At 68.3% G+C, this 57671-nt stretch carries 41 protein-coding genes (2 of these 41 running past the window's edge); 11 read left to right on the top strand and 30 right to left on the bottom strand.

Annotated features, from left to right (window positions below):
• Positions 1 to 329 carry the 3' portion of a nucleotide-binding protein gene (locus ACWDXS_RS26285; protein ID WP_449969565.1) on the top strand. It extends 2875 nt beyond the left edge of the window, so only the last 329 of its 3204 coding nucleotides appear in the window; its start codon lies off the left edge, out of view; the stop codon is at positions 327 to 329.
• A 53-nt stretch (positions 330 to 382) separates the two neighbouring features.
• On the opposite strand, the gene ACWDXS_RS26280 is transcribed toward ACWDXS_RS26285, so the two are convergent.
• Positions 383 to 883, bottom strand: a complete 501-nt coding sequence (locus ACWDXS_RS26280; RefSeq protein ID WP_378993616.1) for a DUF4254 domain-containing protein — start codon at positions 881 to 883, stop codon at positions 383 to 385.
• A gap of 173 nt (positions 884 to 1056) precedes the next feature.
• Here ACWDXS_RS26280 and ACWDXS_RS26275 point away from each other — a divergent pair, with 173 nt between their 5' ends.
• Entirely contained in the window at positions 1057 to 1866 is an 810-nt protein-coding gene (locus ACWDXS_RS26275; protein WP_378993617.1) for a GntR family transcriptional regulator, read from the top strand.
• Positions 1863 to 2462: a GNAT family N-acetyltransferase gene (locus tag ACWDXS_RS26270; protein ID WP_449969561.1), complete on the top strand. Its 600-nt coding sequence runs from the start codon at positions 1863 to 1865 to the stop codon at positions 2460 to 2462. Before ACWDXS_RS26275 ends, ACWDXS_RS26270 begins: the two co-directional genes overlap by 4 nt.
• 8 nt (positions 2463 to 2470) lie before the next feature.
• Here ACWDXS_RS26270 and eccCa read toward each other — a convergent pair whose 3' ends face one another.
• From eccCa to eccD, 3 genes are read right to left on the bottom strand one after another with little or no spacing between them, the layout of a single operon-like run.
• Entirely contained in the window at positions 2471 to 6538 is a 4068-nt protein-coding gene (gene eccCa / locus ACWDXS_RS26265) for a type VII secretion protein EccCa (RefSeq protein ID WP_378993619.1), read from the bottom strand.
• Positions 6539 to 6546: 8 nt separating this feature from the next.
• Positions 6547 to 7959, bottom strand: a complete 1413-nt coding sequence (gene mycP, locus ACWDXS_RS26260) for a type VII secretion-associated serine protease mycosin (protein ID WP_378993620.1) — start codon at positions 7957 to 7959, stop codon at positions 6547 to 6549.
• Positions 7956 to 9416, bottom strand: a complete 1461-nt coding sequence (gene eccD, locus ACWDXS_RS26255) for a type VII secretion integral membrane protein EccD (RefSeq protein ID WP_449969556.1) — start codon at positions 9414 to 9416, stop codon at positions 7956 to 7958. The genes mycP and eccD overlap by 4 nt, the downstream gene beginning before the upstream one ends.
• Positions 9417 to 9573: 157 nt before the next feature.
• On the opposite strand from eccD, the gene eccA reads away from it, so the two are divergent.
• Positions 9574 to 11415, top strand: a complete 1842-nt coding sequence (gene eccA, locus ACWDXS_RS26250; protein ID WP_378993622.1) for a type VII secretion AAA-ATPase EccA — start codon at positions 9574 to 9576, stop codon at positions 11413 to 11415.
• A 49-nt stretch (positions 11416 to 11464) separates the two neighbouring features.
• On the opposite strand, the gene eccB is transcribed toward eccA, so the two are convergent.
• Positions 11465 to 12973 carry a type VII secretion protein EccB gene (eccB, locus tag ACWDXS_RS26245; protein ID WP_378993623.1) on the bottom strand — a complete coding sequence of 503 codons (1509 nt, stop codon included), beginning with the start codon at positions 12971 to 12973 and terminating at the stop codon, positions 11465 to 11467.
• A 118-nt stretch (positions 12974 to 13091) separates the two neighbouring features.
• Between eccB and eccE the strand changes: the two genes are divergently transcribed.
• Entirely contained in the window at positions 13092 to 14831 is a 1740-nt protein-coding gene (gene eccE / locus ACWDXS_RS26240; protein ID WP_378993624.1) for a type VII secretion protein EccE, read from the top strand.
• Positions 14832 to 15137: 306 nt separating this feature from the next.
• Here eccE and ACWDXS_RS26235 read toward each other — a convergent pair whose 3' ends face one another.
• The 15 genes from ACWDXS_RS26235 to ACWDXS_RS26165 all read right to left on the bottom strand — a co-directional run bounded on the left by ACWDXS_RS26235 (position 15138) and on the right by ACWDXS_RS26165 (position 42179).
• The gene (locus tag ACWDXS_RS26235) at positions 15138 to 15431 is read right to left on the bottom strand and encodes a WXG100 family type VII secretion target (RefSeq protein WP_378632332.1); all 294 of its coding nucleotides are present in this window, start codon (positions 15429 to 15431) and stop codon (positions 15138 to 15140) included.
• Positions 15432 to 15462: 31 nt separating this feature from the next.
• The gene (locus tag ACWDXS_RS26230) at positions 15463 to 15792 is read right to left on the bottom strand and encodes a WXG100 family type VII secretion target (RefSeq protein ID WP_378993625.1); all 330 of its coding nucleotides are present in this window, start codon (positions 15790 to 15792) and stop codon (positions 15463 to 15465) included.
• Positions 15793 to 15834: 42 nt separating this feature from the next.
• A complete protein-coding gene (locus ACWDXS_RS26225) occupies positions 15835 to 16626 on the bottom strand; it encodes an ESX secretion-associated protein EspG (protein ID WP_449969549.1) in 792 nt (263 codons plus the stop codon).
• Positions 16623 to 17603, bottom strand: a complete 981-nt coding sequence (locus ACWDXS_RS26220; protein ID WP_449969546.1) for a PPE domain-containing protein — start codon at positions 17601 to 17603, stop codon at positions 16623 to 16625. Before ACWDXS_RS26220 ends, ACWDXS_RS26225 begins: the two co-directional genes overlap by 4 nt.
• Positions 17603 to 17905 (bottom strand): PE family protein, encoded by a 303-nt coding sequence (locus tag ACWDXS_RS26215; RefSeq protein ID WP_358062216.1) that lies wholly within the window; start codon positions 17903 to 17905, stop codon positions 17603 to 17605. The genes ACWDXS_RS26220 and ACWDXS_RS26215 overlap by 1 nt, the downstream gene beginning before the upstream one ends.
• 28 nt (positions 17906 to 17933) lie before the next feature.
• Positions 17934 to 19268 carry a hypothetical protein gene (locus tag ACWDXS_RS26210; protein ID WP_449969542.1) on the bottom strand — a complete coding sequence of 445 codons (1335 nt, stop codon included), beginning with the start codon at positions 19266 to 19268 and terminating at the stop codon, positions 17934 to 17936.
• 32 nt (positions 19269 to 19300) lie between these two features.
• Positions 19301 to 19612, bottom strand: a complete 312-nt coding sequence (locus tag ACWDXS_RS26205) for a type VII secretion target (protein WP_449969539.1) — start codon at positions 19610 to 19612, stop codon at positions 19301 to 19303.
• A 100-nt stretch (positions 19613 to 19712) separates the two neighbouring features.
• Positions 19713 to 20009 carry a YbaB/EbfC family nucleoid-associated protein gene (locus ACWDXS_RS26200; protein ID WP_378993629.1) on the bottom strand — a complete coding sequence of 99 codons (297 nt, stop codon included), beginning with the start codon at positions 20007 to 20009 and terminating at the stop codon, positions 19713 to 19715.
• 25 nt (positions 20010 to 20034) lie between these two features.
• Positions 20035 to 20367 carry a hypothetical protein gene (locus tag ACWDXS_RS26195; protein ID WP_378993630.1) on the bottom strand — a complete coding sequence of 111 codons (333 nt, stop codon included), beginning with the start codon at positions 20365 to 20367 and terminating at the stop codon, positions 20035 to 20037.
• Between the two features lie 29 nt (positions 20368 to 20396).
• The gene (locus tag ACWDXS_RS26190) at positions 20397 to 21179 is read right to left on the bottom strand and encodes an ESX secretion-associated protein EspG (protein ID WP_378993631.1); all 783 of its coding nucleotides are present in this window, start codon (positions 21177 to 21179) and stop codon (positions 20397 to 20399) included.
• Positions 21176 to 22933, bottom strand: coding sequence for a hypothetical protein (locus ACWDXS_RS26185; RefSeq protein WP_378993632.1), 1758 nt, complete (start codon positions 22931 to 22933; stop codon positions 21176 to 21178). Before ACWDXS_RS26185 ends, ACWDXS_RS26190 begins: the two co-directional genes overlap by 4 nt.
• A gap of 175 nt (positions 22934 to 23108) precedes the next feature.
• Entirely contained in the window at positions 23109 to 23585 is a 477-nt protein-coding gene (locus tag ACWDXS_RS26180; protein WP_101464408.1) for a YbaB/EbfC family nucleoid-associated protein, read from the bottom strand.
• Between the two features lie 97 nt (positions 23586 to 23682).
• Positions 23683 to 24882, bottom strand: a complete 1200-nt coding sequence (locus ACWDXS_RS26175; protein ID WP_449969533.1) for a hypothetical protein — start codon at positions 24880 to 24882, stop codon at positions 23683 to 23685.
• A gap of 16 nt (positions 24883 to 24898) precedes the next feature.
• Positions 24899 to 25648, bottom strand: a complete 750-nt coding sequence (locus ACWDXS_RS26170; protein ID WP_449969531.1) for a toxin-antitoxin system YwqK family antitoxin — start codon at positions 25646 to 25648, stop codon at positions 24899 to 24901.
• 22 nt (positions 25649 to 25670) lie between these two features.
• The gene (locus ACWDXS_RS26165) at positions 25671 to 42179 is read right to left on the bottom strand and encodes a WXG100-like domain-containing protein (RefSeq protein ID WP_449969529.1); all 16509 of its coding nucleotides are present in this window, start codon (positions 42177 to 42179) and stop codon (positions 25671 to 25673) included.
• Positions 42180 to 42494: 315 nt separating this feature from the next.
• Between ACWDXS_RS26165 and ACWDXS_RS26160 the strand changes: the two genes are divergently transcribed.
• Genes ACWDXS_RS26160 through ACWDXS_RS26145 form a run of 4 tightly spaced genes read left to right on the top strand, consistent with a single transcriptional unit; the run spans position 42495 to position 44941 of the window.
• Positions 42495 to 42878, top strand: a complete 384-nt coding sequence (locus tag ACWDXS_RS26160; RefSeq protein WP_379313163.1) for a hypothetical protein — start codon at positions 42495 to 42497, stop codon at positions 42876 to 42878.
• Positions 42879 to 42906: 28 nt separating this feature from the next.
• Positions 42907 to 44016, top strand: coding sequence for a toxin-antitoxin system YwqK family antitoxin (locus tag ACWDXS_RS26155; RefSeq protein WP_378993637.1), 1110 nt, complete (start codon positions 42907 to 42909; stop codon positions 44014 to 44016).
• Positions 44013 to 44498 carry a DUF6301 family protein gene (locus ACWDXS_RS26150; RefSeq protein ID WP_379313166.1) on the top strand — a complete coding sequence of 162 codons (486 nt, stop codon included), beginning with the start codon at positions 44013 to 44015 and terminating at the stop codon, positions 44496 to 44498. The genes ACWDXS_RS26155 and ACWDXS_RS26150 overlap by 4 nt, the downstream gene beginning before the upstream one ends.
• A complete protein-coding gene (locus tag ACWDXS_RS26145) occupies positions 44495 to 44941 on the top strand; it encodes a TY-Chap domain-containing protein (protein WP_378993639.1) in 447 nt (148 codons plus the stop codon). Before ACWDXS_RS26150 ends, ACWDXS_RS26145 begins: the two co-directional genes overlap by 4 nt.
• A 12-nt stretch (positions 44942 to 44953) precedes the next feature.
• Here ACWDXS_RS26145 and ACWDXS_RS26140 read toward each other — a convergent pair whose 3' ends face one another.
• The 3 genes from ACWDXS_RS26140 to ACWDXS_RS26130 form a co-directional block, all read right to left on the bottom strand.
• Positions 44954 to 45274 (bottom strand): WXG100 family type VII secretion target, encoded by a 321-nt coding sequence (locus tag ACWDXS_RS26140; RefSeq protein WP_301904962.1) that lies wholly within the window; start codon positions 45272 to 45274, stop codon positions 44954 to 44956.
• 124 nt (positions 45275 to 45398) lie between these two features.
• A complete protein-coding gene (locus tag ACWDXS_RS26135; protein WP_379313169.1) occupies positions 45399 to 46199 on the bottom strand; it encodes an ESX secretion-associated protein EspG in 801 nt (266 codons plus the stop codon).
• Entirely contained in the window at positions 46196 to 48118 is a 1923-nt protein-coding gene (locus ACWDXS_RS26130; RefSeq protein ID WP_387446515.1) for a hypothetical protein, read from the bottom strand. Before ACWDXS_RS26130 ends, ACWDXS_RS26135 begins: the two co-directional genes overlap by 4 nt.
• Positions 48119 to 48338: 220 nt before the next feature.
• Between ACWDXS_RS26130 and ACWDXS_RS26125 the strand changes: the two genes are divergently transcribed.
• On the top strand, positions 48339 to 49874 hold the full coding sequence (locus tag ACWDXS_RS26125) for a hypothetical protein (protein ID WP_378993642.1): 1536 nt from the start codon (positions 48339 to 48341) through the stop codon (positions 49872 to 49874).
• A gap of 108 nt (positions 49875 to 49982) precedes the next feature.
• On the top strand, positions 49983 to 50426 hold the full coding sequence (gene dtd, locus ACWDXS_RS26120) for a D-aminoacyl-tRNA deacylase (protein WP_378993643.1): 444 nt from the start codon (positions 49983 to 49985) through the stop codon (positions 50424 to 50426).
• Here dtd and ACWDXS_RS26115 read toward each other — a convergent pair whose 3' ends face one another.
• The 7 genes from ACWDXS_RS26115 to secY all read right to left on the bottom strand — a co-directional run.
• The gene (locus ACWDXS_RS26115; RefSeq protein ID WP_449969519.1) at positions 50427 to 51713 is read right to left on the bottom strand and encodes an ABC transporter permease; all 1287 of its coding nucleotides are present in this window, start codon (positions 51711 to 51713) and stop codon (positions 50427 to 50429) included.
• Complete coding sequence (locus tag ACWDXS_RS26110) at positions 51710 to 52987, bottom strand: ABC transporter permease (protein WP_449969516.1); 1278 nt, start codon at positions 52985 to 52987, stop codon at positions 51710 to 51712. The genes ACWDXS_RS26115 and ACWDXS_RS26110 overlap by 4 nt, the downstream gene beginning before the upstream one ends.
• Positions 52988 to 52995: 8 nt before the next feature.
• Entirely contained in the window at positions 52996 to 54513 is a 1518-nt protein-coding gene (locus ACWDXS_RS26105; protein WP_449969513.1) for an ABC transporter ATP-binding protein, read from the bottom strand.
• An 11-nt stretch (positions 54514 to 54524) separates the two neighbouring features.
• Positions 54525 to 55610, bottom strand: coding sequence for a BMP family lipoprotein (locus ACWDXS_RS26100; RefSeq protein WP_449969510.1), 1086 nt, complete (start codon positions 55608 to 55610; stop codon positions 54525 to 54527).
• A 74-nt stretch (positions 55611 to 55684) separates the two neighbouring features.
• Entirely contained in the window at positions 55685 to 56482 is a 798-nt protein-coding gene (gene map, locus ACWDXS_RS26095; protein ID WP_449969507.1) for a type I methionyl aminopeptidase, read from the bottom strand.
• Positions 56483 to 56508: 26 nt separating this feature from the next.
• Positions 56509 to 57054, bottom strand: coding sequence for an adenylate kinase (locus ACWDXS_RS26090; protein WP_378632266.1), 546 nt, complete (start codon positions 57052 to 57054; stop codon positions 56509 to 56511).
• A protein-coding gene (secY, locus tag ACWDXS_RS26085) for a preprotein translocase subunit SecY (RefSeq protein ID WP_378993648.1) crosses the window boundary here: on the bottom strand, positions 57051 to 57671 show its 3' end. Its footprint extends 702 nt past the window's final position; only the last 621 of its 1323 coding nucleotides appear in the window; the start codon falls outside the window, past its right edge — the gene reads right to left on this strand; the stop codon is at positions 57051 to 57053. Before secY ends, ACWDXS_RS26090 begins: the two co-directional genes overlap by 4 nt.

Raw genomic sequence — 57671 nt, 5'->3', positions numbered from 1 at the left:
TCATCTCCTCGGCCGCCATCGACGGCGCCCGCAGCGCCGCCGCGACCCTGGACTGGCTGTCCCTGCACGGCCACGACCATCTGGTCCGCAACGCGGTGGTCGTGATCAACCTCCCGCGCGAGGGCTCACCGAACGTCGGTGTCCAGCAGCTGCGCGAGTACTTCCTGTCCCGCTGCCGCGCCGTTCACATCATCCCGTTCGACGAGCACCTCTCCGAGGGCGCCGAGATCGACCTGCACCGCTTGCACAAGACCACCAAGCGCGCGTACGTGGAACTGGCGGCGACGGTGGCCGACGAGTTCGGCGTCCACCACCACCGCCTCGGCTGACACGCACGACACACCACGCCCCGCGGGGCGTGGTGTGCGGTCGAAGGGCTAGCTCACCACTCGGGCAGCCGCCTGCGCCCGGCCAGTACGTCACGCACCAGATCGTCGTAGGCGTCGGCCAGTTCGGCCAGGTGGTGCCACGCGCAGTGCAGCATTTCGTCGTTGGCCGCCAGCGTCATCAGTGCGTGGTGCGCTCGCACGGAAGCCTCGGCCATGCGGTCGATGACCGAGCCGACGGTCTCCGTGTGCAGCGTGGCGCCGAGGCGGTGCTGCGGGATGGCCCGCAAAACCCAGTCGTCGATCGCCAGCACCAGTTCACTACGCCGGCAGTCGATTTCGCGCAGGACCACCGGATCGGTGTCGACTCGCCCCCCGCGCCCGACGATCCGTTTCTCGTGCAGCACGGCCAGATCACGCGCGAACCACAGCAGCGGTCCGCCGACCACCCGATGTCCGCGACACGCCCGGACGAGAATGTCGGAGAGGGGTAACAGACCGGTAGCTGCCGGGAGCCCGGCGGTATCGACACTCCGCACTGTGTCGGGGAAAGCCATTACAACTGTAGAACTCTCCGAACCAGCCACGTTGCCTCGCCGTCATCGCCGCAGAGCACCGGATCAGGACGTTCATTACAATAAACCTCGCAAGCTTTCTGTCAAGCATTACTCGGCCGTAGGTAACCGATACGAGTACACTTCGTTACCTGCACGACCTACCGAGGAGCATGATGGCGGACGGTCCGACCTATCTCCGGATCGCGAACCTCCTCCGTGAGGAGATCCACGCGGGCACATGGAAACCGGGCGACCGGTTACCCAGCCACTCCGAGCTCGCCGATCAGATGCAGGTCTCGATCACCACCTCGCGCAACGCGATTCAGGTGCTCGTCGCCGAAAATCTCGTCTACACAGCAACTTCCCGCGGCACCATCGTGCGCAACCAGGAGGTCCTGGAGTCGGTGGTCACCGACCACATCCGGCGCGATCGGCCCAGGTCGGCACACGACATCTTCGAGGAGATCGCGCGCGCGGCCAACCGGGAACCGTCCAAGCAATTCAGCACCAGGATGGAACCCGCGAACACCGAAGTCGCGCGCTGGCTCGGTGTCGCCGCCGATTCCTGGGTGCTCGCGCGCACGGTGGTGCAGTACCTGGACAACGAACCGTGGTCGTGGGAGGTGAGTTTCTACCCCCGCGACCTCGCCGAAGCCGCGGGCATCGACTCGCCACACGACATCCCCGAGGGCACCACCCGCCGTCTGGCCGATCGCGGCTACGGCGAGACCGCCCACCGCGACACCGTGCTGGCGCGCGCCGCCACCGCCGAAGAAGCGGCAGTGCTCGGCGTCGCCACCGGCACCGTCCTGCTCGACCATCTGCGCATCGGCGCCAACCATGAACGCGTCACCCGCGCCACCCGCCACCGTTCCCTGGCGGGCCGCAACCAGCTGGCCTATCAGCTCGGCGACAACACGGGCACCGACGTCATCGCCCGCACATTGGGCATCGCACCCGGGTTGGCCGTCGCGCTGCCATGACGGTGCGCCTGCGCCCGGCCACCCTGGGCGACCTGCCGCTGATCTGCCGCCTGCGCGTGCAGCGCACGTCGTGGCTGACGGCACGCGGGTCGGATCAGTGGACGGTGGCGGGACGCGGTCGACCGATCGAGATCTTCGCCGGGGCGGTCGGGCGGGCGCTGGATCGCGGTGAGACGTGGATCGCGGAGGTCAACAGTGAGCCCGCCGGGACGATCACGGTCAACCAGCGAGCCGATCCCGGCCTGTGGTCGACGTGGGAGCTGGCCGAGTCGGTGATCGTGCACTTCATGATCGTCGACCTGCGGTTCGCGGGTCTGCAGGTGGGGCACCGGATGCTCGCCCACGCCGCCCGGCTGGCCGACCAGAAGCACCGGGACTGGGTCCGCCTCGATGCCTGGACCGCCAACCGCCACCTGCACGACTACTACCGCCGCGCCGGCTTCACCCTGGCCCGCATCGCCGACCCACTGGCGAGGGGCCCGTCCTGCGCGCTGTTCGAACGCCGCACCGACAGCTGGTGCGGTTCACCGGTCCGCCGCCCGGCGCACCGGCGTTCCGTCCCGGCACTGCCGCTGATGGATCACTTCCCCGGCTGAGTGCGCGGTTACAGCGGTGGCAGGTCGGCGATGTGCACGAGTTCGATGCCCTGGCTGCGGGAGACCAGCGTGCCTCGGCCGGGCGGCATCTTGCTCGGGCGGACATCGCCGATCAGCTTTCCCTCGTCCCGGGAACCGCTCATGATCAGCGTCTGCACCGACAGGTTCTTCATCGCGCCGAGCACCGGGTCGTACAGCGCACGCGACGCGCCACCGATGCGGCGGGTGACGACCAGGTGCAGGCCGATATCGCGTGCCTGCGGCAGGTATTCGAGCAGCGGGGCGAAGGGGTTGACCGATCCGGTGACCACCATGTCGTAGTCGTCGACGACGACATAGATCTCCGGGCCGGACCACCAGCTGCGTTCGCGCAGTTGCTGCTGGGTGATGTCGGAACCGGGAATTCGCTTGGCCAGGTAGCCCGCGACCTCGGCGATCATCGGCCCACAGGTCTGTGACGAGGTCGAGTATCCGGCCAGCTGATCGCCCTCGAGCACACCGAGCATGGTGCGCCGGTAGTCGATCAGGATGACCCGCGCCTCGGACGCGTCGGACTGTTCGGCGATGCTCATCACGATGTTGCGCAGCAGCGTGGTCTTGCCGCATTCCACGTCCGCGAAGGCCATGAAGTGTGGTTCGAGACCGAAATCCAGTACCAGCGGCTGCAATTCGGACTCGCCGAGACCGACGACGACCTTGCTGCGGTCGAGCTTCACGCCCTGTCCCTTGGCGGTGGCGACGACCTCGTCGCGCGGGAAGCTCAGCGGCAGCATGCGCACCTGCGGGGCACGGCGTCCCGGATACAGCGCGATGAGCTCTTCGCGCGCCCTGGTGACACCGTCGGCGACCGTGGACGGATCGGAGTCCGAATCCAGGCGGGGCAACGCGATCAGCATGTGCAACTGTTCGCGGGTGAGACCCCGGCCCGGCCTGCCGACCGGAACCTGGTGCGCGGTGCGGCGATTCATCTCCGAGTCACCGGGGTCGCCCAGGCGCAGCTCCAGCCTGGTACCGACCTGGTCCTTGACCACCGGCCGGATCTCGGCCCAGCGCGAGGCGCCGATCATCAGGTGGACGCCGAAGGAAAGACCCTGGGTGGCAATGGCATTGATCAGCGGTTCGAGGATGTCGAATTCCTCGCGGATGGCGCCCCAGCCGTCGATCACCAGGAACACGTCACCGAACTGGTCGGCGGCGAGCAGGTCGCCCGGTGCGGCCGTGGTCCCGTTGATCTGTCGCGCCTCGAGCGCGGAGAACTTGCGCCGGCGGAACTCGGCCATGGATTCGATGCCGAGCTCGGCGAATCGTTCCTCGCGCTGCCGCATGAGGGTGGTGAGCTCGGCGATGGTGCGCCGGACCCGATCGCCGTCGAGACGACCGGCAACCGAACCGACGTGCGGGATCCCGACCAGACCGGCCATGCTGCCGCCACCGAAGTCGAGGCAGTAGAACTGCACCTGCTCGGGCGTGTGCGTGGCGGCCGCGGCCAGGATGATCGTGCGCAAGGTGGTCGACTTGCCCGACTGCGGGCCACCGACCACCGCGACATTGCCCTGTGCGCCCGCGAGATTGATGGTGAGCACGTCGCGGCGCTGCTCGTAGGGCTTGTCGATGACACCGATCGGCATCCACAGCTGACCGTGCCGGTTCACCGGCGATCGCCAGTCGGGGTCGGGCAGCAACATGTCGGCGGTCGGCGATTCCTCCAGCGGTGGCAGCCACACTTCGTGGGCGGGCCTGCCGTGCCCGGTCAGCCGTTTGACCACCACGTCGAGCAACGAATCCGGGATACCCTCCTCGGCGCTCTGACCACCGGGCGGGGGCGGTGGTGGGAGTTCCGGCCGACCGCGCAGGATCGGGTCGGTCTCCTCGTGTTCCGGCTCGAGCTCGGCGGCTTCGACGGGGGCCGCGGTGAACACCACGGGCCGTTGCCCGCCGACCGGCGCGCCGTCGTCGTCGATGACTGTGCCGACCGGCGCGACATAGGAACCCGAGACGTAACTGGCGTTGAACCGAAGCGGTTCGGAGGCATCGCTTTTCAGGTAGCCCGCGCCGGGCACGCTGGGCAGGTGGTAGGCGTCGGTGATGCCGAGTACCGCGCGCGATTCGTTGGCCGAGAAGGTGCGCAGACCGATCCGGTAGGACAGGTGCGATTCCAGGCCGCGCAGCTTGTTCTCCTCCAGGCGCTGCGAGGCCAGCAGCAGATGCACGTGCAGCGAGCGACCGAGACGGCCGATCATCACGAACAGTTCGGCGAAATCCGGTTTCTGCGAGAGCAATTCGGAGAACTCGTCGACCACCACGAACAGCGCGGGTAGCGGGTCGAGCGGAACGCCTGCCGCCCTTGCCTTCTCGTAGTCGGTGACGTTGGCGTAGTTGCCCGCCGAGCGCAGCAGTTCCTGGCGGCGGTTCATCTCACCGGCGAGCGCGTCCTTCATGCGGTCGACCAGCGAGAGCTCGTCCTCGAGGTTGGTGATCACGGCCGCGACGTGCGGCAGCGAGTCGAGGCCGAGGAACGTCGCGCCACCCTTGAAGTCGACGAGCACCAGGTTGAGGGCATCCGGCGAATGCGTGGTGACCAGCGAAAGTACCAGCGTACGAAGGAACTCCGACTTGCCCGAGCCGGTGGCGCCGATGCACAGGCCGTGCGGGCCCATGCCGTTCTCGGCCGATTCCTTGATGTCGATCTCGACCGGCGTGCCGTCCGGGGTGATGCCGATCGGCACCCGCAGGCGTTCCCGCGCGGTTCGCGGTCGCCACACCCTGGCCGGGTCGATCTGGGCGGCGTCGGGAATGCGCAGCAGGGCCATCAGGCCGGGGTCGCTGGTGGTGCCCTCCCCCAGGCTGACGATCTGCGCGGCCGTCGCGAGCCGGTAGCGGGCGAGTGAGCGCGCGAAGGCCGCCGCCTCGGCCGAGCTGACCTCGTCGGCCGTGGCGAACCGTTCCACCCCGGCGGCACTGCGCGCCGACACCGCGCCGTCGGCGACGACCAGTTGCAGGCCGCGGCGTGCCGCGAGTCCGTTCTCCGGCGCGGTCAGGTCGAGCACGGTCACCGAGTCGAGGCCGGATTCGCTGATGGTGCGCTCGTTACCGCTGATGTAGCCGTCATCGATCACCACCACCAGGTGCAACCGGCCCTGGGTGGGCTGCGGATTGCGCATGAACCGGCCGCGTTCCATCAGCTCGGTCTGCAACGCCGATTCGAGCTCGCCCAGCGAGGTGTACATCATCCGCGCCGAGCCCAGTCCGTCGCGCACCGACGGATGCTGCACGTGCGGAAGCCATTTCGCCCAGGCCCAGTGCGTATCGGGATCGGCGCAGACGATGGCGACGACGAGATTGTCCGGCCCGTGGAAGGTGGTCAGTTCCATCAGCATGGCCCGCACCAGCTCGCGGCCCTCGTCGAGGTCGCCACCGATATTGATGGCGGGGAAGGCCCGCAGCGAGACCGCGGTCGGCAGTTCGTGCACCACCGAATGCGTGCGGACGAAACGGCGCAGCGCCACCGTGGACACCGGTTCGAGGTCTTCGAGTGGGCCGGTTTCGGGCCTGGCCAGCTTGGTGGCGAGGCGGTGGCTGCCGACGCCGACCCGCACATGCCCGAAGTCGGGGTCGTTGGGACGGCGCTCCCACATCCGCCTGCTACCGATCAGCGAGGGCAGATCGGCGGGTTCGGGATGACTCCAGCCGAGCGTCTCGAGCTGTTTGGTGCCGGTGGTGCGCACGTCCTTGCGCACCTGGTCGAGATACCGGAAGTAGTCCTTGCGTTCCTCGTTGAGCTCGACGGCGCGCTTGGGACCACCGCCGCGCATGCCCGCCATCATGCCGACCATCGACATGAGCATCATCATCGGGAACATCATCATCATCGGATTGGCCAGCAGATTGCGGCCCATCGTGACCATCATCGCGATCATGCCGACCACCGCCACCACCATGATGACGGGCATCAGCTTCATCATCAGCGGCGACGGGATGGCGCGCTGGATCTCCGGCGGCGGGGTGAGCGCTACTTCACCACCCGGTGCGCGCGGCGGCGCGATCCGGGGGCGACGGACGAAACCTTCGGTTGCCATCGAACCCTCTACTCCTCGAATTCCTGATTGAGGTCAACACCGCGACGGCGGAACGGGAACCCGAACGCGGCGCCGATTCCCAAGGCGGCCAACAGCAACAGCGATCCGGCGATCGCGACCTGGCGCGGGCGGGAATCCGGTTCCGGCGCCACGTAGGGTTCGGCGATCGGATGGCCGATGTCGGCGCCCCTGCTGGGCGGCTCGGCGGACAACGGTGCGGTGAGCGCCGCGAGCGGGTCGATCAGACCGGCGCCGATGGCGTCGTCACGGCCGCGCCCCGGTGCGTGCGCGGTGCGGGTGATCCGTTCGATCACCTGCTGGGCGGACAGGTCCGGAAAGCGCGACCGGATCAGCGCGGCCAACCCCGCGACATACGGTGCGGCGAAACTGGTTCCGTCGACCGGCTGCACACCCTCCATCGTCTGCACGCCGTCGACCAGCCCGGTGCCACCGGGCTTGCTGTCCAGCGACACGATGTTGCGGCCGATCGCGGCGGCCCCGACCCACGGCCCGCGCAGCGACAGCGCCGAGGGCTGGCCGTCGGCGTCGACCGAACCGACCGACAGCACGTACGGGGTGAACCACGCCGGGGACGGGACAGTGGTCACCGAACTCCAGCCGGACCCCTCGTTCTGGTTCTGGCACGGCCCGCCCTGCTCCACATTGCCCGCCGCCGCCACGACCACCACGTTGCGGTCGTAGGCGTATTTCACGGCGGCGCCGAGCGCGCCGTCGGCGGTATTGGAACCGGCTGCGGTGCAGGCCACCTCGGAGATGTTGATCACGGTGGCGCCCATGTCCACCGCGCGCACGACCGCACCGGCGAGGGTGAGCACACTGCCGTAGCCGTCGCTGCGCAGCGCACCGTCCTCCTTGACCGAACCGGCCCGGTCCTTGCGGTCGTAGGCGAGGCTGAGCTGGCGGATGGCCAAGATCTCCGCGTCCGGGGCGACCCCGACGAACGCGTCGTCGGGCGAGGGCCGGGCGGCGATGATGCCCGCCACCAGTGTGCCGTGGCCGTCGCAGTCGACGGTGCCGTCGGTATCGCTCACATAGTCGCCGCCCGCTTGCAGCGCGGGCAGGCGCGGATGCCGGTTGACGCCGGTATCGATCACGGCCACCTTCTGCCCGGCCCCCCGGCTGAACTGCCAGGCCGAGGGCAGATCGAGGACCTGCTGCGACATCGGCGGTTCGACCGGGGCGTTGCCGCGCAGCACCGGTTCGGCACACAGTTCGCGCTGTTCGGTCGCCTCGAGTGGAGCCGGCCTACCACTCAGCGCCAGCGCGGCGTCGAGCGCGCCCGGATCGATGCGCGGCGGAGCGATGGCGCCCGCGGGCGCCGGGAATCCGGCGACCGTGCCGAGCACGGTCGCCGCACAGGTGAGCCGCAGCAGCGCGCGCCGCATGGCTGCGCCGGTCATATGTTGCGGGCGGTCGAGTACACATCCATCACCCACAGCGCGAGCGGGATCATCGTGATGATCAACAGGTACTCGAAGATCTCGATCATCCGCCGCGTCACCGGTGTCACTTCGACATGGGGTCCGATGACGCCGAACCCGATCACAGCACCCGCGGTCGCCAACAGCAGTGCCACCGCGACGAATTCGAGCGATTCGTGGCCGAGGCCGAGGCCCGTGAGCAACGCGAACAGAGTGAGCGCGCCCGCGATGATCAGCGTGGCGGCCTGCACCAGGTCAGCGTAGGAGCGACCGCGCAGACACAGCACGATCCCCGCGACCGCCGCGAGCGCGACGCCGCCGGAGTGGAACGAGCCGAACGGGTCGGCCGCGCCCACGGCACCGATCAGCGCGGCGAGCGCGCAGGCGACAACGAGGCCGGTCTGGATCTGATTCGCGACCCGGGCACGTTCGCCGAGCCCGGCCGCCGAAGGCAGCGCGATCGCGCCGACCGCGCCGACGCCCTCGATGGTGGGGCGCTGTTCGTGATCGGCGGGATCGATCGCCCCGCCCGCCGTGGGCACCGGCGGAATAGGCAGCCGTGCCGTCACCGCGGCCAGCCGTGGCACCGACGACAGCAGCATCACCGCCGCCACGAGCACCCCGGCGAACAGCTTGGCCAGCCCCGGATGCCAGATCAGGTAGATCACACCCGACACCGCGCCGAACACGCTGAGCGTGATCGCGGCGGCGAACAATCCGGCTCCGATTCCGGTGACCCGATACCCGATCACCGCGGCGACCAGGAGCATCACGCTGCCGAGCAACAGGCTGCCCGCACCGAGCACACCCGGCACCACCAGCGCACCACCGCCGAACAACAGCAGCAGCGCGTCCAGCGAAAGCCAGTTCGCGGTAATCGAATCCGTGAATTTCCGCGCGGCGATTCCGGCCGCCGCCGACGCGGCGATCCCGGTGCCGAGCAGCGCGAACGCCGGCGCGAGCGGATCGGTGTGGGTGCGCGAGACGATCAACAGCGCGAGCGCGGCGATGATCGAAACGGTCGCCAGCACGAGCCCGGCCCAGCGGGCCGCCGATCCGGACCAACCGCGGAACTCGCCTGCGGTGAGCCGGGATACGGCGTCGATGACGTCGTCGAACAGCGCGGGCGACTCCCTGCGGGTCACCGGGCTCAGCACCAGCAGCTCACCGTCGTAGACCTCGGCCTCGGTGAGCGTGCGGCTCGGTGCGAGGGGGTCCTGCCCGAGTCGCGCCAGCGTCCAGTGCTGGGCGCTGATCGGAGCGGAGTCCTCGTCGCCGTCGGGCAGGCGCGGATCCCGCGAACGGATCAGCGCCACCAGATCACCGATGAATCCGGCGATCGGCACCGTGGCGGGCAGACCTATGTCGAGCTGCGTATCACCCCCGATCACTGAAACTCGGCATAGTTCGGGCTCATTGCCTAACAACGTCGACACCAGTGATGAACTCTCAGTCGTAGCTGACTACTTCCGTTGCGACCACACGGCAGCGTTACCTAATCTAACGGACAGGGCAAACCGGCGCGATCGAAGTCCTACCGCCGGATTGAACACCAGCTGTCCATCAGAGGAAGATTTCGGGGTCCGACACCACATGCCAGACATTCGCCAGGCTCAGCGCGCCTTCGACGCGGGCGTCCTCTCGCTCGGTCTGTCCATCGACGGTCAGGAGTCCGCGCGCGACGAGGAGTACGCGAAGCTGGCCTTCCAGCGCGCGACGGAATGGGATTCGTCGATGTGCGACGCGTGGCTGGGCCGCGCGGCCGCCGGCGAGGTGACCAAGGAGGTGCTGTTCAATCTGCACCGGACCAGCCTTGATTCACTCGGTCGCGAGCAGCGCAGGATCGGCCTCGCCCCGCGCGCCATGGCCGGCCGGTTCCTGCCCGGGCTCTACATCGACTACCCGCTGGCCGGGCTCACCGAGATCTGGCTGGCCTGGGCATCGCAGCTGATCGCCGACACCGACTACGACCAAGCCGAGCAGGTTCTCGACGAACTGGCGAGGTTGCGCGGCGGTCGCGCCGACGACCCCGACAAGCAGATCGACGATCGGATCAGCTCCTACATCCGCGGCATCCTGCACTACAACACGCAGCGCTGGTCGGATGTGATGACCGTGCTGGCCGGCTCGGAAAGCTGGAAAGACCCCTATCTGGCCACCGGTGCGAATGTGATGGTGGGCACCGCGTGCGCGCAGCTGGGATTGTTCGGCGAGGCGATCCGGCGGATGGAACAGGCCGAGGCGGGCCCGATTCCGTCGGCCAAGTTCACCGCCATGTACAACCGTGGCCTGTGCCTGCGGGAATCGGGCAACGAGGCCGAGGCTCAGAAGCTGTTCGAGCAGGTCTACTCGCAACTGCCCGATTTCGCCGCCAACACGACCGCCATGCGCGACCGCACCTTCCGGATCGTGGTCACCAGCCGCGAGGTGATCGACGCGCGCACCGACAAGTGGGATTCCGGCTCGGCGCCGACGCTGGCCTCGATGAACGAAGCCGCCGCGGAGGACCGGGCGAAGACCGTGCTCGCCGAGGCCCGCGCACAGCTCGACAAGCAGGTCGGACTGGCCTCGGTGAAGAACCAGGTGGCCAAGCTGCAGTCCTCGGCGCAGCTGGCCAAGATCCGTGCGGGCAAGGGCCTGTCGAGTCAGTCCCGTGGCCAGCACCTGGCCTTCACCGGCCCGCCCGGTACCGGTAAGACCACCATCGCGCGAGTGGTCGCCAAGATCTATTGCGGTGTCGGGCTGTTGAAGACCGACAAGGTGGTCGAGGCCAAGCGTGTCGACTTCGTGAGCCAGAACCTCGGCGGCACGGCGATCAAGTCCGAGAAGCTGATCGACAGCGCGATGGACGGCGTGCTGTTCATCGACGAGGCCTACACGCTGATCCAGACCGGACTTTCGGGCGGTGACGCGTTCGGTCGCGAGGCCGTGGACACGTTGCTGGCGCGTATGGAGAACGACCGCGATCGGCTCGTGGTGATCATCGCCGGGTACGACGGCGAGATCGACCGGTTGCTCGCCGCCAACGACGGCTTGGCCTCGCGTTTCGCCAAGCGTCTGCAGTTCCCCTCCTACACGGCCGCCGAACTCGGGCAGATCGGCGAAATCGTGGCCGGCAGCCGGGATTCCCAACTCTCGCCGGAGTCGCTGGCCACCCTGATCGAGACCTGCGACTACCTGTACAACCTGGAGAGCACCGACCAGAGCGGGCAACCGCGCCGCGGTGTGGACCTGGCAGGCAACGGTCGCTTCATCCGCAATGTGATCGAGTCGGCGGAAGAGGAACGCGAGTTCCGGCTGGCCAATACCGACGGGCTCGACCTGGCCGAGGTCGACGACGACGTGCTGATGCGCATCGAGGAGCCGGACATGCGGACCGCGCTCGCCGGGATCGTCGCCACCCTCAATATCGGACAGATCCCGAACCTGGGCTGAACGCCGAAGGGGCCCGGTGCGAATGCGCGCCAGGCCCCGCTCTTTTCGGCTACTTACTGGCCGAGGGCAACGAATCGTAGCTGGTCAGTGCGTCTTTCGCGGACAGCGTCGGGCCGGGGACGAGCTGGCCGATGATCGACCACGGCGCGAGCTTCGGCTTGTCCCCGAGGCCGAGTACCGCGGCGGTCGCGGCGTCGGGGATGCCGTAGCGAATCCCGTTGTCGGCCACATAGAACAGCGATTCACGCCGCAAGCTCCCCGGCTCCACGCCGGTGACCTGCACGAATTCGCCGGTGCTCGGCGCCAGGTACACGGCATCCATTCGGTTGCCCGAACCGTCGGCGGTCGCGAGAGTCACCGGCTTGGCCGATCCGGCCAGCGGCAGTTTCGTTCCGGCGAGCAACGTCACCGTGGCGCGTTCGGTCGGCCCGTCCACCGACTTGCCCTGCGCGGTCGCCTCACCGGGGTCCTTGGCCCAGTTCACGCACGCCACGGGGGCGTCCTCGGCGGACAGGATCCGGGGCTTGTGTTCGGGAAAGGCGTCGATCGGCAAGGTGTGCAGCATCGGCATCCGGTCGAGTACATCCGGCGCCAGCTCGGCGATCTCGCGCATACCCCGCGAATCGGCGTTGCGCAGCAGGTCGGCGGTGAACTCCGAGACGCGCTGCACGCCGTCGGCGAGCACCACGTACATCGTCTCCTTGCCCGCGGCCTCCACGCCAGTCACCGAGATGATCCCGCCGATCGGCACATTCGACAGTTTGCCGGGGCCGGGTTCGCCCGCGCGCTCGATGGTCGGCACGGCGAGCGGCGGGGCCTGGGTGGTCGCGCCGAGCACCGCGCTACCGATCGGACGGACCTGCTGACCGGTCAGCCCGAGCGTCCTGGCGAGCACCGAGTTGGTCGGGTCGACCTCGGCCCTCGCGCCCTTGTACAGGAGGAAGGTCTTGTCGCTGTGGCGCATCAGCATGGCGTCGTCGGCGCCGACCGCGCCGATCCGGTCGCCGGTCTCGAGCTTGCCGACGATGGCGGTGGTGAGGCCGCCGCCCGCGCCGGACGCACTCCCCGCGGCCGAGAGCGGGGTGGTCTCGCACAGCGTCCAATTCGAGCTCGACCCCTGCTTGGACCCCGGCATGGCCGCCGGGGCGCCGGGAATGCCGAGCAGCGGACCACGTGGCATCGAACCGAGCTTGTCGTCCTTCACCGATTTCGGGGCTTGCGCGTCGCCGGCGATGAGCCGGGCCGAGGCCAGATTGAGCACCGGGTGAAGGGTCTTCTCGCCCTCTTTCGCCTCGACGACCACATACATGGCGCCGCTCTGCTTCCCGGTGACGATCAGCGCGTCGCCGATCGCGCCCTGTGGTTTCAGAAAGCCGAGGATGGCCGCCCCTGCCACGATGATCAGACCGAGGACCGCGCCGACCATCAGCGACCGGCTCTGCGACTTCATCGGATCGTGCAACATGCGCACGTCACGGCGGACCAGGGCATGATCGAGCCTGCGTAGCAGAAAGCGATAACCATTGACCTGGGCTTTGGTTGTCAGCTGTGCCGGCACAGGGACTCCATTGCTGAGTTGATCACCATCTCGTCGGACACGGTACCGTAAATCCGGAACTTGTCCTTCACCATGATTCGACGTACGCCAAGCGGGGACAACGGCTTTGAACAACAGTATGAACGCCGGGCAAACCGGCAGCGCACACGTCTACGACACCCTGCGTGACCCGGAATTCTGGTTGTTCCGGATGTACCCGCTGCGTGCGTGTGTGCCGACCGCGATACTCGCGGCGATCGTGGCCTGGATCGTGCTGGCGACGACGGATTCGGTCTACGGCGCGATCGGCGGCGCCGCGGTCGTGCTGTTGATCGGGCTCGTGCCGATCCGGCGACGGCCCCCGGCGGTCCGCATCGGCGACTGGTTGGCCCGTCGCCTGCGCGGCCGCGCAGACACCCTCGATCGGGCGCCCGCGTTCGACGTACCGCTGCCGGAGGGCGGCGGTTGCGGGGTGCGCTGGGACGGCGATCTGCTGCTCACCATGCTGCGGATCGACCCGCCGCCGGACACCCTCACTCTCCTGCGTCGCGGCTCGCTCAGTGCCGACCAGCTGCTGCCGCTCACCGAAGTGGCGCGCTGCCTCGAGCAATTCGATGTGGGCCTGGTGAGCATCGATGTGATCTCCACCGGCGCGCGCACCGCGGGCACCGGCGCGGCCGCACAGCTGTACAACCGGATTCTCGGCCCGCTGCCCGCCATCGCGCACCGCACCTGCTGGCTCGTGCTGCGCCTGGACCCCGTGGCCAACGCGACCGCGGTGGACAAGCGCGGCGGCGGTGCGACCGGTGCGCTGCGCACCATGATCATCGCCACCCGCCGGGTCGCGAATCGGCTGGCCACCCAGGGCATCGACACCGCGGTGCTCACCGCGACCGAGATGAACAGCGCGCTGCGCGAACTGTCCTACGGCTTCGATCCGCTGCGGCTGACCGAGTCGGCGCACGGCCTGGAATCCGAGTACGGCAGGCATCTCACCCACTACCAGCTCACCGCACCGATGATCGGCACCAACGGGCTGGCCGAGATCTGGTCGCTGCCCACGTTGTCGACCACCGTCACCCTGCGCCTGCACCCCGGCGCGGGCCGGATCGGCCGGGCGGACGACAAGGCGGGGACCGTCGTGCTCAACGCCGTGGTCCGCTTCGATTCGGTGGAGCCCTACGACAAGGCGCCGATCGCCGGTCTGCGCGAGCTCCCCGGCAGCCAGCGGCGAATCCTGCTCGACACCTTGCCCATCGGCGCCGCCGACGCCCTCGGTGGCCGCGACGGCTACCGAGGCACCCTCACCGCACTCACCGACATCGCCGTGCCGACGACCGGCTGCGGCCAGCTGATCGGCGCCGACGAACGCGGCCAGGGCATCGCCGTCCCGCTGATCGGCGCGGGCACACGCCACGTCGACGTGATCGGGAACCTGGACCTGGCTCAGCAGGTGGTCCTGCGGGCCACCGCGCTCGGCGCGCACGCCGTCGTGCACACCACGCGCCCGCAGGCGTGGCAGTCGATGGTCGCCAATCTGGCTACCCCCCAGCTGCTGTCGATCGCGCCACGCGCCGCGGGCGCGACCCCACAGGCGCCCCCCGGCCCGCCACCCGTCCCCGCGGCGCCGTATCCGACCACCACCGTCCTGGTGTTCGACGGCATCGCGCCGACCACCCACCTGGGCGGTGCGACCTTCGTCGAAATCCGCACCACCGAACGCGATCCGGACGCGCTGCCACCCGACGTGACCCTCATCCAGGACCCGTACGCCCCGAACCGGATCACGGTCCGAACCAGCACCGGCAGCGCGACAGTGTCGATGGTGACCACCCCCGACGAAATGCACTACATCGGCGAATCACTCGCGGCCCGCTGAGAATCGCCCGACTTCACACCCAGTTCGGGAAAACCGCACCGCGAACCAGCACCAGCCACCCACCCGCACAACCGAGCCCCATACGGGCCGACCTCGCACGGGTCCACCCCGTACGAGCCCGACCCGCACAACCCAACCCCCACGGGCCGACCTCGAGGAGGCCCTCGCCCGCGCAGCGGGCGTAGCGGCCCGGCCGCCCGAAAAACGGGGCGGGACAAAGTGCCGAAGGCACGAGTCCCGCCCCGTTTTTCGGGTGGCCCCTCAGGGGCCGCGCTCGAGCGCACCAGCGCTCCAATAACTCAGCTCCTAGAAATCAGCGAAACCGTCGCCGACCTTGCCGTCGGCCTCGAGCGCGCGGTTCAGCGCGGACTCGACCTGAGCGGCGAGCTTGTCGAGCTTGTCGAGCGTGTCGGTCAGCTCGGTGGTGACGTTCTTGTGCGCGGTGTCGAAGGTCGAGATCGCCTGGTCACCCTGCAGGTTGTTGCGGAAATCCGAAGCGGCGCCCTCGAGTTCGTCGATTTCGCCCTTCATCTTCCCGCCGTAGGTCTGCAGGTCGCTGAACAGCTCGTTCATCGCCGCGGGATCATAAAGAATGGTCATAGCTCAGTTCCTGTTCGTGTCTGAATCGCGGTCAGAGGTTGGTGTAGCCGCCGCCACCGCCGGTGGAACCGCCACCGGACAGGCCTTGGCCGTCCATGTTCACCAGGGTGGACTTGCCGGAGCTGACCGCTTCGGTGAGCCGGTCGAACTTCTTGTTCAGTGCATCGGACTCGTCGTGCCAGGCCTGGGCGACCTTCACGAACTCGTCGGAGGCGTCACCCTTCCAGCCGCGGAGCACGGCCTGGGCGGCGTCATCGATCTGGCCGACCGACGTGCGGAGGTTGCCGATGCTGCTTTCGAGCTTGGAGACGACGCCGTCTACGCCGCCTGCTTCTACACCTACTGGTCCCTGAGGGGGCATGTGCCGAACCTTTCCTACTTGATGGTTGAAACGAGAGATGGCTTAATCTGGCCGCCACCCCCCACCGGGAAGCCCCTCGAGGAGCGCACCGATCGCCTGCGTGAGGCGGTGATCGGTGCCCGGCGTGATGGTCGACCACACCTGCCCGTCGGGCGCCGTCATCGGCGCTACGACGATCCGGCCGCGCGCGGTGTCGTACACCGCGACCGCGCCAGGGGCTCGGGTGGTCAGCCCGTCGTGGTGGACTACGGCGACGATCTCGGTGTAGCCATGGCAGGTGCCGAAGGCCGCGCCGAGCACGGTCGCCTGGTGCGCGTCGATACCGAGCGCATACATCGCGTCCACGTACTGGGAAGTTGTGCCGGCCGCGTCGAGGCGCGCCGCCAAGTCGTCGGCAGCGACGCTCACCGGCGCTACCTCGGCGGGCGCGCAAGTCGGCAGCGCGGCCAGTAGCAGGCGGGCGAGTTCGCGGTCGGATCCGTCGATGGCATCGGTGGCGATCTCGAAGGTCTCGCCGGTGCGTATCGCGCTGGCGTGACCGGAACCGCGGCGGGCCAAGCAGATTCGCCGCCTGCCGTCGTCACCGTAGCCACGGGCGACGAGTTCGGCGTCGGGTTGGGCCAGGGTGTGCAGCGCGCCCGCCAAATCGGGTTCGACATCGCCGTAGCTGTCGAAGATACCGGTGGCGGTGAGTTCGGTGACCGCGGCGTCGCGGGCCGCGCGCCAGGCGTCGAAGGTGTCCTGCTGCGGGCCGACGGCGAGCACCAGCGGCAGGGTCTGCACACCGAGCCGGTCGGCGACGGCGAGCAGCGCGTCGTTGGTGAGCGTGGTCATGGCCGTCCCTCCGCGGTGGCGGTGCCGCCGGTCTGCGCGGCGGCGCGCTCGGCGACGCCGAGCACCGCGGGCGCGGCCTGGATCTCGCCTTCGGCGACCAGCTGGTCGGACTCCTCGTAGGCCAGGCCCGCGCGCGGGAAGCGGGCAGCCGAGTCCTGGCCGCCGCCTTGCGCCATCGCGCCGGGGACGAGCGGCGCGGACTGCCCGGCCGGGGTGGTGGTGACCGGCGCCGCCTGTGTGGTGGCTCCGACCGTGGTCGCTGACTGAACGAAAGTCGGTGCGCGGTAAGTGGTTTGGACCGGAGTCGGCATCGACGGCAGCGCGCCGAGGCCGATCGCGCCGATCCCGGGCATCGCCCCGACGCTCGGCGTCGGCGACGCGCTCTGACCCGACTTCTCGCCGGTGAGCGCGGCTTCCGGGGCGATCGGCGGTGGCGGCGCGTGCAACCACGGCGTCGCCAGCGGTTCGGTGGCCGCCTCGTAGCTGCGCATCACCCGGGAGGCAACGGCTTTGGCCATGTCGGCATCGGCGTCGGTCTGCGCCGCGATGGCCTTGATCGGCGCACCGAGGGCGGCGCCGACCTGTTCCAGTGCCTGCTGCATCGCCGTGATCGCGGCGATGTCGGCGGTATTGGGCATGGCGATGGCCGCCACCTCGTAGGCGAGGACCTGGGCTTGCATCCTGGCCGCGTTGGCGGTCGCGGCCGCCGCGGTCTCGAGCAACCACTCGCGCAGCGTCGAGATCCGTTCCCACACGAGCTCGCTGCTCCCGGACTTCCAGGAACCACGCAAGGTCTGCAGCACCTGCTCGTAGTCGAGCACGGCCGCGCCGAAGGCCGCGGCGAGCCGCGTCCAGGCGGCGGCCGCGTCGGCCATCGGCATCGGTCCGGCACCGGCGGTGAGGTCGGTGGCGAGCTTGTCGGGCTCGCGCGCCTCCCACACCACTCCGGTGAAGCCGGGCTGCGGTGGTTCGATCATTATCCGTTGAAGCCGCTGGTGTTGTCGGTTTCCATCTGGTCGAACTCGCTCACCTGCGCGCGCAAGGTGGCGGCGAGCTTGTTCATCTCGTGCGCACCCGCCTCGGCGCCGGTCAGGTAGTCGTCGGCGACGCCGTTGGCCGTGTTCGCGGCGCGCACCGACACCTCCTCGGTACCGGCCGGTGCCACGTGCAGCGCCGGTGCCACGGCGGTCAGTTCGGTGGTGAGCCGGTCGGCGATGCCGTCCAGCGCTGCCGCGGCTTTGCTCGCCGCGGCCGAATCGAATTCGAAGGTGTTACTCATCTGCCACTCCTGTCATGGTCGTGCCGCGTCACAGTGAGAGTTCTTTGTCCGGCGGAGCATCGGTGACCACCGGTTCGGCGGCGCCGACGACCGGGGTCGCCACCCCCGCGATCTGGCCGACGACTTCGTCGCCGTGGTTTCCGGTGACCAGCTGCGAGTGCACGGCCTCGTTGCCGCCGCCCTCCACCGCGCGCGCCATCGGCATGCCCGCGCCGGCACCGCCCATCGGCATCATTCCCGGCGACGAGCCGCCTGCCGATGCCGTGGTCATGTTCGCGCCGCCGGAGGTGGTGCCGCCCGCGCCGCCGACCGCACCGGTGGCACCCACAGTGGACAGACCACTGGCGCGACCGCCCTGCCACGGACTCAGTGGTGACGACGACGACCCGACGCCGCCGATCGCACCGACCCCACCGATCGCACCGCCTCCGCCGGCACCGCCACTCGCGGCGGCCAGCTCCTCGGCGGATTCCTCACCGGTCGCGGAGATCTCGGTACCGGTGGTCGTCGAGCCGGTGGTACTGGTCGACAGCGAACTCACCTGTTCGGCAAGCGAACCGAGCGAGGAGACCGCGGTGCTCGCGGTACTGATCAACGGCGTGATCAGGCTCATCAGCTGGCTCAGCGACTCGCTGCCCGCGTCGACGCCGGACGGCGCGTTGGTCACCTCGACCTTCTCACCAGCCTGCACCATCTCGCCGCTGCGCGCCACCATCTCGGCCTTGGTCTCGGCCGTGATCGCCAGACCCTCCGCCATCGCCTCCATGGTCGCCGCGATCAGCACCGCCTGACCACCCGGTGTGAGCACGTAGAGCGGAGCGAGCGCCAGGGTGGCCGAGTACCGGGCGATCACCGCGGCCAGCTTCGCGCCGCCGACCGCGACATTGCCCGCCGCCTGGGCGAGCACCGCCTTCTCCTGGGTGCTCTGGGTGGCGAGCTTGGCGCCGTCGGACTGGGCCGCGGTCGCCTTGGTGGTCGCCTCCGTCGCCGCGGCGCTCTGCCACAGCTGCATCACCGTCTGTAGCGCGGTCGAGCCGAGCGACATCACGGTCTCGAGCACCGAGGAGATATTCGTCAGTGCCTCAGCGGGATTGCTCGACGTACCGGTGCCCGAGGTCGCGCCGGTACTGCCGAGCGCACCGGTGCCGAACGCGGAGGCCAGCTCGGTGAGTGGCTGCATCAGCGCCGTCAGATCGATCGTCGGCAGCGCGGGCATTTCCGGCAGCTGGATGAACTCGGGCAGCTGCGGCAGCTGCGGCAACCCCATCGAGCCGAGCACCTGGCTCACCGGCTGATCGAGCATCGGCGCAAACGAACTACCGCGCAGCACCTCGAGCACAGTCGGATCGACCGACGCTGCCACGCCGGCCGAATCTCCCCCTGGATACGTCATCGCTACTGATCGACCGCCGAGATACCCAGCTTGGACGCGCCGTCGGCGCCCTCATAGGTAGCGGCGGCCTGAGTAGCGGTCAACGCGGTACCCGCGTGCACCGCGGCCAGCTGGGCCACCGAGGTGAGGTGGTTGGCCTGCGCGTACGCGAACGACATCAGGAATTCCTGGCCGATCAGGCCGAACACGGGCACCGCGGCGGCCATCGTGGCGACCTGGTCGACCGCGCCTGCCTGGGCGACCCCCGCCGCCATCGTGGCCGAGGCACCCGCGTACGCACGAACTGCGTCCGGAACTACCGTAACATGGTTCATGGCTATCGTCCAATCTCGAAACAGCCCATGGTGTTTCGTTACTTTATCTACCCGTCCGGCCCTGACACCACACAAATCTGCGGTGAAGATCAGTTGAATCTCACGTACCGGCCCGGTTGTACGCCGTTACCAGCTCGGCTCGCTCACCGAAGGCGCGGTGCGCGGCGGCCTGCGCGGTCTGTACCAGCACCCGCTCGAAATCCGCCGGTGACAACTTGGCGATCGCCGCGCTGAACTCGAGCCCGACCAGCGCGCCCGCACCGTCGACCGTCACCGTCACCGCGCCGTCGGGCGAAACTTCCTGCGCCCGGATGCCATTGGTGGCATCGGCCAGATCCTGCAACCGATAGAGCTGACCCTGCACTTTCGCGATCAGCTCGTCCATGGTCTCGACCATCGCCTTGTCCTCCCCTCTTCGCTCGCTAGACCGACCGCAGCCAGCTGTCCGGCTCGGTGTCGTATTCCTGCTCCTCGACGATCTCCGCCGCCGCGACCTCGGTCTCGGTGGGCAGTCCCGTCGCCGCCAGCAGCGCCGGGTCGAACCCAGCCTCCGCCAGCTGATTACGCCGTGCCAGACCCGCCCGCTTGGCCGACTTCTGGCACAACCGCAGGATCTCGGCGGCCAGCTCGGCGGGGTCGCGGCGGACCTGTTCGCGATCCACCGTGATCCCCACCGGCAACCCCTGCTCGGTGGTACGCACCACGATCGCGCCCGTCACCGACGACGCGCTGAACTCGGTCGGAAACTCGTCCACGACTCCCCCTTCCGTCTGGCCCGGCATCATTACGCCCGATCGTCCCTGATGGCTCTGACAACTTCGGCGATCTGAGTGTTGATCAGCGACACCACCCGCCTGCGATCGGCACCGACCGCCACCCGCGGCGTGCCGGGCACCAGCACGTAGCGACCGTCGTCGGTCAGGTCGCGCCAGCCCAGCCGCAAGCGCACGATGCCGCGCGGACCGAATCGCGACCAGCCCTGCTCGATGTCGATGAAACCGTCGCGGTCGAGCGGCGCCTGCTGAAAGGTCAGCGTCCGCACCGCGGCATCGTCGTCGTAGTGCTGAACCAGCGAGCGGCCGTAGGAGTGATCGAGCTGGTCGTCGGCCGGTTCGTCGAGGCGGATCTCCTGGCCGCGCCCCGCTTCCGCCGGGGGCAGGTGGCCTGCGACGACGTCACCGAGAGACAGCGCATCATGGCGGGTGATCACGAATCCCTCAGCGTGGTACAGGGTGCGGCCGGGGCGCTGGCGCACCAGATAGCCCACGTCGCCCTTGCGCGCCGCGAGCATGCGCACCGAGAACGCGGGATCGGTGAGTCGCTCGCCGCCGCCGTAGCCGCGCACGATCAGCCGGATATCGGGATGGGTGAGCACGTCGATGATGTCGTCGAGCTCGTGCCCCCAGCGCTGCTTGATCGTCATCCAGTTGTGTTTCAGCGTGAACTCCGCCGCATCGGAGGTGCTCGGCTCACTGCTGTGGATGAACGGGTCCGGCATGTACTCCTCGTCGATGCCTGCCCACAGCGCATCGAACTCGTCGCCGGTGAATTCCCAGGTGGGCGTCACTGTTCCACCACCGGCCTCGCGACGATCGGCGCGTCACCGAGCGCTTCGTCCAAGTGGGTCGTCGAGTCGAGGTAGTCGGCCCGCTTGTGTTCCTTCTGCTGGCCCTGACCACCGCCGGCCCCACCCATCGGCGACATCGGCATACCACCCATCGGCGAACCGGCCGCCGACGACGCGACGCCCGTGCGGAAGCCCTCCATACCTGTGGTGGCCGAAGCCCGCGGGAACAGCTTGGACGCGCTGTCCAGACTGGGCGACAGCGGCGCGGCGCCCGCACCGGCGCCACCACCGCCGGAACCCGAGCCACCGCCGCCACCGCCGCCCTTGCTCGCCGCGCTGAGCGCCTTCTTGGCCTGGTCCTGCAGGGAACCGAGCGCCGCGGAGCTCGGAATACCCGCCAGGGCACTCTGTTCCGCGGCCGAGGTCGCCTGTTCCACGGCCGACTGCGCGGCGGAACTGGCCTGTTCGAGACCGGATTGCAGGGCCGAGGTCAGCTGATCGGTCGAGGACGACCCCGTCGATCCCGTCGAACCGGTCGACCCCGGCGAGCCGTTGCCCGTGGTATCCCCGCTGCCATTACCCAGCTGGCTACCGGACTTCTGTTCCTGCAGCTCCGCCATGGCCTTCTTGAACGCGGCGGAGGTGTCGCCCGAACCCGATCCGCTCCCCGAACCCGATCCGCTCCCGCTGCCGTTTCCGGAGCCGTTCCCGTTCCCGTTCCCGTTGCCGTTTCCGTTCCCGTTGCCGGTTCCGTCCCCGGAGGACGGCGCGGTCGGATCGGGCAGCGTGGGAATGTGGCTCGTGGTGCTGTTGAGTCCGGGAACGTAGGTGTTCCACATGACCTGGCGGCCGTTCTTGGCGCAGGCCTCCTTATCGGCCTGTGCCTGCGAGCCGTTGGGATCGGAGTAGCACCGGGGCAACATGAGCGCGGTCGCCAGCCCCTTGGAGGTGGCGTTGATCCAGCCGACGGTGTAATCGAGTGCTGCGGCCACCTGTTTGGTCTGATCGACCAGCAGTCCGTTGGCCTCGTGATAGGCCGACATCGCCGACATGGCGCGCGTGGCGCCGCCCGGGCTGGTCCAGCTCTTCTTGCTCGCTTCGACTTTGGCGTTCAGGTCGTCGAAACCCGTTTTGAGCCAGCCTGCCAATCTGCCCCAATACAACGCGGTGTGAGCCAGATTCCCGGGAACCGTCGACAGGGAATTCATGATCGCCTGAAGTTCGTTGTAGTTGTAGCCGCCGGGGCCCTCCGCCTTCATTCCGGCCGGATCGAAGGTTTTACCGTCGGACAGGATCTTCGGCAAGTTGACCGCGGTCGCCACCGCCGGAAACTGGACGACCGTGGGCGGCAGTGGCGTCTTGGCCATGCCTGCGCTTCTACCCTGCTCGATCTTGGTGCGCAGCGCGTCCAGATCCACCTTGCTGCCGTCCTCGGCGCCCTTGTAATGCCGGGCCGCGTCGAGAAAGGTGTTGGCGACATTGTCGAGTACCGTCTCGTGCTTGCCGAGCACGGTCTGCAGCTGACCGGCCTTCCCTTCGAACTGCTTCGACAGCTGTTTGCCCGACTCCAGCGAGGAGAACTCGGGCAGGTTCGAGACCATGTCCACCTGGGATTTCACCGAGTTGACCCAGTAGCGCGCGTTGTTGGCGGCTTCGACCAGGTTCGGCAGCGCCGACGGCTCGAGCATCAGCGATCCGTCCGAGGCTGCCGAACGCAGCCCCGCCCACTGATCCTGCGCCGATGGTCCCGTCATGAAGTCGACCCTCCCTGTCCGTACCGGTGTCGCCTCGCGCCCCGCCTGGCACCGCTACCACGACACCGCCGATTCGCACGGCTTGCTAACGATTCTACGGTCTGTCACATGAATTACGCATGTACAGCAGCGATCTCACTGGTGGCGATGGTTCGACCATCTCCGACCATCGCGATCACCAGCCCGCGTCGGTAGCGGGCCGCGACGGATCACGGGATCCGTCTTCTTCGTCGGTCGAGAGTCGTTCCCGCTCCGGCGAGTTGGGCGGCTCCAGCGAGGCTTCCACCGGCTGCGGAATCGCGAAACCGTCCATGTCGTCGACCAATTCGGTGATCTTCGGCAGGCGGGCGCGTTCGCTCTGGATCGGCGCCATCAGCGCCTGCGTCTTGCGGGCCACCTCGACCGAGGCCTGCTGCGCGGCCTCGGTCACGGCCTTGGCGATCTCGGTGTAGGTGAGGTCGTCGATGTCGGGGGTGAACTTCGTCTCGATGACCTTGTAGTCGGCGTTGACCGTCACCGTCACCCGTTTGCGCACGGTGGCGCTGGCGATGATCTTGGCGCGGTCCTGCTGGACCTGCGCGATCGCACGCATCTGGGTCTGGACAGTCTCGAGGATGTCCGCCATCTGTGCCTTGGCGTGCTCGTTGGCCATTCCCGGTTCCCTCCGACTCGCGGGCCGTCGCGCCCAGCCCGTCGGTTAGCGAGCACACCACAACTGCCACACCCACGCAACAGCACGACGCCGTACGTCAGGTCGCCAGGCCGACGGTGTGGGTGCCCGCCGAACCGGCGAGATTCAGCTGGAACCAGGCGGAATCGACGTTGTAGACATCGTCGGGAAAGACGCGGGTGAACGCCTCCCTGGCCACGGCCCCACGCTCGGCGGCCTCGACCAGGCCGGGGACCGCTTCCTTCTGCGCCTGACCAGCTTTCGCGCCGAGCAAGCCGGTCAGCACGTCGACAACGGTCCTGGTGTCCCACATCCCGGGGACGGCGGACGTCAGCGCATCGGCGCCGGCCGACGCGCCCCGATACCAGCGGCCGCCCTCCCACCAATAGCAGAAACTCAGCAGACCGTTCTCGGCGCGGCGGTTGATCACCGGCTCGGCGACCCAATCGGGCGCCCCGAGGAAGAGCTGCGGCATCGGGAGGTCTTTGTTGTAGACGGCGTCGAGTTCCGGTGCGTCCCACACTCCGCCGGAGAGCACCGCACGATCGCCCGGGAGCAGACACAGGGTGGAGCCGCTGTGTTTCGAGCCCTCGAAGACGTGGAAGGCCGGTGTCACCCGCGGTCCCCACTTGGAGCCGATCGCCACGAACGCGGCGGCGATCAGCGCCCACCGGCGGGCCAGGAGATCGAGCGGCGGGAATTCCACGTCCGGCGCCGACCCGATGGCGGTGCGGCCCGCCGCGGTATCGGCGCGCGCCTGCTCGGCCGCGGCCAGCGGCGTGCGGATCTGCCGGTTGCCGTGACCGATGTAGGCGGCCAGCCAGATCGGCAGCCGATCGCGCGGATAGATCTCGATGTCGGTGCGGTACACCGTCGGCGGGAAGAGCTGGTCGTCCGGGAACGGGTCGTCGCCGTAGTCGTATTCGACGTTCATCCGGCCCGCGTTGCTCAGGGTGAGCAGGTAGCGCCACCACGGCCCGTCACCCATCGACGCGGAGAGGTGCCGGTGCTCACGCAGCAGATCCAGCAGTTCCGGGCTCGGGAACACCCGGGCGAAACGCTCCTGCTCATCGTGGAACACGACCATCGACACCTCGGCCGCCGCCGTCAGCGCGAAGGAAGCCTCGACCTTGGTCCAGCCCGGCGGACCCAGCGCCGCCTGCGTTTTCGCGATGCGATGACTCAGGGCGGCGGCCCGATCCGTGATCCCGTCGTCGTCGGCCACCACCGTGGTGAGGGTGAATCCGACATCGGGATCCCCGGCCAGCTCGTCAGCCACTGCGCACTCCTGTTGCCTAGTCCTGGTTCTCGCCGTACCGCGCCGTCACGGTGCCTGCCTCGTCCCACACGGTCCGGGTGAGCAACGCGCCGCCGGGGGCGAAAACGGTTTCTTCCTTGCGATTCCCGGTGGGGAACCACGTGCACCATCGGCCCACCTCGTGCCGATCGGCGTACTCGCCGGTGTAGCGCGGGGTGCCGTCGAGGTACCAGCCGCGCGTCGGACCGTCGGGGTAGCCGTCGGTGTAGCCGGCCAGGTCGGTGATGGGGCTGCTCGGTGCCGGGCGGCGGAACTGCCTGCCGGTGAACGGCTCGGCACCGTAGTACATGCGGCCTTCCTCGTCGTCCCAGCGGAACGCGGGATCGTCCGCGGGCACCGCGTCGGCCGCGATGTCCTTGCGGGTGCGCTCGTCCTCGAATTCGATCACCTCACCCGCCTGGTTCCAGACCGAGTGGGTGAGCAGCGTGCCCTCGATGTCGTAGACGTCCTCCAGGCGGCGGGCGCCGTCGGGATACCACTCCTGCCAGGTGCCCACGGGCCGGTTGCGGTAGAACTCGCCGTTGTAGCGCATGGTGCCGTCGGGGTACCAGCCCGTCCAGTCGCCGTCGCGGTCGCCGTCGTCGTAGCTCCAGTACTCGCGCCAGGTGCCGTCGGGGCGGGTCTGGGTCACCGCGCCGCTGTAGGGCTCACCCCGATACGACAACCTGCCGGTCGCCGCGTCGATCGCCACATCCGGATCGCTCAGTTCGATCGGATCGTCACTCACCTTCGAAACCTCTCCGATCGCATCAGACTCGGTCGCTGAAGATTGTCATCCGGCCCGCCGGATCGGCAACCACGTTACGGATCAACAGGCCGAGGTCCAGCTCCGGCGGCAGCGAACGGTAGATCAGCTCACCCATCGGCCTGCCGTCGACCGCGACCGTGAACCGCGTCATCCGCTGCCGTGAACGCTCCCAGCCCACGTGCGCGGCCCAGGTGAGCTCGATCGGCTGTGCACCGACCTGCACCATCAGCCGATCGGCGAGCCGATAGAAGATCACCGTCACCCCACCGAGATCGGCGTACAGGCCGTCGGCGCCGAGCTGTCCCGGCGCCGCGGGCCGCAACGAACCGGACCGCGGATCGAACTCGGCCAGCACGCCACCGCCGTACGGACGGACGAGCAGCACGATGTGCTCGGTCGGCGGCTGATACTCCGGCCGATAAGGCCTGCGGGTATCGCCCTGCCCGCCGGCAGGCGGCATCGCGGGCGGCGGATACATCGGCGCACCACCCTGCGGATTGCCGGTACCCGGCTGCTGCCAACCGGATTGGTCGAGGGCCGGGTTTCCGCTCACCGGAGGGTAGAGCTGGCCATTGCCCGGAGGGTGACCATTGCCCGGCACGTACGGCTGACCGTTACCGGGTGGGTACGGGTGACCACTTCCAGGCGCGTACGGCTGACCGTTGCCGGGGTACGGCTGACCGCTACCGGGGAACGGCTGACCGTTACCCGGGGGGTACTGCTGCCCACTTCCAGGCGGGAACGGCTGACCATTACCCGGCTGGTACGGCTGACCACTACCCGGCTGGTACGGCTGACCACTACCCGGCGGGAACGGCTGACCACTACCCGGCGGATAGGGCTGACCATTGCCTGGTGGGAACGGCTGACCGCCTCCCGGCTGATCCGGCATGCCCGAGCCAGGGGGTTGCGTTCCCCACGGCGGAAGAGACGGCAGACTCGGATTTCCGCCCGGCGGTGTCGGCTGGACCGGCCACGACGGCACCGTCGGTTCGTTCGGAGCCGGCTCAGTCGGCGTCGGCTCAGTCGGCCACGGCGGCACAGGTGGCAGCGGCGGCACAGTCGGTACCGGCGGCTCAGTCGGTACCGGCGGCAGCGGCGGTACCGGCGGCAGCGGCGGTACCGGCGGCAGCGTCGGCGCAGGCGGAAGCGTCGGTACCGGCGGCAGCGGTTCGCCCGGCGGCAGCGGTTCGCCCGGCGGCAGCGGTTCGCCCGGCGGCAGAGGAGGTTTCGGTGGCACGAACGGATTCGGCTGATCCGGCGGGCACGGCGGATTTGGCTGGCTCGGCGGGCGCGGCGGTTCCGGCTGGCTCGGCGGTTCCGGCGGCAGCGGTGTCTCCGGCGTCAGTACCAGCGGCGGCACCGGCCATTGGACGGCGTCGAACACCGGCACGTCGAGCTCGACCTCGTACTCGTGCGGTGGATGCGGAATGTGCGAACGCATCGCCGACCCCGGCAATTGCCTGCGCACTCCCGGCTGCCCCTCACCATCGGGCGACCGCGGCGGACCCTGGCTGTCCCTGTCGGAACCACCGTCCCGATCCAGGTCGAAGCTCTTGTCGGGATCCCCCGAATCAGCGTTGTCCCCACCCTTGTCCGAGTCTCCGGCCGTGGTCGGCTCACCGTCATCGACACCCGAATCCGGATCGTCCACCGACGGCCGACGCGCACCCTGGCCCGCCTCCGAACCTTCTTGTTCGGCCCGGCCGGTGTCGCCCCGGTCAACGCCCGATGTCGGCTTGCTCGGATCAGCTTCGCCCACCACTACATTCGCACCAGCACCCACTGGATCGGGCTCACGCGGGATGGCCTGCCCAGCCGCATCGCCGTCGCCGGTCCGACCCGCGCCGACGTCTCCGCTCGGATCGGCTTCGCCCGCAACTACATCCGGGTCTGCGCCCACCGGTCCGGCCCTACGCGGAGTCGGCGAATTCGCCGGGTCACCAAAGTCGCCGCGCTCTCTCGGGCCCACTCGTTCGTTCGGATCCGGCGATCCCGGCCTCCGTGTCGGCAGCCCGGAGTCAGCGTTCTCGGCAGCCGGGTCGGAGCCCGGATCCTGCCGCGAACCAGCACCCGGCTGAACCTCGTTCTCACCGTCAACATCCGGACCGGCGGCCACACTCGGTGGAACCTTGTTGTTGCCGTTGCCATCCGGCCCCACACCCAATGCCGACGGAACCTGGTTGTTGCCGTCAGCATCCCGCCCCGCAGGCAACCCTGGCGGAACCTCGTTGTTGCCATCGGAATCCGAACCAGCAGGCAACGCCGGCGGAACCTGGTTGTTGCCGTTGACACCCGGACCCACAGACAATGCCGGCGGCACGGGTGTACCGGGGCGCGCAGGCGTGGCGGGATCAGGTGTGGGCAGTGCGGGGGAATCCGGAGTGGGGGGACCCTGGGTCGGCCCACCGTCGATCGCGGGCGAGGACGTGGGCGCGTCGATCTCGGGGTCGGTGACGAACGGTTCGTTGAGGAGCTCGCGCAGGCGGGCGATGTCGGCGGCGCGCTGCCGGATCTCGTCGCGGATCTCCTCGTGCACCCGCGCCAGCTGTTCGAGGGTCAGGCGTTCGTGCTTGTCGATGCGGCCGTCGCGGAACCACTCGTAAACCTGTGCCACCCGCTTGTCGTCGGCGTCGGTGAGGTCGACGCCGAGCAGACGCGCGTGGTCGCGGCTCGGTCCGGGGACGGCGTCCTCGGGGGCGGCGGGTAGCGGCGACCGGTTGCCGAGGTCGTCGGCGCCCACTTCGCGCAGGAAGTCGAGGGCGTCGCGTAGGTGCACCGGAGGGTCGTCGCCGATGGCGCGCGGGTCGGTGTCCGGGTCGTAGACCAGGTTGTCGGCGTACGGATCGACCTTCGCGAGCGCCCGCACGTAGTCGGCGAGCGGCCCGACGAGATCGTCGATGTCACCGCGCGCGGCCCGGTTGGACAGCGCCTCGGCCAGCACCGCCGCGTCGAGCGGCAGCGCACCGCGCGGCAGGCCGAGATGGGGGGCGAGCGCGTCACGGGCGGCGTCGACGGCCGCCGGGTCGAGTGCGCGCAGCAGCTTCGCGTAATCGGTGAGATTCGCCGACCGCTGACGATGCAGCTCCACCCGCGTCGCCGGATCGGCGAGCCCACGGGCGATCACGTCAGGGCTGAGCGCCTCCGGCGTGACACCGAAGCGCAGCGCCAACGCACTGCGCGCATTGTGCAGCGCGTTGAAGTTGTCGATCGCGTCGGCGCTGCGCGCGTAGTCGACCAGGCCCTCGACCTGCCTGGCCCGCACCTGATTGGCGCGTTCCTGCTCGGCGAGCAGCGTGTCGAGCTGCTCCCCCGCCAGGTTCGACGGATCGTCGATGCCGAGCCGCTGCGCCACCTCGGCGATGTCGGCCCGGAGCTCAGCCAGCGAACGGGGTTCCGGCACAGGCTGATTCGTGTCATCCGCCACAGCGGGAAGACCGGCATCCGGCTCGGCGCCCGTGGGCGGCCGCTCGATCATCCGCCACGGCTGCGTCCCGTCGCGCACCATCGTCGCGTCCACCGTGCGCCCGTCCACCTCGGTGCGCAGGTGCCGCACCTCGGGCGCGTCGACCTCGAGGATGTGCACGCGGCCGCCGTCATCGATCCCGACCACCCGGATCTCGATGTCGACCTCGCCACGGTTGAGCCGGTCGATGAAGTCGGCATCGGCATCGGCGAGCGCACGGGCCAGCGCGGCCTCGTGTCCGGCCCCGGTGTCGACGATCGCGATCTTGCCGTTCTCGGGGTCGACGACGAGCCGATCGCCGCTGTCGCTGTCGTTGAAATCGGCTACTCGCTGGGTGAGTTCACCGAGTACTCCGACGTTGTCGTCCAGCTGCCCGCGCAGCCTCGCGATCTCGCCGTCGAGATTGTTGACCAGCGCCTCCAGGTCCGCCCCGGCCAGGTGTGCCCAGGTGGACCGTTCGTCACGCAGTCCGGCGCGGCGCAGCGCGTCGTCGAAGATCTTGCGTGCGTCCTCGGCGTGCACGGTCGGATCGCCACCGTCGTCGCTGAGATCGCCCCAGATGTTGACCCATTCGCCGCCGTTGTTCACCCCGCGCCAGTTGAGCATTCGCAAGCTGAACTCGTCGCCCTTGGCCGCGACGACTTCCTTGAGGTAGGCGCCGAGCGGGTCGTTGCTGTGGAAGTTGGCGGGCCGGAACGGGATGTCCGCGTGCTCGGCGTTGAAGAATCGCGCGGCCGCTTCCAGCGCCTGGATCACACCGTCGCGGCGCAGCAACCGGTATTCGGCCTCGGCGACAGCCTTGCGCAGCCCTTCTTCACTGAAATCGGTGAGCTGGACCCCGAGTTCGCGGGCCAGCGCTTCGAGCACGGTCGCATCGGCGATTCGCCCGTTGACCGCGTCGACCACATCCCGCAGCCACGGCGGCAGCGGTTCGGCAACGGCGGGAACTTCCTCGCCCTTGCTCGAAATCTGCACCGGCTCATCAGAATCCGCGAGTTCCTTCAGCTCCCGCGCAGCCAGCTCCCCGGGCGACAAGCTCTCCGGTTCGAGCAGATGCTCCAGCCCCGCGTCGCGCAGGTCCTGCTCGATCTGACGGCGCAGCTGCGGGTCGGCATCGGAGATCCACGGCTTGTACTCGCTGCCGTCGAGATTGCGCAGCGGCAGGAATTCGCCCGCCTGATCGGCGATCCGCGAGGACAGGTGCTTGAGGATCGGCACCAGCTCGCGGTTCTGCCACATGAGCACACCCTCTTTGAGGATGCGCGCCGGATTGAACTTGATCTGCAGCTGGTCGTATTCGCCACCTGGCTGGCCTGGCGTCGAGTCCTTCACCGTGGTCAATGGCAGCCCGGCACTGTGGCCGAGCATCGACTGACCGGCACCGTCCATGCTCGATCCGGACGGGTACTTCGGATTGTCGCCGTAGTAGCCGCGATTGACGAGCCGGTCCCACAGCTTGCGCAGCCAGTTCTTCTTCGGCGGCACCTCGACCGCCTTGTCCGCGGTCGAGGTGAACGGCTTCGGTTCGATGCGCGCGAGTGGTTCGAGATGCCAGGCGTCGGGCCCGTCGGCCACCAGCCGCACCAGCATCTTGTCGCCGTCGACGTCGAGCGACAGCACGCGGTCGTCGAGCTCGGTGCGCACCATCTGGTACAGGTGCGCCATATCACCGGCGTCGCGCGTCACCCCTGCGCGCAACCGGTTGAGGTCGTCGGCGGCGCGGACGAGACCGGGGTCGGCAGGCAGTCCCAGCCGGGCCGCCCAGCGCCGAGCGATGGCCTCGCGCAGCGCCCGCTGCTGCGGATCGGTGGCGGCCTCGGCATGCCGGACCGCGGCGGCGAACGCCTCGACCGCACCCGCCCGCAGCAACTGGCGGTACCGGGCGGCGTCGAGGGAACCCGCATCGGTGAGATCCACACCGAACCTGGCGGCCAGGCGATCCATCGCCTGCTGCGCGGGCTCGATCCTCGGCCCGCCGGGCCGGCGCGCACCGTCTTCCGGCGGCAGTATCGCGGACGGGTGCAGCGGCGTGGCCTGCGGGTTCGGCTCCGGATCGGCGCCGACGGAGGGTCGGGCGTCGTCGAGTCCGGCCAGCCGCAGTTCCTCGGCCATCTCGGCACGCACTTGCGGATCGCCCTCGACCCGCCAGTGGTCGAGCCCGTCCTGCAACTCGTCGACGTCGAGCGGCTCGTAGTCGTCCGGATACCGCATGGGTGTGCCGAGTTCGGCGTCGGGATCCAGTGCGCTGTCGAGGAATCCGCGGGCCCGCGCCATATCGGCGATCTCGGCGAGCGCTCCGAGCGGATCACGCTGGCCGGTGAGCGCGTCACCGAGGCCGAGCGCTTCGGCGAGTACGCGGACCTGCTCGGCTTGCTCCGGGGTGAGCGGTGGCGTGTCGGCGGTGACCGAGGGCGGCAGATCGCTGAGTTCCTGCAGGAACTGGTGGACATCGTTGAGGAAGTCTCTGCGCTGGTACGCGCGCTGGGGTGCGTCGCCGGCGTCGGCACCGTCGGTGACCGGCTGATCCAGCACGGCGTCGCCGGGTACGGCCAGTTCGGCGGGCGTCTTGGGCAGACCGAAGTCCAGTGGCGACGAATTCTTCGCAGGCTCTTCGGGTTCCGGGCTCGGCGCGGTCGGCGGACGCGACGGCGGCTTGGACGGCGGGCCGCCGGGCGCCGTCTGCGCCGCGGGCGGATCCCCCGAATCGTCGTCATCGTCACGCGAACCGTCGTCCTCGCGCGAACCGTCGTTGTCGCGGGAACCGCCCTCAGAACGCGAACTGTTGCCGCTCTCGCTTGTCGACCCGTCCCCACTGTCCGGCGTCGAGGCACCACCCTGCCGTTCGACCGCGGCGGCGAACCGGGCGGCCATTTCCGCACGGGCAGCGTCGAATTCCTGCTGTGCCCGCAGATACGACTCGAGGGCCTGCGCGTCGGCCAACGCCTCGGCGTCGAGCTCGTCGGGCCGTGTCTGCGCGGCCTCGGCGAGTTCGGCACGCAACGCGTCGAACTGCTGCTGCGCGGCGAGGTAGGACTCGAGCGCGGCCAGGTCGGCCGCGCGCACGGCGAAATCCGCGTCGGCGTCATCGCCACGCTGCGCGGCGGTCTCCGCGTCCCTGGCCGCCAGCTCCTCGAACCTGGCGGCGATGTCCGCCTGCGCGGCGTCGAAATCCCGTTGGGCGCGCAGGTACGACTCCAACGCGGCCAGATCCGCGTCGACACCGTCGAGATCACGCAGCGTGTCCTCCAGGGCGGCATCGGCGCCGTCGGCGCGGCGCTCGTCCGCCTGGTCGTGCAGCTTGTTCTGGCGTTCGACGGCGTCGTCGATCATCGCCAGCGGATCGACCGGCTCGCCCGGTCCGACCAGATCGTCCAGCGAAGGAATCGGTTCGGCCAGTTCGCCGGCGACCTCGTCCAGCTTGCGCATGGTCTGGTCGAGCTTCGCGTCGGCCCGATCGTCGAGGTCGCGGCCGCGTTCGGGCGGCACCTCGGAATCGGGTCGGCCCGAATCCGGTTGCGGGCCAACCGGTCGCGGACCCCCGCCCGGCTTGCCACTCTCCGGCGCCGCGGGCAGTCCGCGCCGCCCCTCGGGCAACGCGTCGGGCCGCGAGCCGGGGTGCTCTCTGGCCGGCGTTCCCTCGGCGGGCGGCAGGTCGGCCACCGGCCGGTAGAACTCGTCGGTGAGCGCCTTCAGCTGCTCGAGCTGCTCGGTTCTGAGGCGGATCTCCTCGCGGATGGCCGCGATCTCGGCGGCCAGCTTCTCCGGGCTCAGACCCTCGTGCTTCTCGATCTTGCCGTCGCGGTAGGCCTCGTAGATCTCGACGAACTTCGCACCGTCGGCGGTGGACACATCCACTCCGACCAAGCGTGCCCAGTCCCGATTCGGCTGTGGCCGTGGATCATTCGGGCCGACCGGCTCGTCCGCGCCATAGGAGCGGGCGATGTTGCCTGCGACCTGGGCGGCGAAATCGACGGGATTCGCACCGGGCTCGGCGGCGCCGACCACATCACGCAGGCCGTGGATCGCGTCGCGGTCGTAGATGTGCGGGTCGCCGGTGGTGCGCGGATCAGCCGCTCTGGTGCCCGCGGGATGATCGGTGTAGGGGTCGATGCGCATCAGCGCGTCGGCGTAGGCGGCCAGCGCCTCCCGCGCATGGTCGCCCGCGCCGAGCCGGTGCATCCGCGTGACGAGTTTGCGCAGCTTGGCCGGATCGATGCCGCTCTCGGCCGGGCCGACCTTCGACCGGCCGGTGCGCGGGTCGGTCTTGCTGACCTTCGGGCGCAGCGCCTCCGGATTCCCGGGGCTCAGTGCCTTGATCAGCGCTTCCTGCGCCGCCTTGACCGCGGCCGCGTCGACGTTGCGCAGCTGCTGGGAGTAGCCCGCGGTCTTGCTCGGTTCGCGCTGCTGCCCGTCGAGCAGGTCCTCGAACTGCTGCTGGCGTTTGCCGCGCCGCTGTTTCGGATCGGTCAGGGCCTCGGCGATCCGTCTCGGCGTGAGCTCGCTCTCCGCGATACCGAGCCGCGATGTCAGCTGATCGCGCGCGTCACCGATCAGGTAGAAGGTCTCGATGTCGGCCATCGTGCGGGCGTAATCGAACAGCGCCTCGGCCTGCCCGGCGCGTACCGCGTTGTCCAGGTGCAGCGCGCGGATGGTGGCGTCGATATTGTCCGGGTGCAGCGCGGCCGGACCCAGACCGAGTTGCCGTGCCAGATCGACGATTTCGCGCACCATGTCCGCACGGTCGCGCGGGGCGGGCGGCGGTTCCGGTGTCGCCTGGACCGGGCGCCACTCGCCGTCCTCGCCGCGCATCATCGTCACCTGCAGTTCGGCGCCGTCCACAGTGCGCCGAATGTGCTGCACCTCCGGTGTGGCCACCGGATCGAGGAACTGCCTGCCCGCGCCGTCGGCGTGCACGGCCCGGAAGTCGGGCCGCAGTACCCCGTTGTCGATGTCGATCGCCAGCTCCGGGTTGTCCCGCAGCGCGCGGGCCAGCGCCTCCTCACGGTCGAGCGCACCGTCGACAACCAGCAACCGGTCCGGCCCGCCGTCGGCATCCGGCACCCGCGCGACCTGATCACCGTAGGACTTGCCCACCGGTTCGGCGCCGTCACCCTGCAGGATCGGCTGCGCGGCGGCGATGAAATCGGCGAGGTTCTGTGCCCGCTGCCGTGCCGCGTCACGCAGCTCGTTGAGCGTCGGCTCCATGCGATCGCCGGACAGATCGCTGAGGTCACGGCCGAACATCGCCGCCCAGCCGGACAATTCGTCACGCAGCTGGTCGCGGCGCAGCGCGTGTTCGAAGAACTCGCGGGCCCGCGCCTCGTCCCGGCCCGGCTCCCGATCATCGGAGAAGCTGGCCCATTCGGGCAGCCGGTCCGCGCCGTTGCCGACCCGGTCGTAGTCGCGCAGCGAGGTGACGCCCTCGAAGGCGACGATCAGGTCGCGCAGGAACCGGCCGAGCGGATCCTTGTCGAGGAAGCTGACCTCCCGCGAGAACGGCACCGGGCGTGGGGCACTGGTGTCGCCCCAGTGACTCCGCGATGGGTCGGCGCTGCCCGGTTCGTCGTCGTCGTAATAGTCGGCGTCGTCGCGTGGTTCGTCCGACTCGAGCTCGCGCAGACGGTCCGGTCCGTGCAGGGTCCGGTCGTCAGGGGCAGGCGCCGGGTCGGCGGGATGATCCGCACGCCGGTACGGGCGGGTCTGTTCCTCGTCGGCTCGGCGTGCCGCGTCGGCCAGGCCCTCGATCGCACCGATCTCGCGCAGCAGCCGGTGACTCTGGAGATCGATCGCCCGGCGCACATCCCGAGCTCCCTCACCGTCGAGATCGATACCGAGCCGCTCGGCCATCTCGGCCAGCGTCTCGCCCTCGGGCGGCGGACCCTGCTGTTCCGGCGGCGTCTCGACGGGCGGAAGGGGTGCGTCCTCCATCGCCCGCGCTTCGTCGGTGTCGATGAGTCCGTTGAATTCCAGATCGTCGATCAGGTCTTGGCGCAGCCGCGGATCGCGAGCATCGGCGAACAGTTGTTTCAGGATGTCGCGGACCTCGTCGGCGTCCATCCGGTTGGCCCGCAGCTCGCTGAGCACGGTGTCGCGCACCGCATTCGGATCGGCGTCGGAGATCCACGGCCGGTATTCGGTGCCGTCGGGGAAGTACACCGGGCGGTAATCGCCTGCCGAATCCGCCTCGCGTCCCAGTATCCCGCCGATAACCGGAATGTGCTCACGGTTGTGGTACCAGGTGAGCCCCTCCTTGCCGATCCGCGCCACGTTCAACGCGGGATCTCCTGCGCCGGGCGGCGGTTCGCTGATCATCGGACCGTCCACCGGCGGCGCGGGATGCGCGGGTGCCGGCGACGCGGGCGGGTCGGTCAGCAGATGCGCGCCGCCGCTGACGCCGTCGCGCAGCGCGGTCTGTCCGCGCCCGTCGAGACCCGATCCGGACGGGTACTTGAGATTCAGCCCCTGATACCCGGCGTTGAGATCGTCGACCAGTTTCCGCAGGGCATTCCGGTTGTCGACTTCGGGAATGTCGGCGTCATTGCGCGCGGGCACATTCTGCGTGGCCTCGTCGCCGTCGTTCCGCGCGACCACCCACTGCCCGTCTGCCAGCTGGATGTGCAGCGCGACGACTTCTCCGTTCGCACCCAGCTCGACGCGGACCTCGCGCTGCGTCGGTTCAGGCTCCGGGTCAGCGAAATCCGGTTTCCGGTTCCGTGTTTCGCCGTCTTCGTCACCCATGAAGTCGGTATCGGCCCGCAGCGCACCGTCCCAAGAGACAAGGGGTGGCTTCCTCGGCGTGCCATCCGGATTCGCCAAGCCTTCGAGGTCTGCGCGGAGTTCGGCGTCGACAATGTCTTGCGGCACACCCTCGGCGTGCCTGCGGGAGAAGCCCTCGGCGCTCTCCGTCCCGGAAACCATTCGGGTGCAGTTCGCACAGCACACGACGCCTTCGGCCGACTTGAGATTCGTGGGTGCGTGAACGAGCGCCGCCATCGAGGCGCGATCGGTGCGCTCACCGTTTCGTTCGCGATCGTGCAGCGCTTCGTTGGTCGTGCGAACCTCGGCATGGCGAAGCGGATCGTCGCCGTGATCCCACACCGTCGCGTCCTTGTTGCCCTTGGCCAGCTCGGCCATATCTTGACCGGTCGCTTCGGCGTTTTCGTACAACCTCGGATGCAGGTCAGCGACGCGGAGGCCGGATTCCGGCGCGCCATTCGCCGCTTCATAGACACGCCCGGTCAGACGATCGATCGTAACGGCCACCACGGGTCCGATCGGGTTCGCCCGCCCATTCGCCTCACCGAACGCGGATTTCGCCGCCGCGGCCTTCTTCTCCAAGGCTTCGAACTTTTCATTCGCCTGGTCGCGAATCTCGGTCAAGGTACTGAGATCCTCGGGCGCCGCACCTTTCAGATTGCGATTCGCGATGCCTCGCGCACGCTTGGCGGCGTCCAATTCATCAGCGAGACGGGCCTTTTCCGGCTTGGTCGCCGCGATATCGGCAGCCTTCTGCCGGTCCGCCGTTTCGCTGACCGCCGCGTACAAAGGCAACCGCTCGGCAGCCACCCGGCGCACGAGTTCGTCGACGTACTCACCGTCGACCTTGGTGATGTAACCGTCGGCATCCCGGACTATGTCGCCGGTCAGCTCGCCGAGCAGGTGCGCCTTCGCGGCGGGCACATCGCTCGAACCCAGCTCTTCGCCGACGGCGGGCACCGGTTGGACCTTCGACATCGCGGGGGCCAGCTCAGGCGGATCGCTGTCCCGTGTATCCGGTGTATCGCTGGGCGGCAGATCGTCGTCATCCATGAAATCGATGTCGTCGTCGCGCGAGTCATCGCCACGGTCGAGCGCATTCGGATCGGCGCCGAACGGCAACGGAACATCGGCGAGCACATTCACGCCGTCGCGCTGGAGCAGCAGCTCGGTGACGGTGATCGTTCCGTCGGCGGCAGTATGTACCAGCCGGTACTCGACCTGTAGGGTGCCGTCTTCCATCGCTTGCCGCAGGTCGGCGACGGCGTCGGTCAGCGCGCGCCCCTCGGCGCTGTCGGGGTCGATGCCCCGGGCCACCATCTGGTCGGGAGTCTCGTTGAGGATCTGCGCGAGATTGCGATCCATGTCCAAAGTGCGCCGTAGGTATTCCGGCGAACCCTGTTCCGCCTGCGCAATTTTGGAGCCGCCCAGGACCGAGCCCACGCCCTTGGCCTCGACGACGACCAGGGTCGGCGCCGAGTCGGCGTCCGCGCGCGGGACGTAGGCAGCGATGTCGACCACGCCGGCGCCGTCGAATGCCCCGTCGAACGGCGTCAGCAGCACGGCCCGCGGGCGGGCGTCCGGATCGAGCGCGAAGTCGATTCCGGCTACCTCGCCGAGCGTCTTGGACACCTCGATCATCTCGCGACCGAGGTCGTTGTAGTCGGTGGCGGTGTCTTCCAGATCGCCGAGCAGCTCGAGCCTGGCGGTCCGTTCGTCCGGGCTCAGGGTGGCATCGGACCGGATTTCCTGGCGCAGGTTCTGGATCGCTTCGGAAAGACGCTTGGGAGCGAGCTCTTTCGCCTCTTTGATCTCGAACTCGGCCATGAGCTTTTTGAGCTCGGTCCGAACGCCGTCACGTTCGGTTTGCAGTTCGAGGCGCCGCTCCGACGCGGCTTCCAGCTCGGCCGCCCGGTCCGGATCGCGCATCTCGTGCGAGTCCGAATCACCCTTCATCGCGTCGTACAGGTAGTCGGCGCTACTCAGGTGGTCCTTGATGAACGAACCATCGGGACCGTACAACCCGAACTTCACATTGCGCTTGGTGTCCGCCGGGTCATCGACGTGATGCCAGGTCCCATCCGGATCCCGATAACTGTCTGTTCGATCACCGGGCCGGTGCAACAGCCCATCTTCCCCACGGAACATCCCCGGCGGCACCGAATCATCAGATCCGCGATCCGGACCGGCGACATCATCGTCGTCGCCCATGAAGTCGGTCTCCGGATATTCGGGTGAGACCAACCGGGGTTCGATGGGATTGCCGTCCCTGGCCGCCTGTTCGAGATCGGCGTGCCGCAGCGGGTCGACCCGGGGTGCCCCTTCGTCGATGATGTGGCCCGCGGTGCTCTCGGTGCCCTGCACCACCCGGGTGCAGTTGGCGCAGCAGGGCGCTTCGACGCCACGACTGGGGACGAACGGCGAGTTGAGAATGGAGGCCAGGCCGTCGAAATCGGTCGGCAGCTGGTCGTCCGGCCCACGCTGCTGGTTGAGCAGTTCCCGGTCGTGCAGCGCGGCGTTGGTGCCGCGCACTTCGGCGTGGCCCAGCGGGTTGTCCGTGTGCGGGAAATGGGCCGGGTCGCGCCCGTTGTGGTAGGCGTCGGTGGGGTCCTGGTAGCGGGCGACGTTGTCGTGCAGCGTCGGGTGCAGCTCGCTGGGGTGGATGCGCTGCTCGGAGGTGCCGTTGGCGGCCTCGTACACGCGACCGGTCAGGCGGTCGATGGTGATGGATGTGACGTGGCCACGCCGCTTGCCGGGCAGCCGCTCGGCTTCGGCCTTCTCCAAGCGCTTGGCGGGCGAATTGCCTGCCTCGGCTTCGGCCGCGTCGGCGGCCAGGAAGTTGTCGAGGGCGGTCTTGGCCGCCGCGGCCTGCTGCTTGGCGTCCGCGACGCCTGCTTCCGCGCGTTGCACCCCGTCCGCGGCGTCCTCGGCGGCGCGGTCGAGCGCGTCGGCGTCCGCGGCGCCACGGTTGCGTGCGTCCGCGGCGGCCTCGACCGCGCGGGTGTGTGCTGCCCGGGCGTCCTTGAGGGCCATCGCGGCATCGCGCACCGCCCGGCCCTTGTCGGACTTCGCGGTTTCCAGCGCCTGCTGCTGGGCCTTGTGCTGCTCGTAGTCGGCGACCAGGGCCGCGTCCGGCGTGGACGCGTCGACGAACGCCTGGCCACGCTCCTCGCTGAGCCGGTGGGAGAACTCGTCGATCGGCTCCCCGCCGACATGGGTGATCCGGGGTGGATCGCCCGCGGTCTGCACCATCGGGTCGTTCGGATCCAGCACGCCCAGCAGATGCGCGTCGACACCGGGCGTTCGGCTGAACGGAGCGTTGACGGTCCCGGGTTCGGGTTGCAGGAACGACATCGCGGTCGGTCGGGTCGGCGGGTCCTGGTCGCTCATGAAGTCGACGAGATCGCGATCCAGTGGTGGGCCGTCGCCGTCGAGAGTGTCACGATCGCGAGGATCGGACGGATCGGAATCCGTTCTGGGCGAAGGTGTATCGCTCGGTGCCGTCGCGGACTCCGGGCTGAACGTGCGCCACTTGCCACCGCGATCGATCACCGGGTCCGAGCCCGGCTCGCGCCGCACACCGACGCGATCGGTCGGCGCGGTGACGTCGACGCCGAGCTGGTCGGCGATGTACTGCGCCCAGCCCTTGCTGTTGCCCGCGTGGCAGGAAAGCAGCCGGATCGGCGTTCCTGGAACGTAATTCGGGTTGCTGCGGATCGCGTCGACGATGTCGCGCGGGTGGACCGGGTCCCCGTTGCTCGGCGTCACCGAACCGTCGCGCCGCCCGTGCACGACCACGTCGTGGGAGCCGTCGTTGCGGACGTTCTCGCTCACCCGGTGCGTGCGGGCGTCCTCACCGATGGCCGTGCCGGTCGGATGGTGCACGACGCCTTGGCCGTTGGGCAGCTGGGTGTCGTAGACGGGGCCGCTGTCGTTGTCGTCGGGCTGCGGTTGCCTGCGATCATCGCCGGAGTCGGCGCGGTCCCTCGGCGAGGCGGTGTCGTCGGCGCCCGGTCGCCCGGGACGACCTGTCTCCGGGCCCGGCCGGGCCGGGCTCGCGCCCGGATCCGCACCGACGATCGGCACCACCGGCGGAATATCGGCCAGCGGGTCGGACTCCGGCCGAACCTCGGAATCCCCGGCACGAGTCCGGTCGGCGATTGCCTCGGGCTCGCCCGCGCGGGTCGGCGGCGCTTCGCCCGGCGCGGCCTGCAACCCCTGCAGCGGCGTCTCTGCCACACCGGCGCCGCGCTGTTCACCGACACCCGCGCGACTCTCACCATCGGGTCGACTCGTCGCACCGGGATCTTCGGCGGTGCCCTGCGGGTCCGCCACCCTCGACTCATCGACAGTCGGGTTGTCGGTTCTGACTTCCGGTGCGCCGGAACGAATGTCGGATCCGGGCTGCACACCGTCGGTCAGCCCCGCGCGGACTTCCGGAGCGCCGGGGCGGGCCGCCGGCTGCGAACCCTGCGCGGGCGCCTGCTGGCCCGGCGTCGACTGCTGCGGCGTCGATTGCGTTGGCGCAGTGGGCGATTGAGCGGCGCTTGCGGCGGGCTGACCGGTCGTCGGCGTCGCGGCCTGATTGGTGACCGGCGCCTGACCGGTCGCGGCAGGCGAGGGCCCCGCCGTCGCCGCGGGCCCGGCACCTGTCATACCCGCGCCGACCGGCGCCCCGGCCTGTGTCGCGGTGTCCCGGTTGGTCGCCGGAGAATCGTTGACCTGCGTCACCGGCTGACCACTCGACTGCGCGTCGGTGCGCGTACCCTCGCCGACGCTCGCGCCGTCGGCCTGCTCGGCCTCGCCCGCCCGGGACTTGTCCTGCCCGGAATCCGACTGTGCCGCAGGGCTTTCCCCTTCGGCACGGCCGCTGCCGTCCTGACGACCGCCGTCGCCTGCCTGCGATTCACCGCCCTGCACCTCGGGCTTGGAATCCTGTCGTCCAGCACCCGCGCCGCCCTCTGCCGAGGACTGTCCGTCGTCGCCGGACTGCTGATTCGCCCGTCCCTCTTCGGAATTCGTCGGCCCTTGGGCTTCGCCTTCGGGCGACTGCGTGCTACCGGCGGGGCGCATCGACTGGCCGTCGTCACCCGCGCCGGCCCGCGACTCACCCGAGCCCTGGTCGCCCATGGTGTCGTCGCCCGCACCCGCGCGCACGCCGTCGTCACCACCGGCACCGGTCGCCTCGTCGTCGGCTCCGGCCCGGTTCTCGCCCTCACCGCCGGGACGGTTGGACGACCCGTCGCCGCCCGCACCGTCGTTCTGCCCGAATGTTCCGAGGTCGTGGCCGGGCATGGCATCGCGAACCTGCGAGCTGAAGCTGGGGCGCTCGAACAACCCGGGCTTCATCGCCGACCACGCGGAATTCGCCCCGGCCTTGTTCAGCCCCGAAAGCCCGCCGTTGGTGGCACCCGCACTCCACATGAGCGGGTCGGACGCCGCGGTCTTCAGGTTGTTCCAGGCCTGATCCCACCCCTGGGTCATGCCCTCGTACCCGAATTGGCCGAGCATGCCGCCGCCCGCGCCGACCAGGCCGGCACCGGTGCCGGTGATCGCACCCTTGAGCCAGGGCGACATCCCGTCGCCGAGCCGCTTGCCGAGGAAGTGACCGAACGGCCCGGCCGCCAGACCACCGGCGGCGGAGGAGACCGCGGCCGCCTTGACCTGGTTCCAGTCGACCTCCTTGCGGTGGCCCTGATCCACCTGCCACTGCTGGACGCCGAGTTCCTGCAGGGTGCCCAGCGCCGTGTCGATCGCGACGTGCTGGCCGATGAACTTCAGGACCCGAGTGATCACGGCCTTCGCGCCGTGTCGCAGGATCGCGGCCAGCACGCGCCCGAAGATTCCCCGCGCCACCACGCGGGTCACGCCGATCGCGGCGGCCTCCACCGCGGGCGCTGTCGGCGGAAAGATCCACGCCGCAGCGATTTCCAGCGCCAGCAAGCCCAGCGAGGACAGGAACATGATCTTGGTGTATTCGATCTCGGTGCCGGTCTGATACACCGAGTCGCCGAGGATGTCGAACAGTTCGCCCAGCTTGGTCACCGACTGGTCGCCGCGGGCCATCCCTTCGAAGGCCTTGAGCATGTCCTCGACGCCGTCGCCCTGCGGATATGCCTTGAACGCAGCATCTTTGACGGCGTCGACGTCGTCTACCAGGCCACGAAGACCATCTGCGGCCGTGCGCCAGTCCTCGGCCATGGCCCACATCTCGTCTTCATTGCCCTCCGGCCACTCCATGCCGGCAAGAATCGAGAGCCAATGCAGCCCAGATGGGAGATCTATCATGGAGCGCTACGTCACCAACTCGAGTCCGTGAACGTCGCCATCGCCCCTCATCCCTCAATAGTGATGCCCGGTCGAGCACACCACAACTCGTTCGCCTGCGCAACAGAGTGACAGCTACCGACGAATCCGTGGTGACGACAGAATGAACGCCAGGCAGCCGGAACGAACCCCGTGCGGGCGACTTGACGACCAGCCGGTGCGGGCGAAGGATCGGGGTCGGGGCACGCCGAAGCGCTGGCACGACGGGGCGCCCCGAGCCGACGAGCACGCCGAGCCGGACACAGACTCCATGATATCGAGAACGGGACGCACGCAATGGAATTGAAGCCGGTGGCCATGTACCGCGAGATGTACGAGCGCGGGCACGACGAGCTGCCCTCGGTCTTCGACGCGCCCACCGGTACCGTCGAGGGCGACCGCGACCGGATTCTGAACTACATGCGCAAGGTTCGCGCGATCTTCGACGTCATGGGCGAATCCCCCGACCTGTTCATCAGAGACGCCGACATCGAGGGCGGCCCCTCCCTGTACTCCGACGGCGTCTGGATCTGGCGCGAGGACTCGCTGAAGTACCTCGCCGAGCAGGCCCTCGTCCTGCCCACCGAGTTCGTAGAACACGTCCGCGCCCAGGACTACGTCCCCCAGAACTTCGACACCCGCGACCCCGATTTCGACGCGGCGTTCCTGTCCTATTTCTGAGAAGCGAACGAGCGGGAAGGAACGTCGCGTGTCGCTGTTCATCGACATCAATGACCCCGAACTGACCACGGTGGACGGACGGGTCTACTACCGCAGCGAACCATTCACCGGTGAAACAGTCGAATACCTGCCCGACTTCACCGAAATCGACAACACTTCCTACGAGAACGGCTACCGCGAACAAAGCTGCACCGCCTGGTATCCGGACGGAACACGGCGGCACTCAGGCTGGTACAGGCGCGGATTCAAGTACGACGACTGGCGCTACTGGTCCCCCGACGGCACGCTCATCCAAGAAGACAACTACGACACGAGCGGCTATCTCCAACACCGTAAACGCTGGGACTCCGCCGGAGTTCTCATCGAAGACTTCGACGCCGCAGCCCTTGCCAAACCCCTCCTCCCGAGTGCCGTCAACCACAAAGACCCCGGACTCGTCTACGACAAGAACCACGACGGCCTCAACACCTACCACGGCCGACCATTCACCGGCCAAGCCGTCGGATACGGCTACAACTACGCGGACGGGCCCATAGTAGAAATCGAATGGCACCTCGACGGCTACCGCGACGGGCCTGAATTCGCCTGGCACTGGGACGGCGCACGCGACCACGCCTGGGTCAACGACCGGGGAAACCCCATCGGTCTCCAGATCACCTGGAACCAGGACGGCACACCACAACACCGCGAAATCGCCGACGACTCCGGGAAGACTCTCCGCCAACAGCGCCGAGACGACAACGGCGAGCTCACCACCTACCCCGCCGAGACACACCCCGACCTGGCCCACGACGATCCCACGCTCACAGCCGCCGAATCCGGTGCCCTCCAGCACAACGGTCGCCCCTTCACCGGACGAGTCCACGCCCCCACATACATCCAGGACTATCGCGACGGCTATCCCGACGGCCTCTATACCGAATCAGTCAGGGGGAAGGTCAGCCACGAAGGGGTCAACAGCCCCACCGGCCCCATCGGATCCTGGTACCGGTACCGCCCCGACGGCCGGATCAGCGAAGAACACCACTACGACAGACACCACCGGCTGTTACTCCGACGTCAATGGGATGAGGATGGCGCACTCGCGGCTCCCATGACCGGCCTCGCGCTCCAAGACAACAGGAAGGCAAGCGAATGACCACATGGCGAACGATGCCATCCGCCGACGCCGCCGATCTCTCCGGCAGACTGGCCGCCCTCGACTGGTCATGGAACATCGACGATGCGCCCTCGATTGTCGAACAATTCGGCTGGCAGACCATCTCCAGCCGACCGCGCCGAATCATGCTCGACACCGGATTCGGCCCCGACAGCGGGACCATCCAAGCCAAAAGTGGTGATGTAACCCGCATCGAGCTGCAGCTCACCGACTACGCCGAGGCGAGCGAAAAGCCCGCAGTGAAAACAGCTTTCGCCGACTACGCGCAGGCGATCAGCGAGCGCCTCGGTGAGCCGACCGCACAGGTCACAGCACCGACCCCGCAAATTCGATGGGCAGGCGCCGAAACGACCGTCGTCCTCATCCTCTCCGCCGCGTCGATCTGGCTGAACCTGGTCACCAATACCCGCCTCGCCGCAGACGACCGCAACCTCCAACTCGACAACCAGGGCCTACTGTGACCGACTGGGAAGAATTCGCCCGTGGGTTGGCAAACGAGCTCGCCGCCGCCCCCGACACCACCGTTCTGGTGATCGGCGAAGCGGCACCATCCGGTTCGCGCCGCTTCGCACAATTTCGCAAGACGAGCGAATCGGTCCTGGCCGAACTCCCCGGAAACGCTTGGCTCGACCCGGCATCCCGCCCCGACGACGCAGGCTGGCGAGCTATCACCCGGGCCGGCTGGCGCCAACCCGACCAGGACCACTGCGACAACTGGTGGGCCGAATTCCCCTGGCCGGTCGACACCGACGCCTACCGTCGGATCGCCGCGATCACCGTCACCGGACTCCGCGACGGCTTCGGCATCGACTCCCCGCTGGCGCTGGGCTACCAGGGCTGGGTCGAGCGTGCCGGAAACAGCAGCCTGCATCTGCCGGGCCTCGGTATCCCGGACGCGAGTTGACCGACTGCCTGACTACGTCAAGCCGTCGCGGTTGCCCTTTTCCATCTTGTCGATGTAGTCGGCGCTTTCGGTCTGGCCGTCGGCGAACTCGCCCATGGACTTCGCCATCGTCTTGACGTTGTCGCTGGTGTTGGTCCACGACGAGTCGTAACCGTCGTTGCCGCCGGGGCCGTCGTTGAAGCTCTGACCGAGTTTGTCGTTGCCCCAGACGTTTCCGCGGCCGTTGAGCGAGCTGTTCAGCGTATTGATGATGCCGGTGAGTTGCGTGCTGACGTTGCGCGATTTTCCGGCCGCGGTCCGGAAATCGTCGGCGTCGTACTCGAAGGTGCCCATCGCCCTCATCCCTCCACGAGTGGTGGCTCTGAGCACACCACAACTCTTTCGCGTGCGCAACAGCCTCGCACGACGGAACGAACCCGAGATGAAAGCGCTGTGAACGGTGGGTACCTCGCGGCCCCTATGCGCTTGCTTCCCAATGTGATTCCACGCGCGACATCATGCGCTGGATGGACGTGTTGACCTTCTCGGTCAGGTCCGATCGCGACATCGGGGTGGCGATGGGATTCTCGCTGGGGAGTTCGATGACATAGCGCCCGTCGTCGGGAAGATCACGCCACACCAGGATGTCGCGATGCATCCCCCGCGAGCCGAACATGGACTGATTCTGCAGGATATTGATGGTTCCGGTGCGGTCGGCGGAACGGCTGAAGAACTCGGTGCTGCGCTCGACGATCGAGGTGTCGGCTTCCTCGAAGAACATCGAGGATCGCTGCCCGTACTCGTCGCCGGCGCCGGCGCTCGCGTCGGTGACGAGCGGGATCATCCCGCCCGTGCCCGCACCGGTGGCCGGCATCAGGTCGACGATGGCGTCGGCCAGGCCGTGGGGACCGATGTCGACCACCGTGTAACCACCACTGTGCGTGGGGGTTTCACCGGGCAGCTGGTAGACCAGGTATCCGTTGGCGCCGGCTCGTGCGGCCCTGGCCTTGAGCCACTGGCCGGCGTCGTCACGCGCACGATCGTTCCAACCACGCAGCCGCACATACACTTCCGGCCGCTCCAGCACGTCGAAGACCGAGCGAAGCGTCGGATCGACCGTGTGTTGCAGACGCTGCCAGACCTGGTACTTCTCTTCCTCGTAGTCCTCGTGCAGGCGAGTCCTGGTCTGGAAGGTGAGCGGACGCGGCAGATCGGTGCCGACGAATCGCTGCCACAGCACCCGGAATTCGATGTCGGTGAGCTCCCACTTCCGCGTCACGCCTGCGCCTCCGGCCGTGCGTGCGCGAGCGAGCCGGCGGCGCCGACTTCCACGGATTCGACCGGTGCTTCCACAACCTGCGCGGGGGCTTCGGTCGCCATCGACTCGGCGAGCAAGCCGGTGAGCGGGGTGACGACCTCGCCCAGACCCGAGAGGTTGGAGAAGTCGGGCAGCGAGGCGCGCGGGAATGCCTCGCCCGCAGCCGTTTCGGCGCTCTCCTCCGGCACTCCCGCCCCGTCGACGGTCGTCGTCACGGTGTCGATGCCGAGCAACTCCGCCAGCGGCGAGAGGGCGGGGTTGTCCGCGATCAGCTGGTTGAGCTCGGGCGACTGCGACAGCAGTTCGGTCAGGTCGGGGAACTGCCCGAACAGGTTGCCCAGCTGGGTGAAATCGGGCAGGCCCGAGGTGGCGCCGGTACCGCTGGTGTCGGCGGACACCTGCTGCAACGCGGTGGCCAGCGAGGGCAGCGCCTGGGTGAGTGAGGAGACCGCGGACGTCACCGCCGACATCACCGAGGACAGGATGCTGGACATGTCGCCCGATCCCGACCCACTCGACCCCGCCGACGACCCGGTGGATCCAGTTGATCCGATGGAACCCGCCGTCTGACCGTTCGCGCTCTGCTGCGAACCGTTGGTGCCGTTCTGCTGCAGCTCCGCGGCCGCCTGCTGGGCAGCTTGCTGCGCCGCTTGCTGGGCAGCCACCGCGGCCGGCGACGTCGCCTGCTGTTGGCTCCCACCCCCGGAATTACCACTGCCACCGGAATTTCCGCTACCACCGGAGTTGTTGCTACCACCGGCATTGTTATTGCCGTTGTTATTACTGTTGCCGTTATTGTTATTATTGTTGTTATTATTGTTGTTGTTGTTATTGTTCTCCGGCGGCTTCACCGGCCCCTTCGGCGCCGCGGGCTCCGCGGCCGCAGGGAAGAGCTTCTCGGTCTGCCCGACACCGTCGACGTAGTGGCGCTTGTACCGATCGCGGTTCTCCTGCAGATCGTCGTCACACTTGTCTTCTTTGTCGATCGGCATACACACCTTGGTCGCGTACAACCAGTTCGCGGTGTACTCGAGGTTCTGCTGCATCATCGTGAAGGAGTCGCTCGCGGTCATCGCCGACTTGCCGAACGTGGAGATCGCGGCGAACGCGGCGTCACCGCCCTGGCTCTCCCACCGGTCGCGGGTGATCTCACCGAGCTTCTGCTCGAGGTTGTAGGCGGCGCCGTGCACGGCATGGGCCATCGCCTCCCAGATCGGAGCGTCGTTGGCCACCTCCTGCCAGGACAGCCGCTGACCGAGGTCGTACATATCACGCCAGGACATGTTGTCCGCGGCGCGGACGGGTATCCGCACACCGACCGATTCCGCCGTCGCGGTGCCCGCGTGCTTGGGCACGTTCGCGGTCTCGATGTCGTAGTTGTGCTTCTCCATCTTGATTTCCATGCCGGTGCCCTGCCGCACCTTGACATCGACTTCCCAGTGAGCCGGCGTGTAACCACCGGCCTGGGAGACCTCGCCCTTCATATCCTTGGCACCCGGCGAGGAGTTCACATTCTTCAGATCGCCCTTGAGCGCGGCGATGTTGTCGCCGGAGCCCTTGTCGGTGTCGGTGTACGACTCACCCGCGGCCTTGAACATGGAGACCAGATCCTCGAGCGAGTCGATATAGCGCCCGAGCAGGTCCTTGGCCTGGGTGGCCTCGGAGATGAACTTGGTCCGCAGCGGCGGACCCGCGTCGACTTGGCTGCCGCCCAGCTTGGACTCGTCGTAGTTGTTGAGGTCGTGGTCGCGGAACAGGTTCTGGCAACCCTTGAACACCTCGATCGCCGTACTGCACGCCTTGGCCGCCTCGAGCGCAGCTCCCGTCTCGACCTTGACTTTTGCCTTGCTGGCCAGTCCTGACCAGGGAGAATCGCCCACGCTAACCGCTCCTCGAAGCACCCCACCGCCGACCCTCGCAGCCGACTCGATCGCATCGCATTCTAGTGAGCAATGCGAAATATGCACAGCACCAAGGAAACACCGGCACCGATGCCGGATGAACAGCCGGTTCCGGCGAACGATCCGGCAGCCGACACCGATCTGTGACAGACTCGATCAAAGCGCTAGCGGCCGCCGGACGGCCATGAACGAACGAACGATGGGTGCCCAGCTTGACGTCGCGATGGAACTGCTCATGACCGATCTGAGCGGCCTCGAACGGCGCGTGGCAGCCAATCGCGCCAACACCCGCAGCCAGCACGCCGACGACTACCTACGCTTGGCCGGATCGCTGACCGAATTCGCCCAGGGTCTGCTCACGACCAGGGATGATCCGTCGGGGCGTGACCGCACGGCGGAGGCGCTGGAACCCGCGCAGGAAGCGGTGGCGATCCGGCTGCACTGGCTGGTCGGCGGGTACGTCTCCTACGAGTACGCGGGTGCGTTGCAGGACGCGTTGCGGTTGTTCGAGCAGGCGACGCGGCTGGTCGGGCACCGGCAGCTCGCGACCAACACCATTCGCAGCGCCTGTTCGGCGTATCGGCAGGTCGCGCAGGACTACCCGGATGTTTCGGCCATGTGCGCCGACGGGTTGTCCAAGTGCGGCGTGTGGTTGATGCGGCTCGATCACGACGCGGCGGTGGCGGCCAGTGAGTCGGCGGTCCGGATTCGGGCGGCGATGTACGCGCGCGCTTCCGAACAACCGGGCAAGTACCTGGCGAGTCTGAGCACTCTGCTGCGCACCCTGATGGTGGGGCGCTCACGCAAACAGGCCATCGCGACCTACCGCACCCTGTATTCCGAGGTGACCACCACCGCGAGCACGGCGAAACTGCGCGAAACCCGGGTCGAGGAGCTCGACCTCACGGTCAAGACCACGCAGGCGCTGGTGAAGCTGGGCGCACCGACCCTCGAACGCGCGGGACGGCTCACGCAGCAGCAGATCCTGTACCAGTCGGGTGGCGACCTGGCCACGATCGACGAGATCAATTGGCGGCTGGCCCTGGTGGGTCTCAAACCCCTTGCGGCAGGGGCGATGCCGGAGCCGCCGTCGCGACCGGTCGAGATCTCCGCGACCTACGGCGCGATCGCCGTCCGGTGCTCGGCGCCGGACGCGCTGGAGCAGGTACGCGCCGCGATCGTCGCCGCGTACGCCCAGGACGGCGCGAATCCGGTCGACGCGGGCCGCTTCGCCGGGGTGCACGACAAGCACTGGGGTGTCAAAGAACCCAAGACCAACCTCGAGACCGAGCTCGGCGCCGATGTGGTGCTCGTCGAAAAGTCCTCGGGCAGCTGGATTTCGGTGAAAAGTCTCAACTGGGAGATCGGCGCCCTCGGCAAACACCCACTCGCCGTGGCCCTCTCGATGAAATGGCCGGTCCTCACCGTCGCCACGATCGAGAAGATCTCCTACGAACTGTGCCTCTACGACAACGGCGTCGCCACCCAGTACGCCGCCCTCGGCAGGCCGGCGGGCCAGGCACCCCTCGACACCCCACTGGCGCCCCTGGATTTCGCGACCCTGGCCGACTACGGCGCCGACTACGCCTCCGAAACCCAGGTCAGAGCCGCCTTCGGCAATGCCGAGATGTTCGCCAAGGTCACCGAGCTCCCCGGCGCGGGCATCCGCCAGTCCGCGGAGAAGGCCCCACTCACCGACTACGGCCCGAATATCCTCTTCTTCGGCAAGGATTGAATCGTCACCGCGAAAAGCCGCGGCGCCCAGCAGACCCGTGGTGATCGCACCGACAGATGAGTCGCCCCCGAACGCCGCACAGCGCGGTCACCCGGCATGATCGGAGCTGTGCGAGTACTGCTGCAACGTGTGACCAGCGCCCAGGTGAGCGTCGACGATCAGGTCGTCGGCCGCATCGACCCGGCGGCGACCGGAGTCCCCCACGGCCTCCTCGCTCTCGTCGGCGCTACCCACACCGACACCGCGGCCAACGCGAAAGCTCTGGCCGACAAGGCTTATCGCCTGCGCATCCTCGACGGTGAACGCTCCGCCGCCGACCTGGACGCCCCCATCCTGGTGGTCAGTCAGTTCACCCTCTACGCCAACACCGCCAAGGGCCGGCGCCCGTCCTGGAACGCCGCCGCCCCCGGTTCCCTCGCCGAACCCCTCGTCGACACCTTCGCCGAGGCACTCCGCGAACTGGGCGCCACCGTCGCCACCGGAAAATTCGGCGCCCACATGCAGATCGAACTCACCAACGACGGCCCGGTCACCGTCCTGCTCGAAGGCTGACTACTTGTCGCCCGGCCGGTACGGGATGCCGTCGGCGGCGGGCGCGACCGCCTTTCCGATGAATCCGGCGACCACGACCAGGGTGACCACGTAGGGCAGCATGCCGAGGAATTCGGTGGGGATCGGGTTGCCCGGCATGGTGTTGAGGAAGCGTTGCAGGGCGCTGGAGAAACCGAACAGCAGGGCGGCCAGCAGCGCGCCGACCGGCTTCCAGCGGCCGACGATCATCACCGCCAGGGCCACGAAGCCGAGCGCGGCGGTCATGTTCTTGCTGAAGGCCACATTGTTGGCGATGGTGAAGAAGGCGCCGCCGAAACCCGACAGGGCACCGGCACAGGTGACGTTCCAGAAGCGCAACCGGTTCACGTCGATGCCCGCGGCGTCGGCCGCGGCCGGATGTTCGCCGACGGCGCGGGTGCGCAGGCCCCAGCGGGTCTGGAACAGCAGATACGACAGCCCGAACACACAGGCCAGCGCCACATAGACGAACAGGTTCTGGTCGAACAGCACCGGCCCGAGCACCGGGATGCCGGTCAGGAAACCGAGGCCGATGTCGTGGAGGAACCCGCCGATGCGCGGCACCGTGCTCGGCTGGTTGAGCGAATGGTCCATGCGCATGAGCCGTTCGAACAGGAAGCCGGTGAGCCCCAGCGCGAGCAGATTGAGGATGACACCGGTGACCAGCTGGTTCACTTCGAAGCGGGTCGCGAGCCAGGCCAGCAGCAGCGTCGACAGCATGCCGCTGATCACCGCGGCCACAATCCCGGCGTAGGGGCTGCCGGTGATCGAGGAGAACAGCACCGCGGTGAACGCGCCCGCCAGAAACTGGCCCTCGATGCCGAGGTTGATCACGCCCGACCGTTCACAGACCACGCCGGACAGCGCACCGAAGATGAACGGCAGCGCCAGGAACAGCGTCGACGCCAGCACGAACTCCACCGGGAAGCCGACGCCCGGCGTCACCACCCACGACAGCGCCGCGATCACCAGGGCCGCCACCGCGATGCCGACGATCGCCCCGTGCGCGCGCCGCGAGAGCGGCCGCGCCGCCAGCACCCCACCGAGCACCACCGTCACCACGCCAAGGATCAGCACGATCGTGAGAGTGTTGACAGTCCAGCCACTTTCGACGGTCTGATCCAATCGGAACGTGGTGTTCCGGCCACCGTCGATGAACAGCAGCCCGAGAATGCCGAGACCGATGCCGAGCACGATGAGCACCACCCCGGCCACACCGTGCCTGGCTGATTCGGCCGTGACGACCGGTGACGCGGTGGTGGTACTCACCAGCCCCTCGCTTCCAGAGTGTTGAGACCACCGCGCGGTGTGCGCAGGTGCAGCAGGGTTTTCACCAGCGCGGGCGCGGCGACGAACAGCACGATCACCGCCTGCAACAGCGTGGACATCTCGACCGGAATGGCGGGCTGCATGTGCAGCGTGCCCGATTTCAGCGCACCGAACAGCAGTGCGGCGGCCACGATACCGCCGGGATGCGCCCGCCCGAGCAGCGCGACGGTGATCCCGTCGAACCCGAATTCGGCGACCGTGCCCGGATTCACCGTGTACGGGTTGAGCCCCAACACCAGTGCGGCGCCACCCAACCCGGCCAGCCCGCCCGACACCGCCAACGTGGTGACGAACGTGCGCCCGATATCGATACCCGCCGTTTCCGCCGCATGCGTATTGGCACCGACCGCGCGGATCCGGTACCCGAAGGTGGATTTGCGCAGCAGCCACCAGATTCCGGCCGCGAGCGCCAGCCCGAGCAACAGCCCCGCGCTGACCCGCAGGCCCGAGCCCGCCCAGCCGAGCAGCCGGGGCAGCCGGCCGGAGAAGTCCACCTGCTTGGACACCAGTTCCTGCGAGGTCGTCGAGTGGATGAACGTGGTGCTCAACGCCCAGAGCAGAAAATAGGTGGCGATATTGTTCAGCATGATCGACGAGATCACCTCGTGCGCGCCGATTTTGGCCTTGAGCACGCCGGGGATGGCGCCGAGCAGACCGCCCGCGAGCGCACCCGCGAGCAGGGCCAGCGGAACATGCAGCAGGGGCGGCAGGTCGAGCGCGAACCCAACCACCACGCCGCCGAGCAAGCCGAAGATGAACTGTCCGTGCCCGCCGATATTGAACAGTCCGGCCCGGAAGGCCAGGCCGACGGCGAGTCCGGTGAAGATCAGCGGGGTCGCGTAGGTGAGCGTCTCCGAGATCGGGCGCAGCACCTGGGCCAGGGTGGCGTCACCGTCGACATACTGCTGCACGCGCCCGAAGTCGATGATCGCGCCCTCGAACATGTCGCGATAGCCCGCGCTCACCGCCTGCCACGAGAAACTCAGCGCATCGGCGGGCCGGTTGAAGAAGTAGCCCCAGGCACCCCGCACCGCCGCGTCGGAGACGATGATCAACAGGGCCCCGATCGCGAAGGCCAGCAACAACGAATAGATCGTCACCATCACGCTGTTGGCTTCGGTCAGGTACCCGATGAATGTGCGGCCGACGTCGCGCCTGTCCGGTTTACGCTCGCCGGGTGGGTCGATGTCCGGCTCGATGGTCGTACTCGGCATGGGTTTCCTCAGCTCGCGGGTGCTGGATCGGCGGGACGGTGGCCCGCCATCAGCTGACCGATGATCTCGCGCGGTGTATCCGGGGCCAGGACGCCGACGATCTGCCCGTTGTGGATCACCGCGATGCGGTCGGACAGGGCCAGGATCTCGTCCAGCTCCGCGGAGATGAGCAGGACGGCGGTTCCCGTGTCGCGTTCGGCGACCAGACGGCGATGGATGAACTCGATCGCGCCGACATCCACTCCTCGCGTCGGTTGCGCGGCGACCAGAACCGAACGCGGCCTGGAGAATTCGCGGGCGATCACCACCTTCTGCTGATTGCCGCCCGACAGCGCCGACACCAGCTCCCCCGGCCCCCTGGTGCGGATGTCGAAATCGGCGATCGCCTTGTCGGCCAGCTTTCGTACCGCCGCCGCGTCGACCACGCCGCGATTCGACAGGGGTCTGTCGCGGTACTGGTTGAGGACGAGGTTATCGGCGACGGTGAAATCGGCGGCCAGCCCGTCGCGGCCGCGATCCTCCGGGATGTAGCCGAGCCCGGCCACGATCCGCCGGTACGGGTTCCACCCGGTGACCGGGATACCGCCCATCTCGATCGAGCCGCTCTCGGGCGTGACGGTCCCGAGCACCGCCCTTGCCAGTTCGGTTTGCCCGTTGCCCTCGACCCCGGCCAACCCGACGATCTCACCGGCCCGCACAGCCAGACTCAGTCCGTCGAGCATCGGCGTCCCGCGCTCGCCCAGCACGGTCAGATCCTTGATATCCAGGGCGATCTCGCCCGGCTGCGCCTGCGGTCGATCCACGGTCAGCACGACCGACCGCCCGACCATCGCCGCCGCCAACTCGGCCTCGCTGTCCTGCGGCGACGCCTCGGCCACGACCCGCCCACGCCGCAGAACGGTGATCGTGTCCGCGATCGCCTTCACCTCTTTGAGCTTGTGGCTGATGAAGATCACCGACATCCCCGAGGCCGTGAGATTGCGGATGATCCCGAGCAACTCGGCCACTTCGGGCGGGGTGAGCACCGCGGTCGGCTCGTCCAGGATCAGCAGATCGGTCCTGCCGGACAGCGCCTTCACGATCTCGACCCGCTGCTGCACACCGACCGGCAGGTCCTCGCACACAGCGTCGGGATCCAGCGCCAGACCGTACCGCTCGGACACCTCGAGCACCGCCCGCCGCGCGGTCGCCCGGTCGAGGCTGCCCCGCTTGACGTGTTCGCGACCCAGCTGCACGTTGTCGGCGACACTGAACGGCCCGACGAGCTTGAAATGCTGATGCACCATGCCGATTCCGGCGGCGATGGCGTCGCCCGGCGATCGCAGCCGTACCGGCTCGCCGTCGATCAGGATCTGGCCGCTGGTCGGTTCGAGGATGCCGTACAGCATGTTCATCAGGGTCGACTTGCCCGCGCCGTTCTCGCCGAGGATCGCGTGCACCTGGCCGGGTTCGACCACCAGGTCGACGCTGTCGTCGGCGAGAAACGTTCCGAAGGCCTTGGTCAAGCCCTGTGCTTCGAGTCGCATGCGCCTGTCCTCTACAGCTTCGGGGCGGCCGGGGAATTGATCACGATCTTGCCGTCGACGATGTCGCGCCGAAGAGTGGTGAGCTCCCGCTTCAGCGGCTCCGGCACCTTCGCGTCGAAATCGTGGAACGGCGCGAGCCCGACCCCAGCATTACTCAGGGTGCCCACGTACCGTCCGTCTGTGACGCCGTCGCCGAAGGCATTGTCGATCGCCACCCGTACCGCGGCGGAGATGTCCTTCATCGACGAGGACAACATGATGTCCTGGTACTCCGGAACCGCCTCGTAGCCATCGGAATCCACCCAGATCATGGAAACGTTCGACGCGTCCTGCACGGCGGAGGCCCCGCCCATGCCGACCGGTCCCGCGACCGGGTGGATCACGTCGGCGCCCTGGGCGATGAAGTTCTCGGTGAGCGAGCGGCCCGCGCTCGTATCGTCGAAATTGCCGGTGAACGAACCGTTCTGGTCCTCGACATCCCAGCCGAGCACGGCGATCGAGGTCCCGTGCGCCGCGTTGTACCCGGCCACTCCGGCGGCGAACCCGTCCATGAAGATGGTCACCGCGGGGATCTGCATGCCGCCCCAGGTGGCGACCCGGCCGGTCTTGGACACTCCCGCCGCGAGATAGCCTGCCAGATAAGAGGATTGGGCGGCGTTGAACTCCATCGAGTAGACATTGTCCAGCTCGACGTGCGCGTCGACGATCGCGAAACGCTGATCGGGGTACTCCGCGGCCACCTGTGCCACCGCCTCGGCCATCAGGCCGCCGACGCCGATCACCAGATCGCAGTCGTCGTCGGCCGAGGCTCGCAGGTTGGGTTCGTAGTCGGCGGAACTGTTGGACTGGCGGTAGGAGCCGTAGACGCCGGGGTTGGCGTCGATCGCGGCTTTCACCCCGTTCCAGCCGGATTCGTTGAACGACTTGTCGTCGACGCCGCCCGCGTCGGTCACCATGCAGGTCTCGAAACCCGCGTTCGCGGTGCCGTAGGTGTTGCCCGATCCCGTATAGCGCGCGTCCGGCGGCGGCTCACCGCAGCCGACGAGCAAGGCCGAGGCCGCGCAACCGACGGCGACCAGCGCGATCCGGGATCTCATCACTCAGAGATACAGGATCGCGCAGGCGACCAGACAGATTAGAACGATTACTTCACCGAAAAGCCGTCGGTGAACTACTCAGGGCGCAGCGTGAGAATGCGCGGCCCGTCCTCGGTGACGGCGACGCTGTGCTCCCAATGCGCCGCGCGCGTCCCGTCTGTGGTGACCACGGTCCAGTCGTCGTCGAGCGTCTTGGTCTCGGTGGTACCGAGCGTCAGCATCGGCTCGATCGCCAGCACCGACCCGACCACCAGGCGCGGGCCCTTACCGGGCGCGCCCTCGTTGGGCAGGAACGGATCCATGTGCATCTCGCGCCCGATGGCATGGCCACCGTAACCGTCGACGATGCCGTACTGCCGGCCGTGCGCCTGCTCGGCCGCGCGCGTACCCAGCTCGATGGCGTGCGAGACGTCGGTCAGCCGGTTGCCCGGCAGCATCGCCGCGATGCCGGTCTCCATGGAGAGCCTGGTGGCCTCGCTCAGCAACTCATCGGCCTCGATGATGGCGCCGATGCCGAACGTCCACGCCGAGTCGCCGTGCCAGCCGTCGAGGATGGCGCCGCAGTCGATGGACACGAGATCGCCCTCGACGAGAATGTCACTCGCCGAGGGGATCCCGTGGACCACACGATCGTTGACCGAAGAACAGATCGAGCCGGGGAACCCGTGATAGCCCTTGAACGACGGAACAGCGCCCGCGTCGCGGATCGTCGCCTCGGCGACCTCGTCGAGCTCCAGCGTCGAGACGCCGGGCTTGGCCGCCGCGCGAACGGCGACCAGCGTCGCACCGACGATCGCGCCGGCCGCCTGCATGGCATCCAGCTCGCCCGCCGAACGGAACGGCACGACCTTCTTCTTACGGTTGAAGACCATCCGGCCTCAGTACTCCGATCCGCTGATTACTGACCGAGCGCCTTCAGCGCCCGCGCGTTGACCTCATCGACTTCGCCGATGCCGTCGACGGTCACGACCAGACCGTCGTAGTGCTCGAGCAGCGGCTCGGTTTCCTCACGGTAGACCCGCAGCCGGTTGCGGATGACGTCCTCGGTGTCGTCGGCGCGCCCACGGGCGAGCATGCGCTCGACCACGGTGTCCTCGGCGACCACGAAGCACAGCACCGCGTCGAGCGTGGTGCCGTTGTGCTCGAGGATCTTCTTCAACGCGTCGGCCTGATCGACCGTGCGCGGGTAACCGTCGAGCACGAAACCGTTCGCGGCGTCGGGCTCGCCGACACGCGCCTCGACCATGCGGTTGGTGACGTCGCTGGGGACCAGGTCGCCCGCGTCCATGTACTTCTGCGCCTCGCGACCGAGGGCGGTCTGCTGGCTGATATTCGCGCGGAAGAGGTCTCCGGTGGAGATGTGCGGAACGCCCAGCTTCTCTGACAGCAGGACGGCCTGAGTACCTTTGCCGGCACCCGGCGGACCGAGCAGAACAACTCTCACTTGAGGAACCCTTCGTAATTTCGATTCATCAGCTGGCTCTCGATCTGCTTGACCGTGTCGAGACCCACGCTGACCATGATGAGCACCGCGGTACCGCCGAACGGCAGGTTGGCCGCTCCACCGTTGGCACCCATGTCCAGGAACAGGTTCGGGAGAACGGCGACCAAACCGAGATAGATCGAGCCAGGCAGGGTGATGCGGCTCAGAACGTAGTTGAGGTAGTCGGCGGTCGGCTTACCGGGCCGGTAGCCCGGGATGAAGCCACCGAACTTCTTCATCTCGTCCGCGCGTTCCTCCGGGTTGAAGGTGATCGCGACGTAGAAGTAGGTGAAGAACACGATCAGACCGAAGTAGATCGCGATGTAGACCGGGTTGCCCGGATTCACCAGGTATTTCTGGATGATCTCCTGCCACCAGCTCGGATCCGTCGCCGTATTCGAGTTGGTGAGCTGCGCGATCAGGTTGGGCAGGTAGAGCAGCGAGGACGCGAAGATCACCGGGATGACACCGGCCTGGTTGACCTTCAACGGCAGGTACGTCGATGAACCGCCGTACATCTTGCGACCGACCACGCGCTTGGCGTACTGCACCGGGATCCGGCGCTGACCCTGTTCGAC

Source organism: Nocardia sp. NPDC003183 (assembly GCF_053590715.1).
This window is presented reverse-complemented; position numbering and strand designations above follow the sequence as displayed.

Excerpts from the sequence above, each read along its gene's own strand:
- ACWDXS_RS26105 (WP_449969513.1), bottom strand. The coding sequence starts at position 54,513 with ATGCGACTCGAAGCACAGGGCTTGACCAAGGCCTTCGGAACGTTTCTC.
- ACWDXS_RS26110 (WP_449969516.1), bottom strand. The coding sequence starts at position 52,987 with ATGCCGAGTACGACCATCGAGCCGGACATCGACCCACCCGGCGAGCGT.
- map (WP_449969507.1), bottom strand. The coding sequence starts at position 56,482 with ATGGTCTTCAACCGTAAGAAGAAGGTCGTGCCGTTCCGTTCGGCGGGC.
- eccCa (WP_378993619.1), bottom strand. The coding sequence starts at position 6,538 with ATGGCAACCGAAGGTTTCGTCCGTCGCCCCCGGATCGCGCCGCCGCGC.
- ACWDXS_RS26160 (WP_379313163.1), top strand. The coding sequence starts at position 42,495 with ATGGAATTGAAGCCGGTGGCCATGTACCGCGAGATGTACGAGCGCGGG.
- ACWDXS_RS26100 (WP_449969510.1), bottom strand. The coding sequence starts at position 55,610 with ATGAGATCCCGGATCGCGCTGGTCGCCGTCGGTTGCGCGGCCTCGGCC.
- ACWDXS_RS26225 (WP_449969549.1), bottom strand. The coding sequence starts at position 16,626 with ATGACCACGCTCACCAACGACGCGCTGCTCGCCGTCGCCGACCGGCTC.
- ACWDXS_RS26205 (WP_449969539.1), bottom strand. The coding sequence starts at position 19,612 with ATGAACCATGTTACGGTAGTTCCGGACGCAGTTCGTGCGTACGCGGGT.
- ACWDXS_RS26180 (WP_101464408.1), bottom strand. The coding sequence starts at position 23,585 with ATGGCCAACGAGCACGCCAAGGCACAGATGGCGGACATCCTCGAGACT.
- eccA (WP_378993622.1), top strand. The coding sequence starts at position 9,574 with ATGCCAGACATTCGCCAGGCTCAGCGCGCCTTCGACGCGGGCGTCCTC.
- mycP (WP_378993620.1), bottom strand. The coding sequence starts at position 7,959 with ATGACCGGCGCAGCCATGCGGCGCGCGCTGCTGCGGCTCACCTGTGCG.
- ACWDXS_RS26140 (WP_301904962.1), bottom strand. The coding sequence starts at position 45,274 with ATGGGCACCTTCGAGTACGACGCCGACGATTTCCGGACCGCGGCCGGA.
- ACWDXS_RS26185 (WP_378993632.1), bottom strand. The coding sequence starts at position 22,933 with ATGACGGGACCATCGGCGCAGGATCAGTGGGCGGGGCTGCGTTCGGCA.
- ACWDXS_RS26275 (WP_378993617.1), top strand. The coding sequence starts at position 1,057 with ATGGCGGACGGTCCGACCTATCTCCGGATCGCGAACCTCCTCCGTGAG.
- ACWDXS_RS26150 (WP_379313166.1), top strand. The coding sequence starts at position 44,013 with ATGACCACATGGCGAACGATGCCATCCGCCGACGCCGCCGATCTCTCC.
- ACWDXS_RS26165 (WP_449969529.1), bottom strand. The coding sequence starts at position 42,179 with ATGATAGATCTCCCATCTGGGCTGCATTGGCTCTCGATTCTTGCCGGC.
- ACWDXS_RS26220 (WP_449969546.1), bottom strand. The coding sequence starts at position 17,603 with ATGATCGAACCACCGCAGCCCGGCTTCACCGGAGTGGTGTGGGAGGCG.
- ACWDXS_RS26280 (WP_378993616.1), bottom strand. The coding sequence starts at position 883 with ATGGCTTTCCCCGACACAGTGCGGAGTGTCGATACCGCCGGGCTCCCG.
- ACWDXS_RS26125 (WP_378993642.1), top strand. The coding sequence starts at position 48,339 with ATGGGTGCCCAGCTTGACGTCGCGATGGAACTGCTCATGACCGATCTG.
- ACWDXS_RS26215 (WP_358062216.1), bottom strand. The coding sequence starts at position 17,905 with ATGAGTAACACCTTCGAATTCGATTCGGCCGCGGCGAGCAAAGCCGCG.
- ACWDXS_RS26270 (WP_449969561.1), top strand. The coding sequence starts at position 1,863 with ATGACGGTGCGCCTGCGCCCGGCCACCCTGGGCGACCTGCCGCTGATC.
- ACWDXS_RS26230 (WP_378993625.1), bottom strand. The coding sequence starts at position 15,792 with ATGCCCCCTCAGGGACCAGTAGGTGTAGAAGCAGGCGGCGTAGACGGC.
- ACWDXS_RS26200 (WP_378993629.1), bottom strand. The coding sequence starts at position 20,009 with ATGGTCGAGACCATGGACGAGCTGATCGCGAAAGTGCAGGGTCAGCTC.
- ACWDXS_RS26235 (WP_378632332.1), bottom strand. The coding sequence starts at position 15,431 with ATGACCATTCTTTATGATCCCGCGGCGATGAACGAGCTGTTCAGCGAC.
- eccE (WP_378993624.1), top strand. The coding sequence starts at position 13,092 with ATGAACGCCGGGCAAACCGGCAGCGCACACGTCTACGACACCCTGCGT.